The organism is Blastococcus goldschmidtiae, from assembly GCF_031845325.1.
In the GTDB taxonomy this organism is placed as follows: domain Bacteria; phylum Actinomycetota; class Actinomycetes; order Mycobacteriales; family Geodermatophilaceae; genus Blastococcus; species Blastococcus goldschmidtiae.
In genome coordinates this window covers 1-55255 of sequence record NZ_JAVREI010000018.1, presented here as the reverse complement: position 1 = coordinate 55255, position 55255 = coordinate 1, and the positions used below count along the sequence as shown (strand labels likewise).

General features: G+C 74.0%; 62 protein-coding genes and 1 pseudogene. 30 read left to right on the top strand and 33 right to left on the bottom strand.

All coding sequences use genetic code 11. From position 1 onward, the window contains the following. Nucleotides 1-212 precede the first annotated feature (212 nt). Nucleotides 213-416 (bottom strand): hypothetical protein, encoded by a 204-nt coding sequence (locus tag RM425_RS19000; protein ID WP_311346792.1) that lies wholly within the window; start codon nt 414-416, stop codon nt 213-215. Nucleotides 417-654: 238 nt separating this feature from the next. On the opposite strand from RM425_RS19000, the gene RM425_RS18995 reads away from it, so the two are divergent. After that, nucleotides 655-1086, top strand: a complete 432-nt coding sequence (locus tag RM425_RS18995) for a hypothetical protein (RefSeq protein WP_311346791.1) — start codon at nt 655-657, stop codon at nt 1084-1086. A gap of 124 nt (nt 1087-1210) precedes the next feature. After that, on the top strand, nt 1211-1414 hold the full coding sequence (locus tag RM425_RS18990; protein ID WP_014377016.1) for a cold-shock protein: 204 nt from the start codon (nt 1211-1213) through the stop codon (nt 1412-1414). A 74-nt stretch (nt 1415-1488) separates the two neighbouring features. On the opposite strand, the gene RM425_RS18985 is transcribed toward RM425_RS18990, so the two are convergent. Both RM425_RS18985 and RM425_RS18980 read right to left on the bottom strand, forming a co-directional pair. Then, the gene (locus RM425_RS18985; RefSeq protein ID WP_311346790.1) at nt 1489-1953 is read right to left on the bottom strand and encodes a hypothetical protein; all 465 of its coding nucleotides are present in this window, start codon (nt 1951-1953) and stop codon (nt 1489-1491) included. 80 nt (nt 1954-2033) lie between these two features. Further along, entirely contained in the window at nt 2034-2681 is a 648-nt protein-coding gene (locus RM425_RS18980) for a hypothetical protein (RefSeq protein WP_311346789.1), read from the bottom strand. 178 nt (nt 2682-2859) lie between these two features. Between RM425_RS18980 and RM425_RS18975 the strand changes: the two genes are divergently transcribed. From RM425_RS18975 to msrB, 3 genes are read left to right on the top strand one after another with little or no spacing between them, the layout of a single operon-like run. Further along, nucleotides 2860-5028, top strand: a complete 2169-nt coding sequence (locus tag RM425_RS18975; RefSeq protein WP_311346788.1) for a sensor histidine kinase — start codon at nt 2860-2862, stop codon at nt 5026-5028. Between the two features lie 2 nt (nt 5029-5030). Next, nucleotides 5031-5681, top strand: a complete 651-nt coding sequence (locus tag RM425_RS18970; RefSeq protein WP_311346787.1) for a response regulator transcription factor — start codon at nt 5031-5033, stop codon at nt 5679-5681. 41 nt (nt 5682-5722) lie between these two features. Continuing rightward, nucleotides 5723-6145 (top strand): peptide-methionine (R)-S-oxide reductase MsrB, encoded by a 423-nt coding sequence (gene msrB / locus RM425_RS18965; protein WP_311346786.1) that lies wholly within the window; start codon nt 5723-5725, stop codon nt 6143-6145. A 113-nt stretch (nt 6146-6258) separates the two neighbouring features. On the opposite strand, the gene hemQ is transcribed toward msrB, so the two are convergent. The 5 genes from hemQ to hemE all read right to left on the bottom strand — a co-directional run bounded on the left by hemQ (nt 6259) and on the right by hemE (nt 10825). Continuing rightward, a complete protein-coding gene (hemQ, locus tag RM425_RS18960; protein ID WP_311346785.1) occupies nt 6259-6987 on the bottom strand; it encodes a hydrogen peroxide-dependent heme synthase in 729 nt (242 codons plus the stop codon). 135 nt (nt 6988-7122) lie between these two features. Beyond that, nucleotides 7123-7281 carry a hypothetical protein gene (locus RM425_RS18955; RefSeq protein ID WP_311346784.1) on the bottom strand — a complete coding sequence of 53 codons (159 nt, stop codon included), beginning with the start codon at nt 7279-7281 and terminating at the stop codon, nt 7123-7125. 69 nt (nt 7282-7350) lie between these two features. Next, a complete protein-coding gene (locus RM425_RS18950; RefSeq protein ID WP_311346783.1) occupies nt 7351-8319 on the bottom strand; it encodes a hypothetical protein in 969 nt (322 codons plus the stop codon). A gap of 53 nt (nt 8320-8372) precedes the next feature. Next, nucleotides 8373-9752 (bottom strand): protoporphyrinogen oxidase, encoded by a 1380-nt coding sequence (gene hemG, locus RM425_RS18945; protein WP_311346782.1) that lies wholly within the window; start codon nt 9750-9752, stop codon nt 8373-8375. Then, nucleotides 9749-10825, bottom strand: a complete 1077-nt coding sequence (hemE, locus tag RM425_RS18940) for a uroporphyrinogen decarboxylase (RefSeq protein WP_311346781.1) — start codon at nt 10823-10825, stop codon at nt 9749-9751. Before hemE ends, hemG begins: the two co-directional genes overlap by 4 nt. 115 nt (nt 10826-10940) lie before the next feature. Between hemE and RM425_RS18935 the strand changes: the two genes are divergently transcribed. Both RM425_RS18935 and RM425_RS18930 read left to right on the top strand, forming a co-directional pair. Then, nucleotides 10941-11561 carry a DUF3000 domain-containing protein gene (locus tag RM425_RS18935; protein ID WP_311346780.1) on the top strand — a complete coding sequence of 207 codons (621 nt, stop codon included), beginning with the start codon at nt 10941-10943 and terminating at the stop codon, nt 11559-11561. Nucleotides 11562-11644: 83 nt separating this feature from the next. Next, entirely contained in the window at nt 11645-12892 is a 1248-nt protein-coding gene (locus RM425_RS18930) for a ribonuclease D (protein WP_449495092.1), read from the top strand. A 188-nt stretch (nt 12893-13080) separates the two neighbouring features. Here RM425_RS18930 and RM425_RS18925 read toward each other — a convergent pair whose 3' ends face one another. The 7 genes from RM425_RS18925 to RM425_RS18895 all read right to left on the bottom strand — a co-directional run bounded on the left by RM425_RS18925 (nt 13081) and on the right by RM425_RS18895 (nt 19791). Continuing rightward, nucleotides 13081-13359 carry a thiamine-binding protein gene (locus RM425_RS18925; protein WP_311346778.1) on the bottom strand — a complete coding sequence of 93 codons (279 nt, stop codon included), beginning with the start codon at nt 13357-13359 and terminating at the stop codon, nt 13081-13083. Nucleotides 13360-13440: 81 nt separating this feature from the next. After that, nucleotides 13441-15360 (bottom strand): 1-deoxy-D-xylulose-5-phosphate synthase, encoded by a 1920-nt coding sequence (gene dxs / locus RM425_RS18920; protein WP_311346777.1) that lies wholly within the window; start codon nt 15358-15360, stop codon nt 13441-13443. Between the two features lie 100 nt (nt 15361-15460). Then, nucleotides 15461-15829, bottom strand: a complete 369-nt coding sequence (locus tag RM425_RS18915; protein ID WP_311346776.1) for a hypothetical protein — start codon at nt 15827-15829, stop codon at nt 15461-15463. Nucleotides 15830-15881: 52 nt separating this feature from the next. Beyond that, nucleotides 15882-16124: a DUF4177 domain-containing protein gene (locus RM425_RS18910; RefSeq protein WP_311346775.1), complete on the bottom strand. Its 243-nt coding sequence runs from the start codon at nt 16122-16124 to the stop codon at nt 15882-15884. Between the two features lie 76 nt (nt 16125-16200). Continuing rightward, on the bottom strand, nt 16201-16413 hold the full coding sequence (locus tag RM425_RS18905) for a hypothetical protein (protein ID WP_311346774.1): 213 nt from the start codon (nt 16411-16413) through the stop codon (nt 16201-16203). A gap of 26 nt (nt 16414-16439) precedes the next feature. Next, nucleotides 16440-17765 (bottom strand): class I SAM-dependent RNA methyltransferase, encoded by a 1326-nt coding sequence (locus RM425_RS18900; RefSeq protein WP_311346773.1) that lies wholly within the window; start codon nt 17763-17765, stop codon nt 16440-16442. After that, on the bottom strand, nt 17758-19791 hold the full coding sequence (locus RM425_RS18895; protein ID WP_311346772.1) for an APC family permease: 2034 nt from the start codon (nt 19789-19791) through the stop codon (nt 17758-17760). The genes RM425_RS18900 and RM425_RS18895 overlap by 8 nt, the downstream gene beginning before the upstream one ends. A gap of 171 nt (nt 19792-19962) precedes the next feature. On the opposite strand from RM425_RS18895, the gene RM425_RS18890 reads away from it, so the two are divergent. Both RM425_RS18890 and RM425_RS18885 read left to right on the top strand, forming a co-directional pair. Further along, on the top strand, nt 19963-20631 hold the full coding sequence (locus RM425_RS18890) for a potassium channel family protein (protein ID WP_311346771.1): 669 nt from the start codon (nt 19963-19965) through the stop codon (nt 20629-20631). Next, nucleotides 20631-21308: a potassium channel family protein gene (locus RM425_RS18885; protein WP_311346770.1), complete on the top strand. Its 678-nt coding sequence runs from the start codon at nt 20631-20633 to the stop codon at nt 21306-21308. Before RM425_RS18890 ends, RM425_RS18885 begins: the two co-directional genes overlap by 1 nt. A 10-nt stretch (nt 21309-21318) precedes the next feature. Here the strand turns inward: RM425_RS18885 and RM425_RS18880 are convergent, their stop codons facing one another. From RM425_RS18880 to RM425_RS18855, 6 genes are all read right to left on the bottom strand, one after another. Further along, complete coding sequence (locus RM425_RS18880; protein ID WP_311346769.1) at nt 21319-22239, bottom strand: DUF3159 domain-containing protein; 921 nt, start codon at nt 22237-22239, stop codon at nt 21319-21321. 76 nt (nt 22240-22315) lie between these two features. Beyond that, nucleotides 22316-22693, bottom strand: coding sequence for an OB-fold nucleic acid binding domain-containing protein (locus tag RM425_RS18875; RefSeq protein WP_311346768.1), 378 nt, complete (start codon nt 22691-22693; stop codon nt 22316-22318). Continuing rightward, nucleotides 22690-23499, bottom strand: a complete 810-nt coding sequence (locus RM425_RS18870; protein ID WP_311346767.1) for a DUF3710 domain-containing protein — start codon at nt 23497-23499, stop codon at nt 22690-22692. The genes RM425_RS18875 and RM425_RS18870 overlap by 4 nt, the downstream gene beginning before the upstream one ends. Before the next feature lies 1 nt (nt 23500). Continuing rightward, nucleotides 23501-23995, bottom strand: coding sequence for a dUTP diphosphatase (gene dut, locus RM425_RS18865; RefSeq protein ID WP_311346766.1), 495 nt, complete (start codon nt 23993-23995; stop codon nt 23501-23503). Between the two features lie 58 nt (nt 23996-24053). Next, complete coding sequence (locus RM425_RS18860) at nt 24054-24950, bottom strand: hypothetical protein (RefSeq protein ID WP_311346765.1); 897 nt, start codon at nt 24948-24950, stop codon at nt 24054-24056. Nucleotides 24951-25039: 89 nt separating this feature from the next. Next, on the bottom strand, nt 25040-25339 hold the full coding sequence (locus RM425_RS18855) for a DUF4193 domain-containing protein (RefSeq protein WP_311346764.1): 300 nt from the start codon (nt 25337-25339) through the stop codon (nt 25040-25042). Nucleotides 25340-25635: 296 nt separating this feature from the next. Between RM425_RS18855 and RM425_RS18850 the strand changes: the two genes are divergently transcribed. After that, nucleotides 25636-26682 carry a phosphotransferase family protein gene (locus tag RM425_RS18850; RefSeq protein ID WP_311346763.1) on the top strand — a complete coding sequence of 349 codons (1047 nt, stop codon included), beginning with the start codon at nt 25636-25638 and terminating at the stop codon, nt 26680-26682. Nucleotides 26683-26783: 101 nt separating this feature from the next. Then, the gene (locus tag RM425_RS18845) at nt 26784-27332 is read left to right on the top strand and encodes a LytR C-terminal domain-containing protein (protein ID WP_311346762.1); all 549 of its coding nucleotides are present in this window, start codon (nt 26784-26786) and stop codon (nt 27330-27332) included. Nucleotides 27333-27377: 45 nt separating this feature from the next. Here RM425_RS18845 and RM425_RS18840 read toward each other — a convergent pair whose 3' ends face one another. Further along, on the bottom strand, nt 27378-28193 hold the full coding sequence (locus RM425_RS18840) for an inositol monophosphatase family protein (RefSeq protein WP_311346761.1): 816 nt from the start codon (nt 28191-28193) through the stop codon (nt 27378-27380). A gap of 105 nt (nt 28194-28298) precedes the next feature. Here RM425_RS18840 and ppgK point away from each other — a divergent pair, with 105 nt between their 5' ends. The 5 genes from ppgK (at nt 28299) to RM425_RS18815 (ending at nt 34880) form a co-directional block, all read left to right on the top strand. Further along, nucleotides 28299-29042 (top strand): polyphosphate--glucose phosphotransferase, encoded by a 744-nt coding sequence (gene ppgK, locus RM425_RS18835; RefSeq protein WP_311346760.1) that lies wholly within the window; start codon nt 28299-28301, stop codon nt 29040-29042. Between the two features lie 249 nt (nt 29043-29291). Continuing rightward, the gene (locus RM425_RS18830; RefSeq protein WP_311346759.1) at nt 29292-30656 is read left to right on the top strand and encodes an RNA polymerase sigma factor; all 1365 of its coding nucleotides are present in this window, start codon (nt 29292-29294) and stop codon (nt 30654-30656) included. 441 nt (nt 30657-31097) lie between these two features. Further along, nucleotides 31098-31322 carry a DUF7455 domain-containing protein gene (locus RM425_RS18825; protein ID WP_311346758.1) on the top strand — a complete coding sequence of 75 codons (225 nt, stop codon included), beginning with the start codon at nt 31098-31100 and terminating at the stop codon, nt 31320-31322. A gap of 142 nt (nt 31323-31464) precedes the next feature. Then, nucleotides 31465-33687 carry a VanW family protein gene (locus RM425_RS18820; protein WP_311346757.1) on the top strand — a complete coding sequence of 741 codons (2223 nt, stop codon included), beginning with the start codon at nt 31465-31467 and terminating at the stop codon, nt 33685-33687. Between the two features lie 77 nt (nt 33688-33764). Next, the gene (locus RM425_RS18815; protein WP_311346756.1) at nt 33765-34880 is read left to right on the top strand and encodes a YihY/virulence factor BrkB family protein; all 1116 of its coding nucleotides are present in this window, start codon (nt 33765-33767) and stop codon (nt 34878-34880) included. A gap of 117 nt (nt 34881-34997) precedes the next feature. Here RM425_RS18815 and RM425_RS18810 read toward each other — a convergent pair whose 3' ends face one another. Then, nucleotides 34998-35228 carry a DUF3039 domain-containing protein gene (locus tag RM425_RS18810; protein WP_311346755.1) on the bottom strand — a complete coding sequence of 77 codons (231 nt, stop codon included), beginning with the start codon at nt 35226-35228 and terminating at the stop codon, nt 34998-35000. A gap of 302 nt (nt 35229-35530) precedes the next feature. Between RM425_RS18810 and RM425_RS18805 the strand changes: the two genes are divergently transcribed. Genes RM425_RS18805 through RM425_RS18790 form a run of 4 tightly spaced genes read left to right on the top strand, consistent with a single transcriptional unit; the run spans nt 35531 to nt 39489 of the window. Next, nucleotides 35531-36553, top strand: a complete 1023-nt coding sequence (locus RM425_RS18805; RefSeq protein ID WP_311346754.1) for an iron-siderophore ABC transporter substrate-binding protein — start codon at nt 35531-35533, stop codon at nt 36551-36553. Between the two features lie 25 nt (nt 36554-36578). Further along, a complete protein-coding gene (locus tag RM425_RS18800) occupies nt 36579-37622 on the top strand; it encodes a FecCD family ABC transporter permease (RefSeq protein ID WP_311346753.1) in 1044 nt (347 codons plus the stop codon). Beyond that, nucleotides 37619-38671, top strand: a complete 1053-nt coding sequence (locus tag RM425_RS18795) for a FecCD family ABC transporter permease (protein WP_311346752.1) — start codon at nt 37619-37621, stop codon at nt 38669-38671. Before RM425_RS18800 ends, RM425_RS18795 begins: the two co-directional genes overlap by 4 nt. Next, on the top strand, nt 38668-39489 hold the full coding sequence (locus tag RM425_RS18790; protein WP_311346751.1) for an ABC transporter ATP-binding protein: 822 nt from the start codon (nt 38668-38670) through the stop codon (nt 39487-39489). Before RM425_RS18795 ends, RM425_RS18790 begins: the two co-directional genes overlap by 4 nt. A 9-nt stretch (nt 39490-39498) precedes the next feature. Here the strand turns inward: RM425_RS18790 and RM425_RS18785 are convergent, their stop codons facing one another. Further along, nucleotides 39499-39831 (bottom strand): DUF3099 domain-containing protein, encoded by a 333-nt coding sequence (locus RM425_RS18785; protein WP_311346750.1) that lies wholly within the window; start codon nt 39829-39831, stop codon nt 39499-39501. 181 nt (nt 39832-40012) lie between these two features. On the opposite strand from RM425_RS18785, the gene RM425_RS18780 reads away from it, so the two are divergent. Then, on the top strand, nt 40013-40906 hold the full coding sequence (locus RM425_RS18780) for a universal stress protein (RefSeq protein ID WP_311346749.1): 894 nt from the start codon (nt 40013-40015) through the stop codon (nt 40904-40906). Between the two features lie 65 nt (nt 40907-40971). Here RM425_RS18780 and RM425_RS18775 read toward each other — a convergent pair whose 3' ends face one another. Further along, entirely contained in the window at nt 40972-41703 is a 732-nt protein-coding gene (locus RM425_RS18775) for a Crp/Fnr family transcriptional regulator (protein WP_311346748.1), read from the bottom strand. A gap of 224 nt (nt 41704-41927) precedes the next feature. Between RM425_RS18775 and RM425_RS18770 the strand changes: the two genes are divergently transcribed. Then, entirely contained in the window at nt 41928-42536 is a 609-nt protein-coding gene (locus RM425_RS18770) for a carboxymuconolactone decarboxylase family protein (protein ID WP_311346747.1), read from the top strand. Nucleotides 42537-42719: 183 nt separating this feature from the next. Further along, a complete protein-coding gene (locus RM425_RS18765; protein WP_311346746.1) occupies nt 42720-42860 on the top strand; it encodes a hypothetical protein in 141 nt (46 codons plus the stop codon). Between the two features lie 7 nt (nt 42861-42867). Here the strand turns inward: RM425_RS18765 and RM425_RS18760 are convergent, their stop codons facing one another. From RM425_RS18760 to RM425_RS18745, 4 genes are all read right to left on the bottom strand, one after another. Continuing rightward, nucleotides 42868-43668 carry a DUF427 domain-containing protein gene (locus RM425_RS18760; RefSeq protein ID WP_311346745.1) on the bottom strand — a complete coding sequence of 267 codons (801 nt, stop codon included), beginning with the start codon at nt 43666-43668 and terminating at the stop codon, nt 42868-42870. Nucleotides 43669-43741: 73 nt separating this feature from the next. After that, nucleotides 43742-44560 (bottom strand): discoidin domain-containing protein, encoded by an 819-nt coding sequence (locus RM425_RS18755; RefSeq protein ID WP_311346744.1) that lies wholly within the window; start codon nt 44558-44560, stop codon nt 43742-43744. Nucleotides 44561-44995: 435 nt separating this feature from the next. Then, a complete protein-coding gene (locus RM425_RS18750) occupies nt 44996-45604 on the bottom strand; it encodes an HhH-GPD-type base excision DNA repair protein (RefSeq protein WP_311346743.1) in 609 nt (202 codons plus the stop codon). Between the two features lie 69 nt (nt 45605-45673). Next, the gene (locus RM425_RS18745) at nt 45674-46279 is read right to left on the bottom strand and encodes a class I SAM-dependent methyltransferase (RefSeq protein ID WP_311346742.1); all 606 of its coding nucleotides are present in this window, start codon (nt 46277-46279) and stop codon (nt 45674-45676) included. Between the two features lie 62 nt (nt 46280-46341). Here RM425_RS18745 and RM425_RS18740 point away from each other — a divergent pair, with 62 nt between their 5' ends. Further along, nucleotides 46342-46989 (top strand): TetR/AcrR family transcriptional regulator, encoded by a 648-nt coding sequence (locus RM425_RS18740; RefSeq protein ID WP_311346741.1) that lies wholly within the window; start codon nt 46342-46344, stop codon nt 46987-46989. A 108-nt stretch (nt 46990-47097) separates the two neighbouring features. Here the strand turns inward: RM425_RS18740 and RM425_RS18735 are convergent, their stop codons facing one another. Continuing rightward, nucleotides 47098-48057: a DUF368 domain-containing protein gene (locus RM425_RS18735; protein ID WP_311346740.1), complete on the bottom strand. Its 960-nt coding sequence runs from the start codon at nt 48055-48057 to the stop codon at nt 47098-47100. Between the two features lie 105 nt (nt 48058-48162). Here RM425_RS18735 and RM425_RS18730 point away from each other — a divergent pair, with 105 nt between their 5' ends. Together RM425_RS18730 and katG are read left to right on the top strand one after the other, a co-directional pair. Further along, complete coding sequence (locus RM425_RS18730; protein ID WP_311346739.1) at nt 48163-48585, top strand: Fur family transcriptional regulator; 423 nt, start codon at nt 48163-48165, stop codon at nt 48583-48585. A gap of 47 nt (nt 48586-48632) precedes the next feature. Continuing rightward, nucleotides 48633-50846, top strand: a complete 2214-nt coding sequence (gene katG / locus RM425_RS18725) for a catalase/peroxidase HPI (RefSeq protein ID WP_311346738.1) — start codon at nt 48633-48635, stop codon at nt 50844-50846. 64 nt (nt 50847-50910) lie between these two features. On the opposite strand, the gene RM425_RS18720 is transcribed toward katG, so the two are convergent. Next, nucleotides 50911-51288, bottom strand: coding sequence for an ArsR/SmtB family transcription factor (locus RM425_RS18720; RefSeq protein WP_311346737.1), 378 nt, complete (start codon nt 51286-51288; stop codon nt 50911-50913). A gap of 256 nt (nt 51289-51544) precedes the next feature. On the opposite strand from RM425_RS18720, the gene RM425_RS18715 reads away from it, so the two are divergent. Then, complete coding sequence (locus RM425_RS18715; RefSeq protein ID WP_311346736.1) at nt 51545-52144, top strand: DUF305 domain-containing protein; 600 nt, start codon at nt 51545-51547, stop codon at nt 52142-52144. Between the two features lie 32 nt (nt 52145-52176). Here the strand turns inward: RM425_RS18715 and RM425_RS18710 are convergent, their stop codons facing one another. Beyond that, nucleotides 52177-52941, bottom strand: a complete 765-nt coding sequence (locus tag RM425_RS18710; protein ID WP_311346735.1) for a hypothetical protein — start codon at nt 52939-52941, stop codon at nt 52177-52179. Between the two features lie 137 nt (nt 52942-53078). Between RM425_RS18710 and dtd the strand changes: the two genes are divergently transcribed. The 3 genes and pseudogenes from dtd to RM425_RS18695 all read left to right on the top strand — a co-directional run. Then, complete coding sequence (gene dtd, locus RM425_RS18705) at nt 53079-53510, top strand: D-aminoacyl-tRNA deacylase (protein ID WP_311346734.1); 432 nt, start codon at nt 53079-53081, stop codon at nt 53508-53510. 245 nt (nt 53511-53755) lie between these two features. Beyond that, entirely contained in the window at nt 53756-54748 is a 993-nt protein-coding gene (sigB, locus tag RM425_RS18700; protein ID WP_311346733.1) for an RNA polymerase sigma factor SigB, read from the top strand. A 110-nt stretch (nt 54749-54858) separates the two neighbouring features. Next, nucleotides 54859-55101: pseudogene (locus RM425_RS18695) on the top strand (helix-turn-helix domain-containing protein); the annotation flags it as partial. Nucleotides 55102-55128: 27 nt separating this feature from the next. On the opposite strand, the gene RM425_RS18690 reads toward RM425_RS18695, so the two are convergent. Next, the coding region (locus RM425_RS18690) for an integrase core domain-containing protein (protein ID WP_311346822.1) at nt 55129-55255 on the bottom strand (127 nt) is incomplete at its 5' end.

Sequence of the window (55255 nt, the reverse complement as noted above, 5' to 3'; positions counted from 1 at the left end):
CGTCAGCGCGCGAACTCTCCTCCGGCCTGCTCGCGTCCTGATCCGTCATGGGGGCTTCCGCTCGGAACCAATGTGTAGCGACCACACCGTGTCGCCGACCCTCCATCGGTCCCTCCGGCAGGAACTTGAGCGGAACTGGCCAGGACCGCTCATAATTCTTCCGCAGTCCGGGTCCCGGCCACGGCGCTACCTCTGGCCGCGGACTGGCCCGGTCAGCCGGCCAGCAGGTAGCCGGGGGCTCCACGCAGCGACTGCGCGGCCGAGGCCGCGGCGGCGCGCAGTGCGACGGCGGACTCGGCCAACCGGTCGGCCAGCACCAGGTCGAGGTCGGCGTCCTGCAGGTCGTCGATGGTCCACAGCGGCACGAGTGCGCGGTCGTCGGCGGCGGAGGCGGGGGCTGCGGCGAGGGGGTGCATGGGGGCTCTTCCAGGAGTGGGGGCGTGCCGGTTCACCGGCGGATCGACAGTCCGTCCCGCACCACGAGCCAGCCCCCACGCAGCCGCACGAAATCCGCAAGACCGGTCCGACGGGCCCATCCGTACCCCGTCGGGGTGAGGGCCGGCCCCGGAGCCGCCTGTCCCGCTGCATACCGGGCAACGCTGGTCGAAGGCAGGACGTCGGTGTCGGGACGTCGGACCAGCGGAGGAGGCGGGGATGAGGCGTGCACTGGTGGCGTACGGGGTCGCCCTCGTCGTCCTGATCATGCTGACCCGCGAGTTCGAGGCCGCCGGCTGGCAGGACGTGGGCGCGCTGGAGGTCACCGCGGCGCTGGTCGACTCGCTGCTCGTCCTGGCCGTCGCCGCCGGCCTGCTGCTGGCCGGGCGCCTCGGTCTGGAGCGCTGGGCGCGGTCGATGGCGAGATGGCGCCGGCAGCGGGCCCTCGCCGAGCACCTGGACTGGGCGGACGCCGAGGTCGTCGGCGTCACCTCCTGGCGCACCGTTCCACCGGAGCCGCCGGCGGAGATAGGCCCGGCGCCGACCGCGGCGCAGCCGGCACCGGCCGGGTTCACCTACGTCGGTCCCTCCTACGGCGACGACGTCCGGCCGACACCACCGTTCCCGGAACGCCCCGGCCGCCGGATCTGATCACCAGCGGCGCCGGACGACACATCCCTGGTCGCACGGGCGGTCGAGCCGCTAGGCTTCTCACGTCGGGAAGGCCCTGCGCTATGGCAGGACCCCGATGCACCACCTCAGCTAGGAGCGAGCAATGCCCGAAGGAACTGTCAAGTGGTTCAACGCCGAGAAGGGGTTCGGCTTCGCCACCCCCGACGGCGGCGGACCTGATGTGTTCGTCCACTACTCCGCCATCCAGTCCAGCGGGTACCGCTCGCTCGATGAAGGCCAGCGGATCGCGTTCGACATCGAGCAGGGCCAGAAGGGCCCGCAGGCTGCGAACGTCACCCCGCTCTGATCATCTGATCAGCACGTGCAGCGCCCCCGCCCGGTACACCGGGCGGGGGCGCTGTCGTTCGCGGTGCCGGCAGGTCAGCGCGCGCGGGGCACGTACCCGCCGATGAGCGCCGACATGAGCAGCGCCCCGTCGTGCGGGCCGACGGCGGCCGCCGCGTCGGAGAACGCCCGCCAGCGCTGCCGCTCCACCTCGGTCGGGGTTCGCTCGGCCCGTGCCGCCAGCTGCTCGAGCAGCCGCTCCCACTCCCCCTGCGGCGTCGGCCAGAGCCCCGCCAGCCGCCGCGCCTCCGCCGAGATCGCGGTGATGCGCACGATGTCGCCCGCGTGGTTGGTCAGCGGCTCGATGTAGCCCGCGGACGCCAGGGCCTTCGCCGCCACGAGCACGTCGGCCTTGGGGAGCCCGCTGGCCGGGACCACCGCGCCGAGCAGGTAGGGCGAGCCGCCGTGCTCGGGGGCGTCCACCAGCCGGGCAATGGCCCGCAGGACGGGCAGGTCGCGGGTGAACCAGGTATCGGGCAGAGGGGCCGGCGGGGAGGTCACCGGCCCAGTCTCCCCGCCCGGGCGCGCACGGCGGTGCCCCGCCTCCCCGGACGGGGGACGGGGCACCGACGGGAAGGCCCTCAGCGGTCGCGGACGCCGGTCAGCTGCGGCCGGACGGCGAGGATGACACCGAGCGCCGTGTAGCCGACCAGCAGGTGGGCCGCTCCGACGAACGACCCGACCTCGACGCTGGCCAGCCCGGAGACCGGCAGCATCACCAGCACCCACGTCTCGGCGACCGCCGGCCAGACCCGTGCCGGACCCCGCCACCGCCCGGCGATCGCGATGCGGATCCCGATCGCCGCCATGCCCAGCATCGACAGCGGCCAGAACGCGTCCAGCGCCAGGAAGAACGGGTTCTCCGAGAGGTCCGGGGCGACCATCCACTGGATGGACGCCGCGATCGCCAGGCCGAGCATCACGTGCTCGGCGTGCAGGAAGCCCCGGGCCAGCCGGCCGGTGCCGGTGGCCTGCGTCCGCAGCTGGACGGCGACGAGCGCGACCAGGCCCAGCTGGAAGAGCAGCGAGCTCGCCTTGTACGCCAGCGGGTACTCGCCGGCGACCGGGTCGATGTCGTAGGTGAGCACGGTGCCGAGCGCCCAGGCGGCCGCACCGGCCGCCATGGCCAGCCCGCCCAGCCGGACGAGCAGGGTCGGATCGGTGGCCGACGGGGCGGACGCCACCACGGTGTCGGTGCGGGCGGGCGGCGGGCTGGTGTTGATGGTCATCGGTCCTCCGGAGAGCCAGGGCGCGATGCCCCGGTGGCACCGCCGGGGAGAACCGTCGTGGGCCGGCGTCCCGGGCTGCCAGGGCCGGCGCGCGCGATCTCTCCCGGACGGTGTCCCGGATGGATCGGGACGCCGCGACCCTGGTCGCCGGGACACCCGTCCCGGCATGATCCCCGCCGTGGAGGTCCGGGAGCCCGTCGTCGCCGCGCCCGCGGCGGACTCCGCCGACGCACCTCCGGAGCGGCCCCCGGCCGCACCCGCGGCAGGGTCGCCGGCCGCGCCCGGGCGCGGGTCACCGGTACGGGGCCGGGTCGTGCCCGCCCTCGGCTGGATCGTGGCGGCCGCCTCGATCGCCGCCGTCGCCGGCAGCGCGGCCCTGGACCTGGCCACACCGCCGGAGGCGCGCGCGGCGGTCGACTCGGGAACGGGCTGGGAGATCGGGCTCTCCGGTCTGCTGCTCGCCGTCCCGGGTGCGCTGTTGCTGAGCCGCGCACCGCGGAACGCCGTCTCCTGGGTGGTGGCCGGTGCCGCGCTCTTCTGGGCGCTCGACGGACTGGCGTCGTCGTGGCTCACCTACGCCGTGCAGAGCGACCCTCCGCTGCCCGGTGCCTCGTTCTCGTTCTGGTTCGTGCAGCGGTTCGGCGCGTTCCTGCTGTTCGGCCTGCCCCTGCTCCTGCTGCTCTACCCGGACGGCCGGCTCCCCGGCGGCCGCTGGCGCACCGTGTCCTGGGTCGCGATCGGCTGCACCGCCCTCCTGCCCGTGCTCGTCGTGACCACGCCGGCCGCCGTCCTCGACGAGCGGGCCGGGACGCAGCTCCCGGAGGTCTTCAGCGGCCTGGCGGTGGACCCGACCAGCCTGCCGCTGCCCGAGGCCGTGGTGCTGCCGCTCCTGCACCTGGCCTTCCCGCTCAGCGCCGTCGGGATCCTGCTGCCCCTGGCCGTCGTCGTGCACCGGCTCCGGGCGGCCACCGGCGAGGATCGGCGACGGATGCGCTGGCTGCTGTGGGCCGGCGTCGTCGACGCGCTGGTCATGGTGGTCGCGCTGGCCTTCCCCTCGACCACCGTCAGCATCGACCTCGCCGTGGCCGTCGGCCTGACCGGTCTGGCCGTGACCCTGGGCATCTTGCGGCCCGGGGCGGTCGACATCGACCGGCTGCTGGGCGGCACGCTGGTCTACGGCGGGCTCGCCGCCGGCGTCGTCGTCCTCGACCTGCTCGTCCTCGGCACCGCCGGGATGCTCCTCGGCGACCGCTTCGACGAGCGCAACGCCCTGCTGGTGACGCTGTTGGTCGTCGCCGTCGGCTACGTGCCGCTGCGGGCGGCGCTGTGGCGGATCGTCCGGCGGTGGGCGCTGGGCGAGCGGGAGGACCCCTACCGGGTGGTGTCCGGCCTGGCGGAGCGGCTGGAGCGCAGCGACGGGCCCGATCAGCAGCTCATGGCCGTCGCGGCCGCGGTGGCCGAGGCCTTCCGGTCGCCCTACGTCGGGGTCGAGGTCACGTCCGCCGGCGGTGAGCGCCTGCTGGCCGAGCACGGCCGCCGCCCGGGAGCGGTGCAGTCGCTGCCGATCGCCTACCGCGGGGAGGACATCGGCCGGCTGCTGCTCCCCCGGCACGGCGTGCGGGCCCAGCTGCTCTCCCGGGACGAGCGGCTGCTCGCCGACGTGGTCCGGCAGGCCGCCGCCGCCGCGCGCGCCAGTTCCCTCGCCGCCCAGCTCCAGGCCAGCCGCGAGCAACTGGTCGCCGCTCGCGAGGAGGAACGCCGCCGGCTTCGCCGCGACCTGCACGACGGTCTGGGGCCCAGCCTCGGCGCGGTGGTGCTGCGGATCGACACCGCCCGGAACCTGGCCGCCGGCCGGCCGGAGGATGCGGACCGGTTGCTGCGGCAGGCGCGCGACGACGTGGCCGCCGCGCTGGCCGACGTGCGGCGGCTGGTGCACGACCTGCGCCCGCCCGCGCTCGACGACCTCGGGCTCGCCGGGGCCGTGCGCCAGCAGGCGGAGCGGGTCCTCCCCCCGCAGGTGACGGTGACGTTGACCGGGGACGGCGCCGGGGCCCACCTGCCCGCGGCGGTCGAGGTCGCCGCCTACCGCATCGCGTCCGAGGCGCTGGCCAACGTCGCACGGCACGCACGGGCCTCCCGGGTGGAGGTCGCGCTCGAGCGGGACGCCGGCGCGCTCGTGGTCTGCGTGACCGACGACGGGGCCGGCATCCCGCAGGACGCCCCGGCCGGCGTCGGCCTGGTCTCGCTGCGCGAGCGGGCCGCCGAGCTGGGCGGATCGTGCACGGTCGAGTGCCCGGCCGACGGCGGCACGGTGGTGCGGGCGGTGCTGCCCGCGGGAGGTGGGTGAACGTGGACGAGGAACCGCTGCGCGTGCTGGTCGTCGACGACCACCCGGTGTACCGGGACGGCCTGGCGATGCTGCTCGGCTCGGTGCCCGGCCTGGCCGTCGTCGGCACCGCCGCCGACGGCGCCGCGGCGGTGCGGTGCGCCCGGGTGGAGCAGCCCGACGTCGTCGTCATGGACGTGCAGATGCCCGGGATGGACGGGATCGCCGCCACCCGGGCCATCACCTCGGAGTCGCCCTCGATCGGCGTGGTGGTGCTGACCATGAGCGAGGAGGACGGCACCGTGTTCTCCGCCGTCCGCGCCGGGGCCCGCGGCTATCTGCTCAAGGGCGCCGACCAGGACGAGGTGGTCCGGGCGATCACGACGGTGGCCGGCGGTGGCGCTGTGTTCGGCGCCGCCCTCGCCCGCCGGATCGCCGAGTTCTTCAGCGCCGGCCCGACCGGCCCGGAGACGGCCTTCCCGCAGCTCACCGCCCGGGAGCGCGAGGTGCTCGACCTGGTCGCGGCCGGGCGGTCCAACGCGCAGATCGCCGCCGCGCTGTACCTGTCGCCGAAGACGGTCCGCAACAACGTCTCCAACGTGCTGGCCAAGCTGCAGGTCACCGACCGGGCCCAGGCGATCGTGCGGGCCCGCGACGCCGGGCTCGGCCGCTGACCGGCGGGAATGGCGGTCCGGCGGAGTCCGTTCTCCTGGACATGACGACCTCCTCCCAGCAGCCCCAGGTGCAGAAGACCGACGAGGAGTGGCGCGCGCAGCTGACGCCGGAGGAGTACGCGGTGCTCCGTCAGGCCGGCACCGAGCGCGCCTGGACCGGTGAGTACGTCGACACCAAGACCGTCGGCGTCTACGAGTGCCGCGCGTGCGGCGCCGAGCTGTTCACGTCCGAGACCAAGTTCGATTCCCACTGCGGCTGGCCTTCGTTCTACGAGGCCTCCAACGAGGACAACGTGCTCCTCCGCGAGGACCGCAGCTACGGGATGCTCCGCACCGAGGTGCTGTGCGCCACGTGCCACAGCCACCTGGGCCACCTCTTCGACGACGCCCCCCAGACGCCGACCGGTGACCGCTACTGCATCAACAGTGTCAGCGTCCGGCTGCAGCCCGCCACGACATCGTGATGCTCCGGATCACACCGCGGCCAGGAGCCGTTCCCCGGGTGCGCTGAGCGCGTCCGCGATCGGCGTCGGGAGGCCTCCGGCCCCCGCGACGCCGATCGCCAGACCATGGACGATTACGCCAGATCGGCGACCAGTTCGGCGATCGGTTTGCGGACGCCGGTGTAGAACGGGATCTCCTCGCGGACGTGCCGGCGCGCGCGGCTGGCCCGCAGGTCGCGCATCAGGTCCACGATCCGGTGCAGCTCGTCGGCCTCGAAGGCCAGCATCCACTCGTAGTCGCCCAGCCCGAACGAGGCGACCGTGTTGGCCCGCACGTCGGGGTAGGGCCGGGCCTGCATGCCGTGCTCCTTGAGCATGTCCCGCCGCTCCTCGTCGGGCAGCAGGTACCACTCGTAGGACCGCACGAACGGGTAGACGCAGACGTACCGGCGCGGCTCCTCGTCGGCGAGGAACGCCGGGATGTGGCTGCGGTTGAACTCCGCCGGCCGGTGCAGCGCCATCTGCGACCAGACGGGGTCCAGGTGGCGGCCGAGCTCGGTGCGGCGGAGGCGGGTGTAGGCCTCCTGCAGCGCGTCGGGGGTCGAGGCGTGCCACCAGACCATGACGTCGGCGTCGGCCCGGAGACCGGCGACGTCGTAGACGCCACGGACGACGACGTCCTTGCCGGCCAGCTCCTCGAGCAGCGCGGTCGCCTCGTCGGCGGCGGTGGTGCGCACGTCGTCGGCCATCTGCCGGCTCAGGCGGAACACCGACCACATCGTGTAGCGGATCATCGAGTTCAGCTCGTTGGCCCGCTTCCCGATGCTGCGTTCCTCGGTCTGCGCGTCGGTCTGCTCGGTCATGCGCCCATCATCCCCCGTTCCGCGGACCCGCCCGCGACCCGGTCGGCGCTCCCCGCAGGACGCCGCGAGGGCGGGTCCCGGGACCTCGAGCGGTTCGCGGGGCCCGGGTTCCCCGCCCTCGTCGTCTCCGGGTGCTCAGCGGTCGGCGGAGGAGCTCCGCCGGCCGCGGAGGAGGCCGGCGTGCTGCTCGCGGCAGTCGTCGCAGGCGGCCAGCCAGACGTGGTGGCGGAGGCAGCGCGGGGTGGGATGGGATCGGGGCGCGGTCGGGCGGTTCTGGTCGTGCTGGGTGCTCACGCCCGGTTCAACACGGGGGCGCCTCCCGGGATGCCCGGCGACGCCCGTGGCGCCCGCCACCCGTACCGGTCAGCGGGGCACCACCACGAGGGCAGGACGGGTGCGCCCGGGACGGCACGCCAGCGCCGCCAGCGCCACGGCCACCGCGTCCTCGACCAGCGCCGCCGGCAGGGCCGGCAGCCGGCCGGTGGCCCACCGGCGCCAGGCCGCGCCGGCCACGGAGCCCGCCGCCGCGGCGGCCGCACCCACCGTCGCCGGGAGCGCCCCGTTCGCGCCCGCCCTGGTCGCCAGCCGCGCACCCCCCTCGGCGCCACCCAGCAGCCTCGCCGGCAGTCCCGCGCCGCTGAGCCGGGACGGCGCGTCGGGCTGCTTGTCGGCCCACAGCTCGAGGGCGACGGCACCGGCCGTCCCGACCTTGGCCGCCCGGCCCGAACGCCCCGGGCCGCGTCCCCGGGGTGCGGTGAGGACCGGCCCGGCGAAGCCCAGGCTGCTGCGGCTGCCCGCGGCCAGGCCCAGCAGGGCCGAACGCAGCAGCACCCCTGCCCCCGCCGGCCGGCGCGGCGTGCGGTTCTCCCGGTCGGTGGGCGCCGACTCCAGCACCGCCTGCACCGCCGTCCCGTAGGCCAGGTGCGGCACGGCGTCGGCCGCCCAGTCGCCGGCCGACCAGGTACGCGGGTCGCTGATGCCGAGGCCTGCGACGGTCAGGTCCGTGGCGGCCGTCGACGCCGCGCCGGCGAGCACCGCACCCACGGGGGCCGGGAAGCGCACGCCGTACGAGCGGACGGCGCTGGCGAGCACGCCGACGCCGAGCCCGTTGGCGAGCCCGGCCAGTGTCGCGAGCGCGGACCGGCGCGACTCCCGGGTCGCGCCCGTGCCGGGCACCGGGCGTCCGATGCGCTCGGCCACGGCGTCGACGATCTGCCCGGGCACGGGGCTGGCGGGGCGACCGCGCACGACCATGTCCAGGTAGCTGACGGCGTCGAGCGCGACGGTGCCGGCAGCGCCGGCCGCCAAGCCGCGGAGAAAGGTCCCGGTCATGACCCCGACCCTCGTCGCGCGGGGCGGAGTCGGCAACCGGCGGTCCGCCCGGGTCAGCCGAGCAGTGCGGTGACCGCGCGCTGCGCGTCGCGGATGCAGGCGGGCACCCCCACGCCGTCGAAGGCGGCGCCGGCGACCTCGAGGCCAGGTACCTCGGCGACGGCCGCACGCACCGCGGCGACCCGGCCCGGGTGGCCCACCAGGTACTGCGGCAGCCCACCGCCCCAGCGGACGAGCGCGGTCTGCAGCGGCTCGGGACGGGCGAGGCCGAGCAGGTCGGCGACGTCGTCCGCCACGGCGGCGACGAGCTCGTCGTCGTCCCGCTGCAGGTCGCTCTCGGCGCGGAACCGGCCGACCGACGAGCGGACCAGCAGGGCCGCCCCGCCGGCCAGGTGCGGCCACTTCGCCGACGAGACGGTCACGCCCTTGACCAGCCGGCCGGTCACGGGGGGCACGAGCAGCCCCGACCCGGCGGCGACCTCCTGCGCCGGGAAAGCCATGGCGACCACGGCCATCGACGCGTACGGGATGCCCCGCAGGGGCTCGACCGCGCCCGGCACGACCTCGCGGAGCAGCCGGGCCGCCTTGCCGGCCGGGGCGGTGACGACGACGGCGTCGGCGGTCAGCCGCTCGGGCTCGGCGGCCGAACCCACCGAGAGCTCGAAGCCGTCCGCCGTGCGCCGCAGGCCGTGCGCCGGCGTGCGCAGCCGGACCTCCGCGCCCGCGGCGGCGACCAGCGCCGCCGGCAGCGAGCCGATGCCGTCGGAGACGGTGACGAACACGGGGCCGTCGGCGTCCCCCCGGCTGCGGGTCCCCGCGTCCCGGGCGGCGGCCGCGGCTCCGAGCACGGATCCGGCCGCCGGCAGGTGCGCGGCGAGGGCCGGCATCGTGGCCTGCAGCGAGAGCTCGTCGGCCCGGCCGGCGTACACCCCGCCGAGCAGCGGCTCGACCAGCCGGTCGACCACCTCGTCGCCCAGCCGTGCACGCAGGAGGGTGCCGACGGCGACGTCACCGTCGGGCCGGACCGGCGGCAGGTCGGCCTCGGCCCGGACCCGGGCGACGCCGTCGGCGGACAGGAAGCCCTCGAGCCCGTCGGCCGAGGCGGGCACCCCGAGCACGGTGCCGGCCGGCAGCGGATGGCGTCCGTCGGGCAGGACCACCGAGGCCTGCGTGGTGGCGGGCGCGACCAGCCGGCCGCCGAGCCCCAGCGCCTCGACCAGCGCCACCGCCTCCGGGACGCGGGCCAGCATCGCCTCCGGGCCGGTGTCGTACCAGCGCCCGGCCAGCTCGATGCGGTGCAGCTTGCCGCCGATCCGGTCACCGGCCTCCAGGACGACGATCTCGTCGTCCGGCCGGCGGCGCCGCCACTCGAACGCAGCGGCCAGGCCGGTGATGCCGGCCCCGACGACGACGAGACGGCGACGGGCCGTCATGAGGCGGTCAGCTCGTGGACCAACTCGGCCACGTGCGTGAGCACACCGGGATCGGTGTCGGGCAGCACGCCGTGGCCCAGGTTGAAGATGTGCCCCCGGGCGGCCTTGCCCTGCTCGACGATCCGGCGCACCTCGCGGTCGACGGTGGCCCGGTCGGCCAGCAGGACGGCGGGGTCCAGGTTGCCCTGCAGCGAGCGCTGCTGGCCGACGCGGCGGGCGGCCTCGTCGAGCGGGATGCGCCAGTCGACGCCGACGACGTCGGCACCGGCGTCACCGATGAGCGGCAGGAGCTCGCCGGTGCCCACCCCGAAGTGGATGCGCGGGACGTCGCGCTCGCCGCGCTCCCGGTCGCCGAGCCCGTCGAAGACCGCCCGCGAGTGCGGCAGCACCCGCTCCGCGTAGTCGGCCGCCGACAGCACGCCGGCCCACGAGTCGAACAGCTGGACCGCGGCCGCGCCGGCATCGACCTGGGCCCGCAGGAAGATGGCCGCCGACACCGCCAGCTTGTCCAGCAGCCGGCCCCAGGCCTCGGGCTCGGCGTACATGAACGCCTTGGTGCGGGCGTGCTCCTTGGAGGGGCCGCCCTCGATCAGGTAGGTCGCGAGGGTGAACGGCGCACCGGCGAACCCGATCAGCGGGGTGGCACCCAGCTCGGCGACCAGCTGGCGCACCGCCGTCTGCAGGAAGCCCAGCGCCTCGGGCTCCAGCGACGGCAGCGCATCGACGTCGGCCACCGAGCGGACCGGCTCGTCGATCACCGGGCCGATGCCCGGCTTGATCTCGACGTCCATCCCGGCCACCACCAGCGGCAGCACGATGTCGGAGAAGAGGATCGCCGCATCGACCCCGTGCCGGCGGACCGGCTGCAGGGTGATCTCGGTGACCATGTCGGGGTCCTGGCAGGCGTCGAGCATCACCGTGCCGGCGCGCAGGCTGCGGTACTCCGGCAGCGACCGGCCGGCCTGGCGCATGAACCAGACCGGGGTGCGGCTGACCGGCAGGCCCCGGGCGGCGCGGACGAGGTCGGACTCGGCCGGGGACGTCGGGGGGACCGGGGCGGGGGCGAGGCTCACGGGGGTCGATCCTCCCAGACGGCCGCCGGGCACGTCCCCGGCGCGTCGACCGGGAGTCGGGCGCCTCTGCGGCGCGTCGGACGCGATGTGCTAGACGGCGACCTACCCTGCGCACGTGGAGCCGCATCTCCTGGCCAACGCCGGGAACAGAGGCAAGGACGGGCACGGGGACGAGGTCCCCGTGGCGTTCCGGGCCGCCCTGGAGGCGCTGGCGCGGGTCCGCGCCCGCCCGGAGATCGTGCTCGAGAGCATCCCGGCTCCCCAGCGGCTGGCCCCGTACGCCCACGCCGTCGGCGCGTCGGTGAGCGAGCGGGACGGAGACGAGGACGTCGAGATCGCCAGCGCGCGGTTCATCGTCCTGCACGACCCGGCGGGCCACGAGACGTGGCAGGGGACCACCCGGTGCGTCGGGTACCTGTCGGCGGAGACCGACGAGGAGCTCGTCGACGACACGATGTTCTCCGAGGTGGCCTGGAGCTGGCTCACCGACGCGCTGACCGAGTCCGGCGCCGTGCACACCACCGTCGGCGGCACGGTCACCCGCACGGCCTCCACCCGGTTCGGCGAGCTGGCCGGCCCCGAGCACTCGGTCGACGTCGAGATGCGCGCGTCCTGGACGGCCGGGGACACCGCACTGGACCAGCACCTGCAGGCGTGGCTCCAGGTGCTGGCCAACGCGGCCGGGCTGCCGCCGCCCGGGGTGCACCTGCTCGGGCCGGGTGGGGAGAGTCGCTGACCGGTCCTGCGGCGGGACTCTCTAACATCGGTTCCAGCAGACGGGCCCCCGCCCGCACGGACCGGCGAGAAGGTGGACGGCAACTGAGCACCGAGCCCACTCCCCGGCCGGCGACCGACGACGCCGCGGAGGAGTCCACCGCCGTCCCGCTGCTCGCTCCCCGCGACGGCCTGCCGCCGACCATCGAGAACTCCACGCAGCTGGTGGAGTACGCCCAGGCGCTCCGCGAGGGGTCCGGGCCGGTCGCCGTCGACGCCGAGCGCGCGTCCGGCTACCGCTACGGCCAGCGGGCCTACCTGGTGCAGCTGCGGCGCAACGGCTCGGGCACCGGCCTGGTGGACCCCGTTCCCCTGCCCGACCTGTCGGTGCTGCAGGAGGCGATCGCCGACGCCGAGTGGGTGCTGCACGCGGCCAACCAGGACCTGCCGTGCCTCGCCGAGATCGGGCTGGTCCCCGCCAAGCTGTTCGACACCGAGCTGGCCGCCCGGCTGGCCGGGCTGCCCCGCGTCGGGCTGGGCGCGGTCGTGGAGTCGCTGCTCGGCTTCTCGCTGCAGAAGGGCCACTCGGCCGCCGACTGGAGCACCCGCCCCCTGCCCGAGGAGTGGCTGGTCTACGCCGCCCTCGACGTCGAGGTGCTGGTCGACCTGCGCGACGCGCTGGCGGCGATCCTCGCGGAACAGGGCAAGACCGAGTGGGCGCGCCAGGAGTTCGAGGCGATCCTCGCCGCCGGTCCCCCTGCGCCCCGGGTCGACCCCTGGCGGCGCACGTCCGGGGTGCACGGGCTGCGCAGCCGCCGCCAGCTGGGCATGCTGCGCGCGCTGTGGGAGGCGCGCGACGAGCTCGCCCGCCGTCGGGACGTCGCCCCGGGACGCGTGCTGCCGGACTCGGCGATGGTGTCCGCGGTGCAGGCCGACCCCCGGAACGAGGGTGCCCTCCTGGAGCTGCCGGTGTTCCGGGGACGGGCCAACCGGCGGCTGGTCGCGCACTGGTTCCAGGCGCTGGTCCGCGGCAAGGAGGTCCCCGAGGACGAGCTGCCCCCGCACAGCCGGACCGGCGACGGCCCTCCGCCGGTGAACCGGTGGGCCGACCGCGATCCCGCGGCGGCCACCCGGCTGCAGGCGGCACGGGCGGGCCTGGCCGAGGTGGCGGAGAAGCACGCCGTCCCCGTCGAGAACGTGGTCTCCCCCGACCTGGTGCGCCGGCTCATGTGGCACCCGCCCGAGCCGCGCGATCGCGACGCGGTCGTCGCGGCGCTGCGGGCCGGCGGGGCGCGGGAGTGGCAGGTCGACCTGACCGCCGACCTGCTGACCGACGCGGCGACCCGCGCCTGACCGCCGCTGGGATCAGGTTCCCTGATCCCAACGCGTCCTCCCTCATGGTGCACGGTGAAGGAGGTCGCTCCACCGTGAGGGAGGACGACGCCGTGCGGCCGTAACCATGGACGGCGCCGCTCCGCTGATGGCGAAGCCCGCTACGACACGGCGAGGATCCCTGCGCCGTCAGCCGCCCGGTTCGGGCGTCAGCGGAACTTGTGGGTGAGGCTGTCCATCGTCCGGTTCACCGAGGCGACCTTGATGTGCGAGAGCCCGCCGGTCGCGCCGGCGGCGACCATCGCCTCGTGCGCGGCGCGCAGGGTGGCCCACACCTGGTCGGCGTCGCCCTCGAGCGTGGTGCCCAGCGCCCCGACCTCGTACCGCAGGCCGGACGCCTGGATCACCGCGATGGCCGCCTCGACGTGCGCGTGCGGGTCGTCCGGCGTCCCGGGCGGCGACGGCGCGACCTGGATCTCGGCGATCATGTGACTCGTCCCTCCTGTCGGACGGCCCCGTTGCAGGGGCCCGCCGCGAGCCTGCGAGTGGCGGGGGGCAACGGGGTCCTCTTACTGCTGCGCGCCGTCCACCCGCTCGGCCACCGCGGTGTCGCTGCGCTCGCCGAGCTTCGCGCTCCACTCGGCGATCCGGCGCGCGACGTCCTGCTCGGTCAGGCCGACGTCGGCCAGCACCTGCCCGCGGCTGCCGTGGTCGAAGAACTGCTGGGGCAGACCCAGGGCCCGCACCGGCACGTCGACGTCGCGGTCCTGCAGGGCCTGGCTGAGCGTGGTGCCCACTCCCCCGGCGCGGCCGCCGTCCTCGACGGTCACCACCAGCCGGAAGTCACCCGCCAGCGCCACCAGCTCTTCGGACACCGGCAGCACCCACCGGGGGTCGACGACGGTGACGTCGATGCCCTGGTCGGCGGCGCGCTCGGCGGCGGCGAGGCAGAGCGGCACCATGGAGCCGACGGCGACCAGCAGCACGTCGTCAGTCCCCCCGCGACGGAGCACGTCGACCGGGCCGCGGCGCTCGAGCGCCGGCACGTCCGGCGGGAGCACGCCCTTGGGGAAGCGGATGACGGACGGGCCGTCGGAGATGGCGACGGCCTCGCGCAGTGCCTCGCGCAGGGTCGCCTCGTCCCGTGGCGCGGCCAGGTGCACGCCGGGCACGACGGAGAGGATCGACATGTCCCACATGCCGTTGTGCGAGGCGCCGTCCTCACCGGTCACGCCGGCGCGGTCGAGGACCACGGTCACGGGCTGGCGGTGCAGGGCGACGTCCATGAGCAGCTGGTCGAACGCCCGGTTGAGGAAGGTCGAGTAGACGGCGACGACCGGGTGCATGCCGGCCATCGCCAGGCCGGCCGCCGAGGTCAGCGCGTGCTGCTCGGCGATGCCGACGTCGAAGACCCGCTCGGGGAACCGCTCGGCGAAGGCGGCCAGCCCGGTCGGGTGCAACATCGCCGCGGTGATGGCGACGACGTCGGGCCGCTCGGTGCCGACGCGCACCAGCTCGTCGGAGAACGCGTCGGTCCACGGACGGCCGGTCTTGCGGACGCTCGCGCCGCTGTCGGGGTCGAAGATGCCGGTCGCGTGCCAGGCGTCGATCTGGTCGGTCTCGGCCGGCGCGTAGCCGAAGCCCTTGGTGGTGACGGCGTGCACGATGACCGGGCCGCCGAACGACCGGGCCCGGCGCAGCGCGGACTCCATGACCTCGATGTCGTGCCCGTCGACGGGGCCGACGTACTTCATGCCGAGGTCCTCGAACATGCCCTGCGGCGACAGGACGTCCTTGAGGCCCTTCTTGATCGCGTGCAGCGCGTCGTACAGCGCCGTCCCCACGACCGGTGCCCGGTGCAGCGCCTGGCGCACCTGCAGCAGGGCGTTCTCGTAGCCGGGGCGCAGCCGCAGGGTGGCCAGCGCGTCAGCGACGCCGCCGATGGTCGGCGAGTAGGAGCGGCCGTTGTCGTTGACCACGATGACCACCGGGCGGTCCTGCGCGGCGGCGATGTTGTTCAGCGCCTCCCAGGCCATGCCGCCGGTCAGTGCGCCGTCGCCGATGACGGCGACGACGGGACGCGAGTCGCCGCGGATGGCGAAGGCCTTGGCCAGCCCGTCGGCGTAGGACAGCGACGTCGAGGCGTGGCTGTTCTCCACCCAGTCGTGCTCGCTCTCGGCACGGCTCGGGTAGCCGGACAGACCGCCGCGCTGGCGCAGGCGCTGGAAGTCCTCGACGCGCCCGGTGAGCATCTTGTGCACGTAGGACTGGTGGCCGGTGTCGAAGACGATCGGCTCGCGCGGGCTGTCGAAGACCCGGTGCAGCGCGATGGTCAGCTCGACGCAGCCCAGGTTCGGCCCCAGGTGCCCACCGGTCTTGGCCACGCTGGTGACCAGCGCGTCGCGGATCTCCGCCGCGAGGACGGGGAGCTGCTCGGGGGGCAGGGCGCGGAGGTCCTCCGGGCCACGGAGCGATCGCAGGAGCGGCACGTCGCGGCGGGTCCTTCCTGGCGTCGGGAGCACGGCGCGACTGGTCGCCGCCGCTCAACCGTACCCGCGTGGCCGGGACCCGACCGGAAAGCGCGATCCCTCACAGGCGGGGGACCCAGCGCTCGCCGCGCAGCGCCCCGGCGACGACCTCCACGCCCCGGGCGGCGGACGCCAGCCGGGCGCCCTCCCGCTCGTAGGCCCGCATGGCCGCCTCGATCGCCTCGGCCGGCAGCTGGTCGGCCAGCTCCACCCGGACGGTGCGCCAGCCCGCGCGGGCCGCCTCCAGCCCGGCGGCGACGTGGTCCGCCGCGAACCGGGCCAGCAGCACCGGGTAGCGGCGCAGCACCTCGTGCGCCCGGTAGTCCGGCGGGACGAGGTCGTAGAGCCAGGCGACTGCCGTGTGCTCCCAGTCAGGGGCGCCCGGAGGCCGGACCTCGTCCGGCCAGCCCGGCGGCACCGTCGCATCCACCGCTCCAGTGTGGCGCATCCGTCGAACATCCGTTCGACGGACACGCGACGCCTCAGGCGGGGGGTCGGGCTTCGCTCTGGCGCTTCAACCAGAACTGCTCGAAACCCCAGGTACCGGCGCCGCTGGAGTGGTAGCTGACCAGCTCCCACCCCTCGGCGCCGAGCTGGTTGAGCACCGTGCTGGTGTCGCCCTGCTGGCGTTCCGACGAACCGCCGGGGAGCTTGACGCTCACGCCGGCCCGCTGCGACTCCGCATCGTTGGCAGTGATGACCGAGGCGTATTCCCACGTGGGCACCCCTGAACGGTAGCCAACCGGCTGCGCGGGGGTCATCCGGGGACGGAGACGACGCCGGAGCGCACGCCTGCGCCGGCTACTCGGTGAAGGAGACCTGGGGTCGCGCGGAGCGGCTCCCGCCGGGGCGCTGCTCCTGGCTCATCCCCCGCAGCTTGCCGGCGCGGAGCGCGGCGACGTGCTCGTCGCACAGGCGCAGCTCGAGGGGCCGGATCGGGAGCTCGACCACGCCCACCTGGGTGGCGCGGCGCCCGCAGTCGGAGGCGTCGCACTGGCGGCCCGGGTCGGTCATGGCCCCAGTGTCCCCCACGCCGCGAGCTACGGCTCCGGCACGAGCAGCGCGACGCACTCCACGTGGGCGGTCATCGGGAAGGCGTCGAAGCCGCGGATGCCGGCGAGCCGGTAGCCGGCCTCGCCGAAGGCGGCGACGTCGCGCGCCAGTGCCGCCGGGTCGCAGGCCACGTAGACGACGGCCCGCGCACCGGTGCCGGCCAACAGCCGGCTCACCGCCTGGCCGGCGCCCGCCCGCGGCGGGTCCAGGACGACGACGTCGGGCGGGGTGCCCAGCTCTTCGAGCAGCTCGCGCAGCCCGTCGGCGTCGACCTCGCCCTGCCAGACCTCGGCGTGCGGCAGGTCGGCGAGGTTGGCGTCGGCAGCGGCGCAGGCGCCCGGGTCGGACTCGACGCACACCACCCGGCCGGTCTCCCCCACCGTCGGTGCCAGCGCACCGCCGAACAGTCCGGCACCGGCGTAGAGGTCCAGCACCGTCTCGCCCGGGCGGACGGCGGCGAATCCGGCGACCGCCCCGACGAGGGCGTCCGCGGCGGCGGGGTGGACCTGCCAGAAGCCGGTACCCTCCACCTCCCAGTCGCGCCCGCCCGCACGCCGCTCGGCCCGCGTGACCGGCTCCTCCGGCAGCTCGCCGCCGGCCCGGACGACGCGGCTGGACGTCGCCCGCCCGCCGCGGTCCAGCCGGCTGGTCGTCACCGCACCCGCGGAGTCGATGGAGACGTCGACCGCACCGGCGCCCGGCCACCGCCGGGAGAGCACCGCCTGCGCGGCCGGCTCCACCGTGATCGGGCAGTCGTCGAGGACGACGACGTCGTGCGAGCGGTGCCGGCGCAGCCCGGGCGCCCCGGTGCGGTCCACGGCGAACCGGGCCCGCGAGCGCCAGCGCAGCGCCCCGCCCGGGAGCTCCTCCACCGTCACCGCGACGTCGGCGAGGCCGGCCAGCCGGGTGAGCTGCTCGCGGACCACGGCGGCCTTGAGCCGGCGCTGCTCGGCCGGGTCGACGTGCTGCCAGTCGCAGCCGCCGCACCGGCCCGGTCCGCTGTAGGGACAGGGCCGCTCCACCCGCGCCGGTGACGCCTCCAGGACCTCGATCGCGTCCGCTCGGCAGAAACCGGGGTGCCGGTCCTCGGTCACCCGCACCACGACCCGCTCGCCGGGCAGGCTGTGCCGGACGAAGACGACCCGCCCCTCGTGCCGGGCCACGCAGTGCCCGCCGTGGGCCACCGGGCCCACCGTCACCTCGAACTCGGTGCCGGTCCAGCCACCGCCCCGGTCGGGCCGGGGCTGCGCGGTCCGGCGCCCGCCGTCGGTGCGCGCGGGGCGACCCGGGCGCCGGCCGCGACGGTCAGCCATACGGGACCGCGTCGGAGTCGTCGGTGAGCCCGCGCCGCAGGTCACCGGGCGCCGGCCCGCCGCGCCCGTCGTCGTCCCGGCCGACCGAGCTGGCCAGCTGCCAGGGCACGGTCGTGATCATCACGCCGGGCTGGAACTGCAGGCGCGCGCGCAGCCGGAGCGCGCTCTGGTTGTGCAGCAGGTTCTCCCACCAGTGCCCCACGACGTACTGCGGGACGAAGACGACGACCAGCTCGCGGGGGCTGCCCCGGCGGATGTTCTTGACGAAGTCGACGACCGGCCGGGTGATCTCGCGGTAGGGCGACTCCAGCACGGTCAGCGGCACGGGGATGTCGAACCGCTCCCAGTCGGCCTGCAGGCCCCGGGTCTCGGCGTCGTCGACGTTGACCGTCAGGGCGGTGAGTTCGTCGGGCCGGGTGGCCCGTGCGAAGGCCAGCGCCCGCAGCGTCGGCTTGTGGACCTTCGACACGAGGACGACGGCGTGCACCTTGCTGGGCAGCGTGCGCGCGTCGGTGTCGGGCACCAGCTGCTCGGAGACGTACGAGTAGTGCCGGTTGATCGCCCGCATCAGGACGAACAGGACCGGCATCGACACGATGACCAGCCAGGCGCCGTGGGTGAACTTCGTGATCACGATGATCACCAGGACGATGGTCGTGAGCGTGCCGCCCAGGGTGTTGATGATCTGGGAGCGGCGCATCCGGCGGCGCTCGGCCGGATCGGCCGTGCTCTGCATCTCCCGGTTCCAGTGCCGCACCATGCCCCACTGGCCGATGCTGAAGCTGGTGAAGACGCCGATGATGTAGAGCTGGATCAGCCGGTTCACGTCGGCGTCGAACGCGACGATCAGCAGGACGGCGAACCCGGCCAGCAGCAGGATGCCGTTGCTGAACACCAGCTTGTCGCCGCGGGTGTGCAGCTGGCGCGGCATGAACCGGTCCTGGGCGAGGACCGAGCCCAGCAGCGGGAAGCCGTTGAACGCGGTGTTCGCGGCCAGGATCAGCACCAGCGCCGTGGCGGCCTGGATGTAGAAGAAGCCGAGGGAGGTGTCCCCGCCGAACGTCGCGGCGGCGAGCTGGGCGATGACCGTGCGCTGCGGCTCGGTCTCGCAGTCGGCGAAGCCCACCAGGTCGCAGGGGTGCTCGACGTACTTCACGTCGGCCAGCAGGGCCAGCGCCGTCACCCCGGCGAACATCGCGGCCGCGATGCCACCCATGAGCGCGAGCGTGGTGGCCGCGTTCCGGCTCTTCGGCGCCCGGAACGCCGGGACGCCGTTGGCGATGGCCTCCACCCCGGTCAGTGCGGTGCAGCCGGACGCGAAGGCGCGGAGGGCGAAGAGCAGCAGCGCCAGCCCGGCCAGGTTCTCGTACCCGGGCTCCGGCGTGACCGAGTACTGCGAGGTCTCGGCGACCAGCCCGCCGTCGGTCACGAACCAGCGGATCAGCCCGGTGACGATCAGGATCCCGATGCCGGCGATGAAGAGGTAGGTCGGGGCGGCGAAGGCCCTGCCCGACTCGCGGACCCCGCGCAGGTTGGCGGCGGCGAGCAGGGAGACGAGGCCGACGGCGATGAGCACCCGGTGCTCGTCCAGCGACGGGAACGCCGAGATGATGTTGTCGGTACCGGCCGACACCGACACGGCGACGGTGAGCACGTAGTCCACGAGGAGCGCGCTGGCCACGGTCAGCCCGGCGAACTGCCCGTGGTTCTTCATCGCGACCTCGTAGTCGCCCCCGCCGGAGGGGTAGGCGTGCACCACCTGGCGGTAGCTGAGCACCACCGTGATCAGCAGCAGCACGACGCCGACCGCGAGCCACGGGGCCAGGTACAGGAAGGCCGTCCCCGCCAGCGTCAGGACGATGAGGATCTCCTGCGTGGCATAGGCCACCGAGGAGAGCGGGTCGCTGGCGAAGATGGGCAGCGCGTACCGCTTGGGCAGCAGCGACTCACCCAGGCGGTCGCTGCGGACGGCACGACCGAGGACGATCCGTTTCGGGAGTTGTCCGAGGTCGGACAGCGTGGGCACGGCGGCGATGGTACGGACGGCGGGGGACGGATCGCCGTCGCCGGGCTGTACTACTCCTCACGCGGGTGAGGCGCCCCGGTTCGGGCGGGAACACCGCGGGGACGGGTGTAACTTCGCGCCCGGATGCGCGGGCGGACGGCCGCCGGCGCGACGCCTTCCGGAGGAGACCTCGTGCACGTGGTCGTCATGGGCTGCGGCCGGGTCGGCTCCGCCGTCGCCCGCCGGCTCGAGGAGGTCGGGCACAGCGTGGCGGTGATCGACCAGGACCCCGCCGCCTTCCGCCGGCTGGGGCCGGACTTCGGCGGCCGGCAGGTCACCGGCCTCGGCTTCGACCGGCAGACGCTGCTGGACGCCGGCATCGACTCCGCCGGCGCCTTCGCCGCCGTCAGCAGCGGCGACAACTCCAACATCATCAGCGCCCGGGTGGCCCGCGAGACGTTCGGCGTCCAGCACGTCGTGGCCCGCATCTACGACTCCAAGCGCGCCGAGGTCTACGAGCGGATGGGCATCCCGAGCGTCGCCACCGTGCCGTGGACGGTCAACCGGCTCATCCGGGAACTGCTCTCGGTCAAGGTCAGCGAGCTGTGGCGCGAGCCCACCGGGAAGGTGTCGCTCATGCGCGTCACCGTCACCGAGGGCTGGGTGGGCCGGCGGCTGGCCGAGCTGGAGGCCGCCACGGCGGCCCGTGCCGCCTGGCTGGTCCGCTTCGGGGAGTCCCAGCTGCCGACGGCGACCACCGTGCTGCAGGACGGCGACCAGCTGGTCCTCGCCGTGACCGACGAGATCACCGGCCGGGTGCACGACGTCGTCGAGCGCGGGCCCAGGGCAGGCGAGCACTGATGCGGGTCGCCATCGTGGGTGCGGGCGCCGTCGGCCGGTCGATCGCCGGGGAGCTGCTGGGCAACGGGCACACCGTGATGCTCATCGAGAAGGACGGCCGCAAGGTGCGCACCCGTTCGGTGCCCGGTGCGGAATGGGTCCAGGCCGACGCCTGCGAGGTCTCCTCCCTCGAGGAGGCGCAGCTGGCCACCTGCGACGTCGTCGTGGCCGCCACCGGCGACGACAAGGCCAACCTCGTGGTCTCCCTGCTGGCCAAGACCGAGTTCGCGGTCAACCGCGTCGTCGCGCGGGTGAAGGACCCCCGTAACGAATGGCTCTACACCGAGGCCTGGGGCGTCGACGTCGCCGTCTCCACCCCGCGGGTGCTCGCGGCCCTGGTCGAGGAGGCGGTCACCGTCGGCGACGTCGTCCGGCTGATGAGCTTCCGCAAGGGCGCGGCCAACCTCGTGGAGATCACGCTCGCCGAGGACACGCCCTGGGTGGGCCACGCGCTGCGGGAGGTGCCGCTCCCCCGGGAGACGGTGCTGACGGCGATCCTCCGCGGCGAGCGGGTGATCACCCCGTCCCCGGACGAGCCGCTGGAGGCCGGGGACGAGCTGCTGTTCATCACCCACGCCGAGGTGGAGGACCAGCTCAAGGTCATCCTCGCCCCGCCGAAGGCACCCGGGCAGGCCTGAGCGCGTCCCCTCAGGCCGACGGGCGCTCGTCGGGTTCCGGCGGCGCGGGGTCGATGACCGACCGGTGGCGGTGCAGCCGGGAGACGACCCAGAGCGTCACCAGGATCTCCACGGCGGTGACGGGCACCCCGAGCAGGAGGGAGACGACGCCCAGATCGGTGGCGTCGGTGTTCTCGCTGCCCAGGTAGAGGTACCCCTGGACCGCGGCCCGGACGAGGAAGACCGCGGCCCACAGCACGGTCAGCCACCCGTAGGCGCGCAGCAGCCGCGGGTCCTCCCGCCAGGGCCGCTCGGGAGGCGGGTCGGGCAGGCCCCGGCCGGTCGCCGGGGCGGCCGCGCCGGGCGGGTCCAGGACGACCGGGTCCACCCGGCCACGCAGCCGCGGCAGCGCCGCACCCGGCGTCGACATGGCGCCCAGGTGGCTGGGGGCGAGGAACTCCGCGATCACCCCGACCAGCGGCCGGCGCACCACGATGGAGCCGAGCAGGACGACGGCGAGCGCGGCGTTGCGGATGATGCCCGGGACGTAGAAGTCGCGGGCCTGCCCGGTGGCGGCCGCGATGGCGACCGCGACGCCGACGGCGAACAGGCCGCTGACCGCCTGCTGCACGCTCTCCCGGCGGGTCAGCCGGAGCCCGAAGATCAGGACGGCGGCGCCGAGCGCGGCCCAGATGCCGGGGCGCAACCCGGCGATCCCGTTGGCCACGATGAACGCGATGGTCGGCACCGTGGCGTCGACCATGCCGCGCCAGCCGCCCAGCTGGTCGAGCACCAGGTGCCGGTCGAAGACGAACGACGACTCACCGGCGTCGTCGTCGGGCCGGTCGGCACCCGTGCCGGCCGGCCGGCCGCCGTCCGGGGACGGCGCCGCGCCGTCCGGACCGGTCATGTCGCTCGCCCGCTCCATCACTGCGCCCTCCCCCACGTCCACGCTGCCGGCAGTGGACCGCCGGCTCCGTCGTACCCACCGTCCCCGCCGGGCACGTCGTTCCCGCACGCAGCGGCTCTCAGCAGGAACCCAGCTCGTACCAGGGGTTGTAGATGACCCGCTTGCCGTCGAAGGCGGCGAACCGACCGCGTGCGGTCAGCGTGCGGCCGGGCTCGATGCCGGCGATGCGCCGGCGGCCCAGCCAGACCAGCGTGACCGACCCCGAGCCGTCGAACAGCTCGGCCTCGAGCGTGGGCACCGTCTCCCGGGGGGTGTAGACGACCGACTTCAGCCGCCCGGTCACCGTCACGACGGCGCCCTTGCGGCAGGCGCTGAGGGGCTCGCAGCCGGCGCTGGCGGACTCCGCGCGGAGCTCCTCCGCGTCGATCGCCTGGTCGTCGGCGGTCAGTCGCTGCAGGGTCCGCGACAGCCAGCCGACGGGACGGGTCTCGGTCACGGACCCAGCGTAGTGCCGCCGGGGGCGGGGGCGGCGCCGGCGCTCCCCCCGGCGGGTGGCGTCCGGGGCGCCGTGCCCCCCGGCCCGCCGGTGGAGGGGGTCCTGGGTGCCGCGCCCGCCGGCCGGGCGGCCGCCGCCTCCTGCTGGGCGGCGACCCGTGCGGCCGCCTCGGGCGGCAGGGTCAGCGGGAGCGCCTCCCGCACCGGCATGGGCTCGCTGCCCCGGACGACGACGATGGCGCGGAAGGCGTCCTCCAGCGCGGCCGCGGCCTCCGGGCTGGAGGCGGCGGAGCCGCTGATGGTGCCGCGCAGGAACCAGCGCGGGCCGTCGACCCCGAGGAACCGCGCCGGACGGCGGACGGGCTCGGGCGCGGGCTGCCCGGGCTGCGCCGGCGGAGCGGCGACGACGGTGCCCGCCAGCTCGATGCCGAACGGCCCCTCGACCTCTCGCAGCGAAGCGCCCTGCCCCGACGCCGTCCGGACGATGTCCTGGCGGACGTCGTCCCAGATACCGGCGGCCCGCGGCGCGGCGAACACCGAGACCTGCAGCAGGGAGTCCCCCGAGCGCAGCGTCGCCCCGATCACCTGCTGCTGCTGGTTCAGGTCCACCCGCAGCTCCATCCCGGGGCGCGCGGGCAGCCGCAGAGCGCCGAGGTCCAGCCGGGTGATGCCGTCCTCGGGTGCGTCGGCGACGTCCCAGGGCCCGGTGGTCTCCTCCACGTCGCGCTCGCGGACCTGCGGCTCCGGCGGCACGCCGCGCTCGCGCAGGCTGCGGTCGATCCGGTTGCGTCGTCGTCCGAACGGCATGTCAGTCCTGCTCCTCGTCCACCGTGGTCATCCGCCCCGAGAAGCCCCCCGTCGAGCCGTGCCCGCCCGTGCCGCGTGCACTGTCGGGCAGCTGCTCCACCGGCACGAAGCGGGCCCGCACCACCGGCTGCACGACCAGCTGCGCGATCCGGTCACCGCGGCGGAGGGTCAGCGGGGTGGCCGGGTCGTGGTTGACCAGGATCACCTTGATCTCCCCGCGGTAGCCGGAGTCGATCGTGCCGGGGGCGTTCACGACGCCCAGGCCGTGCCGGGCGGCCAGCCCGGAACGCGGGTGGACGAATCCGGCATAGCCCTCGGGGATCGCCACCGCCACCCCCGTCCCGACGACCGCCCGCTGCAGCGGAGCCAGCTCGACGTCCTCGGTGAGGGTCAGATCGGCGCCGGCGTCGCCGGGCAGCGCATAACGCGGCACGGCACCTCCGGCGGACAGCAGGGAGACCGGCACGTCCAGCTCGGACGGGGGGAGGTCGGGCACGTCGGCGACCCTAGCCGCGCCCGGCGGTCCGGTGGTCACGCCGGCCCTGGGCACACGGTCAGGCTCCGCCGCGGAGGTCGCGCAGCACTCGCGCGGCCAGGCCCTCGGTGGCCCGCCGGTTGCTCCGCCCCGCCAGTGCGGCGCCGAGCAGGAGCGGCGCCGCCGTCGGCACGTTGCCGACGAGCCGGCGCCCGACGCGCCGCCGCAGGGCGCGCATGCCTGCGGCCCCCAGGACCGATCCGAGGCCGGAGCCGCTCGACACCGCGCGCTGCGCCGACCAGCTGGACAGGTAGGCCGCCCCGCGCTCGCGGGCGTCCCCGGGTGCCGGCCGGCCGTGCAGCTCGTGCAGCTCGCCGATGAGCACCACCTCGACCGCGGCCGTGAGGACCGTCTCCGCGCCCAGCTCCAGCGGAACGGCGAGCAGGGACGGCGGCGCGAACCAGTGCGCGGCGGACAGGCCGCCGGTCGCCGCACCGATGCCGGAGGTGGCCCGGGCCGCGCGGGCGACGAGGGCGGCGGTGATCTCCTCGTCGGAGGAGCCCGGGTAGGCCGCGCGCAGCCGGGCCGCGTTCCGGATGGGAAGCCGCGGCGCAGCGGCGGCCAGCAGGTCGCCCAGCACCGCCCCCGGGGACCGGCCCGCCCCGGCAGGCGGCTCGTCGGCCAGGCCCGTGGACGCGGTGGGTGCACCCGCACCACCACCGAGGGAGGCGCCCACCGCCGTGGCGACGGCGCCGAGCACGTCGCGCAGGCCGGTTCCGGCGGTCCGCCCGGGAGCCTGGTCCGCGGCCGGACCGGGAGCCTGGTCGGCACCGCCGACCAGGCCGGCGACCGCCTCTGCCACCGCTCGCGCGGCGCGGCCCAGCCCGCCCTCCTCGGCCGGGACCGGCACGGGCGCGACCGGACGCGGTGGCGGGACGTCGCGCGGGGCGGCCGTGCGCGACGAGTCCTCGTTCATCACCCGCTCCTCGTCATCCGGGTCACCAGGACCGGCCCCCTGCGGGCTCCCGCCGCGATCCTGCGAGCGGCGGGGGCAGAGGGTCGTCCTCAGGCGCAGTCGCGGCAGTACAGGTCGTCGCCCTTGGTGGCGGCCAGCCGACTGCGGTGCTGGACGAGGAAGCAGCGCGAGCAGGTGAACTCGTCCTCCTGCTTCGGCAGCACGCGCACGGTCAGCTCCTCGTTCGAGAGGTCGGCACCGGGCAGCTCGAGGTTCTCGTTGAAGTCGGTCTCGTCGACGTCGACCGACGAGGACTGGGCCTCGGCACGGCGTGCCTTGAGCTCCTCGAGCGAGTCCTCGCCGAGCTCGTCGGACTCGTTGCGGCGCGGGGCGTCGTAGTCGGTGGCCATGGGGTGCCCCTCCTGGTTCTCGCGGGCGTCGGGCCCGCTCTTCTGACGCGGTGCCGGGTGGGCTCCGTCGTCTCGGCCGGTCGCCGGTGGGCGATCGGTGTGCCTTGTGCCGGCGGCCCGCGTGCGGGGCCTCCGGTCCGTGCCGGTCGCTCGCTGCCGTCCGGGTGGACGGCGGACGGGTCCGGCAGCCGCCCAACGCCCTACGGGCCCGGTTTGTGCCCGCGGGATCACGGGCGACACATCGGGCGCACGGACGGGCGTCGGGGCGGCGGAGCGGCAGAGGTTACCCTGCCGCCGTGGCGACTCCCGTGGGTGCTGATCCGACCGTCGTGGGCCCTTACCTGGCGCGTGCGCTGGGCGACGAGCGGTGGCAGGAGGTGACCGTCGAGCTCATCGCGGCCGGTATGTCCAACCTCACCTACGTGGTGACCCCGCAGGGCGGCTCCGCCGACGACTCGGTGATCCTCCGCCGGCCGCCCACGGGCGCCGTGCTGGCCACCGCCCACGACATGGCCCGGGAACACCGGGTGATCTCCGCGCTGGACGGCACGCCCGTGCCGGTGCCGCGCACGCTGCACATGTGCACCGACGAGTCGGTGCTGGGCGCGCCGTTCTACGTGATGGAGCGCGTCGTCGGGATCCACGCCGTCAACGCTTTCCCGTCCGGGTACGCCGACGAGCCCGCGCAGCGACGCGCCGTCGGCGAGGGGCTCATCGACGTCCTGGCCGACCTGCACTCGGTCGACCACGAGGCCGTGGGGCTGGCCGACTTCGGCCGGCCCGAGGGGTTCGCCGCGCGCCAGGTGCGCCGCTGGACCAAGCAGTGGGACGCCACCCGCGACCGCGACCGCCCGGACCTCGACGCCCTGGCCGCACGGCTCGCCGAGACGGTGCCGACCACCCAGCGCTCGAGCATCGTCCACGGCGACTACCGGCTGGACAACTGCCTGCTCGACCCGCAGCAGCCGGGCCGCATCAAGGCCGTCCTCGACTGGGAGATGTCGACGCTCGGCGACCCGCTCACCGACATCGGGATGATGTTCGTCTACTGGCCGCAGGCCGGTGAGGACCGCGCCTCGACCCAGAGCGCACTGACCACGCTGCCCGGTTTCCCGACCCGCCTCGAGGCGGCGCAGCGGTACGCCCAGCGCACCGGCGTGGACCTGGCCGACCTCAACTGGTACGTCGGCTTCGCGTTCTTCAAGTTCGCCGCGATCATCGCCGGCATCGTGGCCCGCTCGGCGGCCGGCGCCATGGCCGGCAAGAACACCAGCGGGTACGCCGAGCGCATCGACCCGGTCGTGGAGCTCGGACGCGCCGCGCTCGAGGACGGTGCGATCTAGCCGGCCGGTCCGGCTCTAAGCTCGACCCCGACCGACCCACCGTCGCGCGCCCGGGCCCCCCGGCCGGTGCGGGCACCCGGGTCCCTGCGAGGAGAGTGACAGTGACGACGTTGCGCACCGAACGCCCGACGGTGCGCGCCCGCAGCGGGCGTCGGCCACTGCCGCCGCTCATCTTCCTGCTGGTGCTGGGCCTGGTCGCGGCGGGCGTCTGGTGGAACGTCTTCCGGCAGGACGCCGAGCTCCAGGCCGAGCAGGACGCGGCCTGCGAGACCGCCGAGCCCGCACCGGCCGCCCTGGATCCCGCGACCGTCTCGGTGCGCGTCTTCAACGCCTCCGACCAGGCCGGGATCGCCCAGGCCGTCAAGGAGAACCTGGGCGCCCGCGGGTTCACCATCGCCGAGGTCGCCAACGACCCCACCGGCCGCGAGGTCACCGGGGTGGGCGAGGTGCGCCACGGCGTCGGCGGCAAGTCCACCGCCGCCTTCCTGGCGCTCTACCTCCCCGGCGCCGACCTGTACCAGGACGTCCGCGCCACCCAGCAGGTCGACCTCGTCCTGGGACCGGACTTCGTCATCGGCGAGAGCCTGGCCACGGACGAGGCCGTCGACGCCGCCCTGGCCGAGGCCGAGGAGGCCGCGAACGCCTGCTGACCGCGCGGCCGTCCGCGGGCCGGCGAAGCGCCGGCCCGGCCGTCGCTAGGCCGGGTGCAGCTCGGCCAGCAGGGCGAGCAGGTCCTCGGCGATCTCCGGGGCGGCGGCCACGACCAACGGGTCGCCGACGGGCCGGCCCGGCAACCCGGCCACCACCAGCCCTGCCTCGGCGGCGACGAGCGCGCCCGCCGCGTGGTCCCACGGCTCGAGACCGGCCTCGTAGTACGCATCCACCCGCCCGGCCGCCGCGGCGCACAGTTCCAGCGCCGCGCTGCCGTGCCGGCGGATGTCGCGCACCCGGGGCAGCAGCCCGGCCACGACCGCCCCCTGCGCCCGCCGCCGCTCGACCCGGTACCCGAAGCCGGTGGCGACCAGGCTGTGCTCGAGCGAGGTCGCCCGGCCGCCGGTCAGCCGCACCGGGTCCGGCGCCGTCGGGGTCGAGAGGAACGCCCCGCCGCCGGCCACGGCCGTGAAGAGCTCACCGGTCGCGGCGTTGAGCACCACGCCCACCGCGGCGACGCCGTCGACCTCGGCGGCGATGGAGACGGCGTAGGCGGGCAGGTCGTAGAGGAAGTTCACCGTGCCGTCGATCGGATCGACCACCCAGCGGACGCCGCTGGTGCCGGCCCGCTCGGCGCCCTCCTCGCCCAGCACGCCGTCGTCGGGCCGGGCACCCAGCAACCGCCCGACGACGAGGTGCTCGCAGGCGGTGTCCACCGCGGTCACCACGTCCACCGGACTGGACTTGACCGCCACGTCGTCCCCGGCCGTGGCACGTCCGCTCCGGACCAGCTCGCCGGCCTCGCGAGCGGTGGCCACGGCCAGCGCCAGCAGCGATTCGGACTCGGGCAGCAGGGTCATGCAGCGATCCTCCCCCGGCCGGAACACCCCGGCTCCGTCGCAGGGTCCCGGCGCGTGCGGAGCGCGTGTTGGGGGGCGACGGGGTCCTCTTACTAACCTGGCCGGATGCAGGGCTTCGGTGTGGACATCGGCGGCAGCGGCATCAAGGGGTGCCTGGTGGACCTCGAGAAGGGGCAGCTCCTCGGCGAGCGGCTCCGGATAGAGACCCCTCAGCCCGCCCTGCCCGACCCCGTCTACGACGCCGTGGGCCGCATCGTGACGCACTTCGGCTGGACCGGTCGCCTCGGTGTCACCTTCCCCGGCGTGATGAAGCACGGCGTGGCGCACACGGCGGCCAACGTCGACCCGAGCTGGATCGGCACCGACGTCGACGCCGGCCTCGAGGCACGCATCCCCGGCACGGTGGCGACCCTCAACGACGCCGACGCCGCCGGGATCGCCGAGATGCGCTACGGCGCCGGCAGGGACCGGGACGGCGTCGTCCTGATGCTCACGTTCGGCACCGGGATCGGCAGCGCCCTGTTCGTCGACGGGCGCCTGGTGCCCAACACCGAGTTCGGCCACATCCAGGTCGACGGCGAGGACGGCGAGCGCCGCGCCGCCGCGTCGGCCCGCGAGCGCGAGGAGCTGAGCTATCCCGAGTGGGCCGCCCGGGTCGACCGGTACCTCGACGTCCTGGAGGCCGGGCTCTGGCCCGACCTGATCATCGTCGGCGGCGGCGTCAGCAAGAAGGCGTCCAAGTGGGTGCCGCTGCTCAGCACGCGCACGCCCGTGGTCCCGGCCCAGCTGCAGAACGCCGCCGGCATCGTCGGAGCGGCCCTGGCGGCGCACGAACGCCCGGAGTCCTGACCCGGGGGCGACCGGCCACTCGCCCGGCGGAACGGGCAGGAAAGGGCAGTGGAATCGCCGGGGCCCGTCGTTACAATGGCGGTGCCCCAGCCCGCCGCCCTCCAGCCGTGAGGGATCCCCCACCCCAGCGCGGTCAAACACCGCACCGGTCTGCCGGGACTCCCCCGACGACGAGGGCGAGAGCCGGAGCCGCTACCCGAGGATCACACGGTCCCCTGGCGTACGTCCCCAGCACGGGAAGGAACCTGAGTGCCCGCCGACCAGCCAGCACCGGAAGCAGCCGACGCGAGCGCCCGCACGCGCGCCAGGACGGTCGCCGCCGGTACCCGCGCCCCGAGGGCCACCGCCGCGGTCCCGGAGAGCACCGGCACGGCGGCGCCGGCGAGGAAGGCCGCGGCGAAGAAGACCGCGAAGGCGCCCGCCAAGGGGAAGACGAAGCCGGCGATCACGCCCTCCACCCCGGCCGGCGAGGGCGCCGTCCTGACCGCCGTGGCCGGCGAGGGCACCACCGTCGCCGTGGTCGACGGCGGCTCCGAGGGGCTCACGCTCGACGAGACGGTCATGACCGGCAAGGACGGCGTCGAGGTCGCCCCGGCCGAGGACGAGGCCGCCGAGCCCGGCACGGACTTCGAGTGGGACGAGGAGGAGGAGTCCGAGGCGCTGCGGCAGGCCCGCAAGGACGCCGAGCTCACCGCCTCGGCCGACTCGGTCCGCGCCTACCTCAAGCAGATCGGCAAGGTCGCGCTGCTCAACGCCGAGGAGGAGGTCGACCTCGCCAAGCGCATCGAGGCCGGGCTCTACGGCTCCGAGCGGCTGCGCCAGGTCGAGGAGGAGGGCATCAAGCTCTCCCCGCAGATGCGCCGCGACCTCAACTGGATCGTCCGCGACGGCGAGCGCGCCAAGAACCACCTGCTGGAGGCCAACCTCCGCCTGGTCGTGTCGCTGGCCAAGCGCTACACCGGGCGCGGCATGGCGTTCCTGGACCTGATCCAGGAGGGCAACCTCGGCCTGATCCGCGCCGTCGAGAAGTTCGACTACACCAAGGGCTACAAGTTCTCCACGTACGCCACGTGGTGGATCCGCCAGGCGATCACCCGCGCGATGGCCGACCAGGCCCGCACCATCCGCATCCCGGTGCACATGGTCGAGGTCATCAACAAGCTCGGCCGCATCCAGCGCGAGCTGCTCCAGGACCTGGGCCGCGAGCCCACCCCGGAGGAGCTGGCCAAGGAGATGGACATCACCCCGGAGAAGGTGCTGGAGATCCAGCAGTACGCCCGGGAGCCGATCAGCCTCGACCAGACCATCGGCGACGAGGGCGACAGCCAGCTCGGCGACTTCATCGAGGACTCCGAGGCGGTCGTGGCCGTCGACGCGGTGAGCTTCACGCTCATGCAGGACCAGCTCACCAGCGTCCTGCAGACGCTGTCCGAGCGGGAGGCCGGCGTCGTCCGGCTGCGCTTCGGCCTGACCGACGGCCAGCCCCGCACGCTCGACGAGATCGGGCAGGTCTACGGGGTGACCCGGGAACGGATCCGGCAGATCGAGTCCAAGACGATGAGCAAGCTGCGCCACCCCAGCCGCTCCCAGGTGCTGCGCGACTACCTCGACTGAGCACATCGTCGTCCTCCGGACGACACCGCGGCCACGTGCCGGGACCGGTCCCGCAGAGCGTGTCCGTCGCGCCTGCGCGGACCCCTCCGAGGCCCACTCGGCACGACCAGACAGAGCCCCCCACCCCCCGGACGGGGGGCGCGCGGGTTGGCGCCGACATCTGTCGGGTAGACCGCGTAGCGTGTGGGTCGTCAGAACAGCAGCGGACCCACCGCCGCACCGGTCACCCGACCGGCACGGCGAGCGACACCAGCACGTGCACGACCGGTACCACCCCAGTGACGTCCCCTGCTGAACCCGAACCACTGCCGGTACATCACGGACTCATCTCGATCGGTGAGTCCTGGTTCGCCTACAGCGGAGCGGGAACACGAGGGGCCATCCTGGCGCTGTGCAGGAGGCCGATCCGCAGCCGCGGATCCGTGCGGTAGAGAGCGAGTGATGAGCCAGATGACCCAGACGCTGACGACGACCCCGCCCACCGATGACCTCGTCGTTCCCTTCCACTGCGATCGCTGTGGTGCTCTGGCCAAGGTGCGAGTCGTGCTCGCCAGTGGCAGCGACCTCGTCTTCTGCGGGCACCACGCACGGGAGTACGAGGGCAAGCTCCGCGACATCGCCGTCGACATCATCGACACCGAGGGCGAGCAGCACGTAACTGCCTGAGAGACCGGCTATCGTCGCGCCCGCGATGACAGCCTCACCCGACGACGCCGCCGGCTCCTCCGTACCGCCTCGTGCGGATGGAGGGCCGGCGGCTCCGTCGTTCCCGGGCACTCCCGGTCGACGGCGACCGGAGGATCCCCCCATGTCCCAGCAGCCCCCCGCGCACGACGAGACCGTGCGCCTGCGCGGCGAAGGGCCCGACAGCCGACCACCGGTCGAGCCGTCGCGGCCTGCTGCCGACGACGGCGACACGCCCGAGCTGCACAATTCTTCGACGCCCCCGGGTGAGGTCGACGACACCCGGCCGGTGTCACGGGACTGGCTCAGCGGCGCGCCGGAGAACGGCACCGGGACCACCGCCCAGCACGGCGTCGCCGACGCCCCCGCCGCCCCCCAGGACCACGTCCCGCCCGCGGGCCGCCCGGACGACGCCACGGGCCGGCTGGAGGCCCCGGCCGTCCGCGGCTCCGGCGCCGGTGGCGACGGAGCACCTCCCGCCGACGGTGACGAGAGCGGGGGCTCCCCGTGGTGGCGGCGCCGAGCGGTGCTCGTACCTGCCGGCGCCCTGGCCGTGCTCGCCGCCGCCTACGGCGTGGACCTCCTCGCCTCCTCCGGCAGCGTCCCGCGGTCGACCGTCGTCGCCGGCGTCGACATCGGCGGGATGGCGCCCGCCGCCGCCGTGGACCGGCTCGACGCCGAGCTCGGCGACCGGGTGGCCGCCGACCGCCGCATCGTCGCCGACGACGTGGAAGGCGTCTTCTCCCCCGCCCGGGCCGGCATCCGGCTCGATGCCGAGGAGACCGTCGACACCGCGGACGCCCAGCCGCTGAACCCGTGGACCCGCCTCACCACGCTGTTCGCCGACCGCGAGGTCCAGCCCGTCGTCGAGGTCGACGAGTCGACGGTCGCCGACGAGCTCGGCTCCTTCGACGCCCAGCTGGAGACCTTCGCCGAGCAGGTCGACCGCGCGCCGGCCGACGCCACGATCGCGATCGAGGGCGCCACCCCCCGCGTGGTCGAGCCGGCCGACGGGCGGACGCTCGACCGCGACGGCGCCGAGGAGGCGATCACCGCGGCCCTCACCCGCGAGGTGGACCCGGCCACCCCCCTCGAACTGCCCGTGGACGTCGATCCCGTCACCGTCGGCACGCCCGAGGCCGAGCGCGTGCTCGCCGAGACGGTCGAGCCGGCCCTCGCGGCCCCGGTCACGGTGACCGGCGGCCCCGGCGGCCCGACCGCCGAGGTCCCGGTCGGCGCCCTGGCCGCGTCGCTGACCTTCACCCCGACCGAGGACGGCGAGCTGGAGGTCGGCATGGACCCGGCCGCACTGCAGACCGCCCTCGGGGACGAGCTGGCCGTCTTCGGCACCCCCGCCGAGGACGCCACCTTCGACGTCTCCGGCGGCTCGGTGCGGGTCGTCCCCTCGGTCGACGGCACCGGGATCGACCCGGCGCACCTGGTCGAGCAGCTCCTGCCCGTGCTGGACGACCCCGCACCGCGATCGGTGACCGCCGAGCCCGGCCCCGTGCCGGCCGAGTTCACCACCCAGGAGGCCGAGGCGCTGGGCATCCGCGAGGAGATCAGCAGCTTCACCACGAACATCAGCAACCCGGCCAGCGGCGAGAACATCCGCGTCGTGGCCGCGGAGGTCGACGGTGCGCTGATCCTGCCCGGTGAGACCTTCAGCCTGAACACCTTCACCGGCCCCCGCGGGACGGCCCAGGGCTACGTGCCGGCCACCGTCATCAGCGGCGGCGAGCTGTCCACCGCGGTCGGCGGGGGCATCAGCCAGTTCGCCACCACGATGTTCAACGCGGTGTTCTTCGCCGGGCTCGAGGACGTCTACCACAAGCCGCACAGCTTCTACATCAGCCGCTATCCCGCCGGCCGGGAGGCGACGGTCTACGAGGGGGCGATCGACCTCCAGTGGCGGAACGACAGCGACACCGGCGTCTACGTCGACACGCAGTGGACGCCGCGCTCCCTCACCGTCACCTTCTACGGCACCAAGCGCTACGAGATCGAGTCCATCAGCAGCGAGCGGCGGAACCCCAGGGAGCCGGCGGTGATCGAGAAGGTCGACGACGGCGACTGCATCCCGCAGTCCGGCGTGCCCGGCTTCGACATCACCGTGACCCGGGTGTTCAAGGACCTGGCCACGGGCGCGGAGCTCGACCGGGAGGACTTCCGCACCCGCTACAACGCCGAGGCGGTCATCACCTGCGTGCCCCCGGCCGACCCGCCGGAGGGGGCCCCCGCTCCCCCGGACGGAACGGCTCCGACCAGCGCTCCCACGTCGGGCGGGCGCCGCCCGGCTGACCGGCACCCCGGGAACGGTCGTGCCGGCCGCCGGCGGGTGCACTGAGCGGCTCCACCGGCGGGGATCCCCCGGACGAGCGGGTGCCGCTGCCCGGGCCGGGGCGCGACGTGGAGACTGACCGGATGAGCGCTGTGCTGCCCGGCGATCCGCCGGCGCAGGCCGACGCCCCACCCCCCGACGCCCCACCCCCCGATGCCCCGCCACCCGACGCCGGCGACCATCCGGCCGGAGGTCCCGCCCGGCAGCGGCCCGATGCAGGTGCCACACCCGTCGGAGACCGGAGCCCGGGCCGGCTGGACTCCTGGCCGGCGTTCGTCCGCGTACCGCTGCAGGTCCTGGGCCGCACGCTGGCGAAGGCGTGGCAGGACCGGATCCTCGGGTTGTCCGCAGAGGCGGCCTTCTGGCAGATCCTCTCCGTCCCGCCGCTGCTCATCGGGCTGCTGGGCTCGCTGGGCTACCTGAGCGACCTGATCGGCGCCGACTCGGTCCGGCAGATCGAGGACTACCTGCTCAGCTCGTCCACGGAAGTGCTCACCCCCGACGTCGTCGACTCCCTGGTCGCCCCGACGCTGAACGACATCCTCAGCTCCGGGCGGCTCGAGGTCGTCAGCCTGGGCTTCCTGATCTCCCTGTGGGCCGGGTCATCGGCGACGGCCACGTTCATGAACACGATCGTCATCGCCTACGACCAGCGGGACGTCCGCGGGCCGATCCGCACCCGGCTCAAGGCGCTGTGGCTCTTCGTGGTCGGCATGGTCATCGCCGTCCTGACCCTGCCCCTGCTGGTGCTCGGCCGCGGCGTGCTGGTGGCGCTGCTGCCTGCCGGCTGGCAGCCGGTCGCCACCGTGCTGATCAACGGCATCTACTGGCCGCTGGTCATCATCGGGTTGCTGCTGGCGCTCACCAGCTTCTACAACGTGGTGCTGCCCAACCGCCTGCCGTGGAGCCGGCACCTGCCCGGCGCGGTGCTGGCACTGGCCTTCTTCATGGTGGCCGCCCTGCTGCTCCGGACCTACGTCGCCGACGTGCTCACCGCGGCCCTGCCCTACGGCGCGCTGGCCGCCCCGATCGGCATCCTGCTGTTCTGCTTCTTCTTCGGCATGGCGGTCCTGCTAGGGGCCGAGCTCAACGCCACCATCCAGGCCCGCTGGCCTGCGCCGCTGCGCCGCCACGACCCTCGCCGGCGGGCGAGGCGTGAGGCCAAGCTCGCCGCGGAGGCCCGCCGGCTGGGGCGATGACAACGCGACCCTCCGGGTGGCACCGCGGCCACGAGCCGTCCCCCTGCTTCGCTGAGCGCGTCGGTCGCCCCTGCGCGGACCCCTCCGGGGCCCACTCGGGACGACAGAGAGCCCCGCTCACTCCTTCTTGAGCTGGTTGTAGACCTCCTTGCAGGCCGGGCACACCGGGCTGCCCGGCTTGGGGGTCTTGGTGACCGGGAAGACCTCCCCGCAGAGCGCCTCGACCATCGTGCCCATGACCGCGCTCTCGGCGATCTTGTTCTTGCGGACGTAGTGGAAGACCTCGTTGGCGTTGCCGGTGTCGGCGTCGCGGACGTCCGGCCGCTCGAGGATGTCGCTGCTGCTCACGGGTTCTCCTTCGTGGTGTGCGTCCGGGGTCGCGACCCGGGAACCGGGCACCCGCCGGGCCGTGTCCATGATGACAGGCGGCGAACGTGATCTTCCCGTGATGGACAGCCGCGCCCCGCCGCCCTAAGTTAGGCCAGCCTCACCTCATCACGAACTCCACTGGCTCTGTCGGCATGCTCCCTCGGCGGCCCTCTCCAGCATGCCGCCCGGTCTCCGTACCGCGCGCCGCCGGGCAGGGGCGCCACCGACGGACCGGACGCACCGCGCTGCGCCGCAGCGCGGCACGACGCTGGAAGGACACCATGCACCGCGCACCACGACTGGTCGCACTCACCGCGGCCACGCTCCTCATCGGTGGGCTCGCCGCCTGCGCCGACTCCTCCACGGACACCGAGGAGGCGAGCTCCGGCGACTTCGCGCCGGTCACCATCGAGCACGCCCTCGGCACCACGACGATCGAGTCGGAGCCCGAGCGGGTGGCCACGGTCGCCTGGGCCAACCACGAGGTGCCCCTGGCCCTGGGGGTCGTGCCGGTCGGCATGGCGGCGGCCAACTTCGGTGACGACGACGACGACGGCCTGCTCCCCTGGGTCTCCGAGCGCCTCGAGGAGCTCGACGCCGAGGTGCCGGTGCTGTTCGACGAGACCGACGGGATCGACTTCGAGGCGGTCGCCGACACCGAGCCCGACGTCATCCTCGCCGGCTACTCCGGGCTGACCCAGGAGGACTACGACACGCTGAGCGAGATCGCGCCGGTCGTGGCCTACCCCGAGGGCCCGTGGGCGACGTCGTGGCGCGACATGATCGAGATCAACTCGGCCGGCATGGGCATGGCCGACGAGGGCGAGGAGCTCGTCGCCGACCTGGAGCAGGAGATCGAGGACACCGTCGGCGAGCACGCGCAGCTGGCCGGGAAGAACGCGATGTTCCTGACCCACGTCGACACGACCGACCTCAGCGAGGTCAGCTACTACACGCCGTTCGACACCCGCGCCGCGTTCTTCGAGGACCTCGGCCTGGCCACCCCGCCCAGCGTCACGGACGCCTCGGGCGACCCCGACCAGTTCTCCGGCACGATCAGCGCCGAGCAGATCGACACGCTGGACGACGTGGAGCTCATCGTCACCTACGGCGACCAGGAGCTGGTCGACGCGCTGACGGCCGACCCGCTGCTGTCGCAGATGCCCGCGGTGCAGAACGAGGCGATCGTGCTGCTGCCGAACACCCCGCTCGGCACGGCCGCGAACCCCACGCCGCTGGCGATCTCCTGGGTGCTCGAGGACTACGTGTCCATGCTCGCCGAGGCCGCCGACAAGGCCCCGTGACCCTGCTGCCAGTGACGGCCCTCCCGTGACCTCGCTCCTCCCCGTCCCGACCCCGGACGCCGCCGCGCGGCGGCGTCCGGGATCGGTCCGGTCCCTCTGGCTGCTCGTCGTCCTGGTGGTCCTCGCCCTGCTCGTGGCGGCCTCGGTGGCCATCGGTTCCCGCGGCGTCGGCTGGTCGGACATCCTCGCCGCGCTCGGCGGGTCCTCGGAGACCATCGAGGAGGCAGCGGTCACCAAGCGCATACCGCGCACGGTCCTGGCCGTGCTGGTCGGCGCGGCGCTCGGGCTGGCCGGCGCGGTGATGCAGGGCGTCACCCGCAACCCGCTGGCCGACCCCGGCGTCCTCGGCATCAACATGGGCGCCTCGCTGGCCGTGGTGGCCGGCCTGGCGTGGTTCGGGCTGTTCACCGCCACCAGCCGGATCTTCGTGGCGATCGCCGGCGCCGCCCTGGCCGCCGTCTTCGTGTACGCCGTCGGCGCGCTGGGCCGCGGCGGGCCGACGCCGCTGAAACTGGCGCTGGCCGGGGCTGCCACGTCGGCGGCCCTGACGTCGTTCATCACCGCCATCGCCCTGCCCCGCGGCGACATCGCGGCCAACGTGCAGTCCTTCCAGGTCGGCGGCGTGGGCGGGACGACCTTCTCCACCATCACCCCGGTGCCGCCCTTCCTCGCCGTGGGCCTCGTCATCAGCCTGCTCTCCGCCCGCGGCCTGAACTCCCTGGCCCTGGGGGACGAACTGGCGGCCGGGCTCGGCGAGCGGGTGGCCGTCGCCCGCGGCGTGGCCGCCCTCGGGTCGGTGCTGTTGTGCGGCGGGGCGACCGCGGTCGCCGGTCCCATCTGGTTCGTCGGGCTCGTCGTCCCGCACCTGTGCCGGCTGCTGGTCGGGGTCGACCACCGCTGGCTGCTGCCGTTCTCGGCGCTGGCCGGGGCCTCCCTGCTGGTCGCGTCCGACGTCGTCGGCCGCATCGTCGCGCGTCCCGCCGAGCTCGACGTCGGCATCATCACCGCCCTGATCGGCGCCCCCTTCTTCATCGCGGTCGTCCGCCGGCAGAAGGTGCGCGAGCTGTGACGGCCCTCCTCCCCGCGCGGACCGCCGACGTCGACGCGGTCGCCCGCAACCGGGTCCGCCGGGCGTCGCGGCGCCGCTTGGTGATCACCGCGCTGGCGGTGCTGGTCGTCGCCGTCTTCGTCACCACGCTGATGGTGGGGCGGACGTCCTACCCGCTGGGCGACGTCGTGCGCGTGGTCCTCGGCGAGCGGGTGCCGGGGGCCTCGTTCACCGTCGGGCGGCTGCGGCTGCCCCGCGGGGTCCTGGCCGTCGCCGCCGGGCTGAGCTTCGGGCTGGCGGGCGTGACCTTCCAGACCATGCTCCGCAACCCGCTCGCCAGCCCCGACGTGATCGGCATCAGCTCCGGCGCCAGCGCTGCGGCCGTCGTCGGCATCGTGATCATCTCACTGAGCGGAACGGCCGTGTCCACCCTCGCGGTCGCCGCGGCCCTCGGCGTCGCACTGCTCATCTACGGCCTGGCGTTCAAGGGCGGGGTCGCCGGTACCCGGCTCATCCTGATCGGCATCGGCATCGGCGCCATGCTCACCAGCGTCATCAACTACGTGCTCACGAAGGCCGGGCAGTGGGACTACCAGGAGGCGCTGCGCTGGCTGACCGGCAGTCTCAACGGCACGACCTGGACGGCGGTGCTGCCCGCGCTGATCGCCCTGCTCGTGCTGGGCCCGGTGCTGCTCGGCCAGACGAAGAACCTCTCCGCGCTCCAGCTGGGCGACGACACCGCAGCCGCGCTGGGGGTGCGGGTGGAGCGCACGCGCCTGGTCGCGATCGTCGCCGCCGTGGTCCTGGTCGCCTTCGCCACGGCCGCCTGCGGGCCCATCGCGTTCGTGTCGTTCCTCGCCGGCCCCATCGCGGCGCGGATCGTGGGACCCAACGGCTCGCTGCTCGTCCCGGCGGCCCTGGTCGGGTCGCTGCTCGTGCTGGTGGCCGATCTCGTCGGCCAGTTCGCGTTCGACACCCGCTTCCCGGTCGGCGTCGTCACCGGGGTGCTCGGCGCGCCCTACCTGATCTACCTGATCATCCGCACCAACCGGGCCGGAGGCTCGCTATGACCCGCTCCCACACCCTCGCCGCGGAGGGGCTGACGCTGGCGTACGGCGAGCGCACCGTCATCGAGGAGCTCGACCTCGCCGTGCCGGCGGGTCGCATCACCGCGATCGTGGGGGCCAACGCCTCGGGCAAGTCGACGCTGCTGCGCTCCATGTCCCGGCTGCTCGCCCCGCGGGCCGGGCGGGTGCTGCTGGACGGCAAGGAGGTGCACCGGATGCCGGCGAAGGAGCTGGCGCGCACGCTCGGTCTGCTGCCGCAGTCCCCCATCGCGCCCGAGGGGATCACCGTGGCCGACCTGGTCGGGCGCGGTCGCCACCCCCATCAGGGCATCTTCTCCCGCTGGAACAGGGAGGACGACGCCGCGGTGGCCGCCGCGCTGGAGGCCACGCAGACGACGGCGCTGGCCGAGCGGGCCGTGGACGAGCTCTCCGGCGGGCAGCGCCAGCGGGTCTGGATCGCGATGGCGCTCGCACAGCAGACCGATCTGCTGCTGCTCGACGAGCCGACGACGTTCCTGGACGTGAGCCACCAGATCGAGGTCCTCGACCTGCTCACCGACCTCAACCGGCTGCGCGGCACGACGATCGTCATGGTCCTGCACGACCTCAACCTCGCCGCCCGCTACGCCGACCACCTCGTCGCGCTGGAGGCCGGCCGGATCCACGCGGCCGGGGATCCCGCCGGCGTGCTGACCGAGGACTGCGTGCGGGCGGTGTTCGGCCTGGAGAGCCGGGTGGTGATCGACCCCGTCTCGAGCAAGCCGCTCATGCTGCCGATCGGGCGGCACCACGCCGAGGCGCCGGTGCCCGCGCAGGGCTGACCGGGCGGCTCAGCCCTCGATGACCCGGTGGGGGCGGCTCTCCAGCTGACGGTCCGGGCCGGCCACGTAGCGGTGGACGTGCTGCTTCTTCTTCGGCGGGCGGTCGTTGGCCATGATCACCGCGAACCACGGGAGGATCGTGCCGAGGACGGCGAAGATCAGCATCAGCCAGACGACCTGGTAGAAGACGGCCGCCAGGACCAGGCAGATGCTGCGGACCAGCATGGTGATCGCGTACCGCTTCTTGCGCGCGGCGTGCTGGTCGACCTGGCTGACCTGGGCCTCGGTGATCAGCACCGGCTCGGCGCGGCGCGGCCGCGGGAACTGCTGGCTGGTGGCCACGGATGTCCATCCCTCCGGTGTCCGGTGCGGCGGGGGCGAACGCCCCGGTACGCCCGGTCCGCGCCCCATGGTGCCACCGCCGGAGGGGGTCGTGCAGGCGCGGGAGGAGTGCTCCGCGTCCCACGTCGGCGTCGACAGGCCTGGTGGGGTACGACTGGTACGTCGTGACGGGAGGTGGCCGATGTCCGGTCCGCAGGTGTCCGCAGCGGGGCGGGTCGTCGTCGGTGTCGACGGCTCCGCCTCCTCCACGCAGGCCGCCGCCTACGCCGCCGGGTGCGCGCGTCGCCGTGGTACGGGGCTGCTCGTGGTGCACGTGACGCCACGGAAGGCTGCCGACGGGGCGGCGCCGATGGCCGACCGCGACATCAGGGAGCAGTTCGCGAACAGCGCCACCCGCCTGGTGCAGGCCGCCGCCGACGGCGTCCGGGAAACGACCGGGCTGACCGACGTGACGGCGTCGGTGGTCGAGGACTACCCGGTCGACGGGCTGCTGGACCTGTCGGCCGACGCGGCGATGGTCGTCACCGGGCGCCGGGGCACGGGAGGGCTCCCCGGCCTGATCCTGGGCTCCACCGCCGGTGCGCTGGTCCAGCACGCGCGGTGTCCCGTCATCGCGCTGCCCGACGACTGCGCGACGCCCGACGGTCCTCCCCCGTCGGTGGTCGTCGGCGTCGACGGGAGAGGCGGGGACGACGTCGTGCTGGCCTTCGCCGTGGCCGAGGCGGCCGCGCGCGGTGCCGACCTGCGGGCCGTGCACGCCTGGCGCGACGTCCCGCTCGAGTCCGCCGTCGGCGCTTTCGGACCGCTGGTCGACTGGAGCGGCGTCGAGGCCGGGGCGCGGCGGCTGCTGACCGAGGCGGTCGGTCCGGTGCGCCGCGGGAGCCCGGGCGTCCGGATCCAGGAGGAGGTGCTGCGCGACACCCCGGCCACGGCCCTGCTCACGGTTTCGGCCGGGGCGGACCTGCTCGTCGTGGGCCACCGGCACCGCGGCCGGCTGGCCCGCCTGGGCTCGACCACCAACGGCGTCCTGCACCGGGCGGCCTGCCCGATCGCCGTCGTCCCGATCCCGGGGTGACCGGTCAGGTCGGCGTCCGCTCCTCGGCCTCCTCCGACCGGGCCTTCTGCTCCGCCCGGCCGGGCTCAGGCATTCCGCACCCGTCGCAGGCCGTCATCGTCCAGCAGCTGGATCGAGCCGTAGCCGAGCGCCACCAAAGATCGCCGCTCGAGGTCCTTGAGCACCTTGTTGAGGGAGGGTCGGGCCACGCCGAGCATCGCTGCCAGGGTCCGCTGCGGCAGCCGGACCGTTCCCTGGTCCGACTCGTCGAGGAGCAGGCCGGCCACCTGGGCCACGAGCGGGCGCCCGAGCAGGGAGATCAGCCTGCCGTGGCTGGTGGCCAGCCGCTGGGCCACGCTGGACAGCCAGCGCCGGGCGACCGCGGGGTGCCGGGCGAGCAGCGACTCGAAGTCGGTCGGTGACAGGTAGAGGCAGACGACGTCGTCCATCGCACGGGCCGAGTACGGCACGGGGATCCCCAGGAGGAGCGGGAGATCACCCTCGACGTCGCCGGGTCGGAGCACACCGACGACCACCCTCCCCCGTGAGGTGGCGACACCGAGTTCGACGTGTCCGCTGCGCACGATCCACACGCCCGGCCGGTCGCCGGCTCCGGCGCCGAAGAGCAGCTCGTCCTTGCGGAACTCGGCAGGGGTGATCCGCTCGGCGAGGCCGGCGACGTCCTGGGGGCCCAGCGGGGCCGCCGCGCCGCGTCCCACGCAGCGGGCGATCCACGCGGCGTCCCGGATCTGCGTCTCCCGCGAGGTCAGGTTCGCCGCGTCGGCGCGGAGCAGCGCCGTCCATCGCCCCAGATCCACGAGGCGGATCCTCTCAGCAGACCGGACGGCGCCCGACGGGAAGCTGCGGCTGCCACCCGGAACCGTCCCGACCCGCAGCTGGAGTGCCGTCCCCGGCGCCCGAGGCGGTTGACGTCCTGCAGCACCGCCTCCAGCGGCGTCCACCGGCTCCCAGGTCCCGGCACCCCCGTGGGCTCGGGCGCGCCACGTTTCCGACGGCACTGTCGCCGAGCTGACCATCCGGGATGGAGAGCACCTCCCTTCCCGGCTTCCCCCTGCGTCCGTACGCCGAGCACGAGGAGACCCCCTCCATGACCCGCATCCCCGTCCACTCCGTCCCCGACGCCCCCGCCGAGAGCCGCGACCCGCTCAAGGCGCTCGAGGCCAGGTTCGGCAAGGTCCTCAACATCCACGGGGCGATGGCCCACGCGCCGGTCGTCCTCCAGAGCTATGCGGCCCTGCAGGGCGTCATCGCCGACCACGGCACCTTCGACGCCGCGACCCGCGAGGCGATCGCGCTGGTCGTCGCGAACGTCGACGAGTGCGGCTACTGCCAGGCTGCCCACACCGGCGGCGCGAAGGCCGCCGGCCTGAGCACCGAGCAGACCGTGGCCATCCGCGCCGGGTCCTACGACGAGGACCCGAAGCTCGCCGCGCTGCTCGCGCTGGTCCGCGAGTCCACCGGGAACGCCGGCTCGGTCGGCGACACCACCTGGCAGGCGGCGCTGGACGCCGGCTGGAGCGACACGGAGCTCACCGAGGTGTCGGTGCACATCGCGCTGAACCTCTTCACCAACCACTTCAACCACCTGGTGCAGACCGACCTGGACCTCCCGCCGGCCCCGGGTCTCTGACCCGGGGGCAGGTCCTCCGTCGGAGGGCCTGCCCACGCCCGTGGACCCACCACGGGACCGCTCCGAGGCGCTGCTGTCGGTGGAGGACGCCGACATCTGGACGCCGGCCCGCGCCGCCTACGAGTGCGCCGCCCGGACCTGCGGCACCGATCCGGCCGACATGCTGCTGGTGGCCGTTCACCCGTGGGGGACATCGACGGCACCACTCGCGCCGGGCTGGGCACCGCGTGGATCGACCGCGCCGGGACCCCGTACCCGGAATCCTTCACCGGCCCGTCGCTGCGCGCCGCCAGCCTGACCGACCTCGCCGGTCAGCTGAGCTGAGGATGGGTCAGGAGCCGACCTGCACCTCGACGCCGTCGCCATCGCCGTCGAAGCAGCGGTGGCCGGCCGCCGGCAGAGCCTCCAGGAGCGGCTCCGGGTAGTGCCACGCCACGTCCTCGTACCGGCGCCCGTCCACGGTCACGTGCTCGTAACCCGCCACCCCCTTGTAGGGGCAGACCGAGGTGGTGTCACTGGCTCGGAGGACGCCGTCGCGCACGTCGGCCTCCGGCACGTACCAGCGCACCGGCAGGCCGGTCTCGAAGATCCCCACCGGGCTGCGGGTCTCGGCGACCACCTGTCCGCCGACGCGGACGACCACGTGGCGCGATGAGCGGCGCGCGTCGACCCGGTGGAACGGGTCGCGCGGGTGGCCGAGCATCTCCTCCTCCTCGATGTACCAGGTGTCCAGCCGCTCGAGGTAGAAGGAGACCAGCCCGGCCAGCGGCGGACAGCCGGCCACCGGGTCGGGGTAGGACCAGGCGGCGTCGTCCACCCGGGAACCGTCGACGTCGAGGTGCCAGTACCGCGCCTCGCCCTTGAACGGGCAGGTCGTGCGGGTATCGCTCGGCTGCAGCAGGCCGGGGGCGACATCGGTCTCGGGGAGGTACCAGCGCGGTAGCAGGCCCGTCTCGTGCAGCAGCACCGCGCCGGTCGTGTCCACGACGGTGCGCCCGCCGAGCACGCCGCGGATGCGCTCCCCGACCGGGTGCAGGTACAGCGCGTGCGGGGGAGCGACCGACCACAGGTCGGCGTTCAGCTGTCCTGTCGAGGGCCGGGCGAGGGGGCCGGTGCCGAGAGTCAGGGACATGGTTCGACCGTAGGCGCGGTCGCCGTCTCCCGCTCGGCCCTGATGCGGGGGCCGGTCGGGCGGGCGCTGGCCGTCAGGGGGCCGCGTAGACCTCGATCTCCGCGGCACCGGTGTTGCCTCCTGTGGTCTGCACGGCGTCGATCCTCAACACCTGGCCGGTGAAGTCGGTGTCGTTCACCACGGCTGTGGTGCCGGCGTCGAACGGCCCGTAGGTCTGCCCGTCATCGACGGTGATGGTGAACGTCTCCACGACCGACGAACCATCGCTCATCGACCGGCTCCGCATCGCCACGCCCCGCACCTGGACCTCGCGGCCCAGGTCGATGGTGATCCATGCGTCGTCGCCGTCCATGTCGCTGGACCACTCGGTGCCCAGGTTCCCGTCGACCGCCCGCACGGCGGCGAACGACTCGGAGAACTCGGAGCTGACGTCGACGACCTCGGCGTCGAGCGCCACGTTGTCGCCCGGCGTGGCGGCGACGTCTGCCGGTGAGGTCCGGAAGCTCATGAGCCGGCTGCGGTAGAGGTTCCCGTCGGCTCCGGACCCCTGCACCCGGTAGAAGTACTCGGTGTCGGGCTCCAGTCCCTGCATGACCGCCCGGTGATCGGTATGCGCTCCCCCGCCCATGTCGGCGTCCGTGGCGATCCCGTCACCGAGGGACTCGTCGCGTCCGAACACCACCGCGCAGGCCATGTCGATGTCCGTGGTGACCTGCAGGGTGGCGGACGTGCCGGAGGCATCGGGCAGCACGACGGGCGTCTCGACGAACACCTGCTCCGCCGCCAGCACCTGTTGGCCGTCGGCAGTGGTGGCCGCCGGATCGGCACAGCCGGCCAGGACAGCCACCACGGAGATGACAGGCAGCAGGGATCGCAGCGGATGGGACCTCATCGCCTCACCAACGGGGAGGCAGCGATGCTGCTCGCTGAGGATCGAGATGCGATCGGCTCTCCGGTCACGACGGGTACCTCCGACATTCGCAGGACTACTGGGGACATCGCCCGTTCCCTGCCCTGTTCGCCCTCCCCGTACCGTCGAACGTCACCTCGCCGACAATGACGGGCCGACATCGGGGCTTCGCAGCGACGGCCGACGTGTCCGTACGCCGCTGCAGATCGGATACCCAGGAGACCGATCAGTCCGCCGGCGGCTCTGCGCGGACCGCGCCATCTGCGCGCAGGGGGACGTCGGTCGCCGCCACTCCCCCAGGAGGCTCCGCGCTCACCATGCGCTGGACCCGGTCGGTGCCTTCGTAGATCTCGGTGATCGTCTCGTCCGAGCCCGAGGCGGCTCACCCGATGGCCGCCCAGGGGTGGACCTGATCCGTCAGGCCGGCGAGGCCCGCTCCCGCTGCTGGGCTTCGGACTCCTTCGCCAGGGCCTTCTGCTCCTGCTTGAACCGGCGCACCTCGGCCAGGGACTCCGGCCCGGTGATGTCGGCGACGGAGCGGCGGGCCCCCTCCTCGCCGTAGGCGCCGGCCGCCTGGCGCCAGCCCGGCGGCGTGACCCCGTACCGCTTGCCGAGCAGCGCGAGGAAGATCGACGCCTTCTGCGCCCCGAAGCCGGGCAGCTCCTTCAGCCGGCGCAGCAGGGTCGTCCCGTCCGCGGCGTCGGCCCACAGGTTCTCCGCACGGCCCTCGTAGCGCTCGACGAGCACCCGGCACAGCTCCTGGGCCCGGCCGGCCATCGACCCCGGATACCGGTGCAGCGCCGGAGGGCCCTGGAAGACCCGGGTCAGCTCGTCGGGGTCCATGCCGGCCAGCTGCCCCGCGTCCAGCTCGCCGACGCCGAGGCGGTCGGCGAGCAGCCGGGGTGCGGCGAAGGCGCGCTCCATCGGGAACTGCTGGTCCAGCAGCATCCCGATCATCAATGCGAGCGGATCGCGGCTCAGCAGCTCGTCGGCGGCGTCGTCCTGGGCGATGCGGAGGGTCGGCACACCGAGATCGTGCCGCAGGACGGGGTGGTGGCACCCACCCACCGCCGCGGCGACCCGCCTGCTGCGCCGTCAGGCTCGCCGTAGGCGGTACCAGCACGGCGCGGTCCGCTCGAGCGGGCCGGGCATCCCGCTCACGTCGGCGGGCTCCTCGTCCGTGAGGATCCAGCCGGGGAAGGCGGTCTCCACGTCACCGCGTCCGGCGCCGCGCGGAAGGAGCAGTCGCCGTCCGGGCCGGAATGCCAACAGCAGCAGCGTCGCACCGGGGGCCGCGACGGCGGTGACCTTCTCCCCCATCGCCGCCCGCTGGCCGTCCTTCAACCCGTGGAAGCATCCGACGTCGAGGAAGAAGCCGACCTCGCCCACCGCGTCCGGCCGCAGATCGGTGACGTCGCCCTCGAGGAACCTGATGTCGGCCCCCTCTTCGGCAGCCCGGGCCCGGGCCCGGTGGACGGCGGCACCGACGGCGTCGATCCCGATCACCCGCCACCCCCGCTCGGCGAGCTGCAGGGAGTGCGTGCCCGTTCCGCAGCCGAGATCGAGAGCCGGTCCGTACGGCGGGTTCCGCCCGGCCTCCTCCCGGGAGACGAGGGCGGTGAACTGGGCCGCGGCGCCCCGTCCGGCGCGCTCCCACGGGGTGATGCCGAGGCGATAGGCGAGGGCGTATCCGGTGCTCATGCGGCACCTCTCATCATTTCGGTCCTAGTTCGACTAGGACGAATAGAGGTAGCGTGCTCGTCATGGCGGAGCCTGTCAACCGGCGGTCCTACAAGTCGCCGCTGCGGGCCGAGCGGGCGAGGCGGACACGTCGCCGGGTGATCGCGGCGGCCGTCGAGCTGTTCCTCGCTCGGGGCTACGCCGGCACCACCCTGGTCGCGGTCGCCGCCGGGGCCGAGGTGTCGGTCGACACGGTGTTCCACCTGTTCGGGAACAAGCGCGGGCTGCTGCAGGCGGCGATGGACACGGTGATCGGTGGTGACGACGCCGACGTCCCACTGCTGGAGCGACCGGATCCGCAGGCCATGCGAGCCGAGACGGACCCGCGTCGGCAGATCGCGCTGTTCGCCCGCGGCATGCTCGGCCAGCTCGAGCGGATCGCGCCGGTCGACGGCATGCTCCGCAGTGCTGCGGCGGTCGATCCCGACGTCGCGGCCCTGCGCGAGGATCTGCACCTGCGCCAACGGCGACGGGCCATGACGACCGTCGCGGGTTGGATCGCATCGAGCAGCCCCCTCCGGGACGGGATGCCGGTCGAGGAGGCAGCCTCCATCCTGTGGACCCTCACCAGCCCCGAGGTGCACCACATGCTCCGGGTCGACTCCGGCTGGCCACCCGACCGGTACGAACGCTGGCTGCGCCGCACGCTGGAGGACAGCCTGCTGCCCTGACGGGCTGACGGGCTGACGTGCCGGGCGGTGGTTCATCGACCCGCGCCGATGCCGGATGACGAGTGCAGCGGCATCGTCCCGACCGCCCCGGGCGGCGGCAGGGGACCCTCAGCTGCCCGGGCGGTCCGGGGTGGTCAGAGCCGCGGCCAGGGCACGGCGCTCGAGACGCGCCTGGAGGAGCAGGACGGCGGTCACCACGAGGCCGGCACCGACTGCGAGGGCGACCATGGGGAGGGCGCCGTCGTCCGGGGCGAGCAGCCCGCGGTCCTCGTGCTGCCACGGCCACAGCGCGCGGAGCGATCCCGCCATGAGGCCGGTCATCAGGGCCAGCGTCAGCGCGTGGTGCCGGCTCAACGCCACCTGCAAGGCCCGGACGAACAGCCCCAGCCCCAGCGCGGCGCCGGCCGCGAAGGCGCCGAGGTAGGCCAGGTCCCGCTCGTTGACCGCCGACAGAGTGGGCTGGTAGAGCCCCAGGGTCAGCAGCAGGAACGAACCCGACACCCCCGGCAGCACCAGGGCGCAGATGGCCACCGCCGCGGCGAGGACGACGACCGCGAGTGCAGGCTCCACGTCGTCCGCGGGTGGCAGGCCGGTGAGCCCGAACGCCACGACGGCACCGACCAGCGCGACGGCGACGTCCCGCGGCGCCCACCGGCCGACCATCCGTGCCGGGACGACGATCGAGAACAGCACCAACCCGAAGAAGACCGCGCGGGCGCCGACCGGGTGGTCCTCGATCAGGGGCTCGAGGGACCGGGCGGCGACGAGGACGGCCACCACCATGCCGGCGAGCACCGGGATGATCGTCGTCCAGTGGGCCCGCCGCAGCTCCTCCCGGGCCTGCCCGACCCGCCCGGTGACCGACAGCCGCAGTGCCGTCACGACGTGCCCGATGCCGTCGATGAGCCGCTCGTAGACGCCGACGACGAGGGCGACGGTCCCCCCGCTGACCCCGGGCACGACCTCCGCGACGCCCATGGCCATCCCCCGGAGGACGTGGCCCGGAGCGGCCGCGAGGCCCGATTCCGGAAGGGGCGGGACGGTACTGCCGGACTCCTCGGGGCGCATCGGGCCGAGGTTACCGCCGGCCGGCGGACCGCCACCCACCGCGACGCACGCACCAGGTGCAGGCGTTTCTTGACTCCTTCAAGGAAGGCGCGGCAGGATGTGCCCGTGCCCGACCACGCCGAACTCGAACGCGATCTGCGTGCGGTGGGGCTGCGCGTCACCCGCCCACGGCTTGCGGTGCTGGACGCGGTGCACGCCCATCCGCACCTGGACACCGAGGCGCTCATCGGGGCCGCGCGCACCCGCGTGGACGCCATCTCCCACCAGGCCGTCTACGACGTGCTGCGTGTCCTCACCGACACGGGCCTCGTCCGGCGCATCCAGCCGCAGGGCTCGGTGGCCCGGTACGAGGCGCGCGTGGGCGACAACCACCACCACCTCGTCTGCCGCGACTGCGGCGCGATCGTCGACGTCGACTGCACCGTCGGCGCAGCGCCCTGCCTCACGCCGTCCGACGATGCCGGCTTCGAGGTCGACGAGGCCGAGGTCGTCTTCTGGGGCCGCTGCCCGGCGTGCACCGCTGCCTGACCCTCCGACACCCCCCTTCCCCCCGCCCCACACCAGAGAGGCCCACCGTGAAGGACGAGACCGACAAGGTCCAGACCGCCAGCACCAGCGAGAGCGAGAACCCGGCGATCTCCTCGCCGACACAGGTCACCAACGGCCGCCCGCAGAGCAACCGGGACTGGTGGCCCAACCAGGTCGACCTGTCGGTGCTCAACAAGCCCGCCAAGGACGCCGACCCGCTCGGTGACTCCGACTACCGGGCCGAGTTCGCGACGCTCGACGTCGACCAGCTCAAGCGGGAGGTCGCCGACGTCATGCGCACGTCGCAGGACTGGTGGCCGGCCGACTGGGGCCACTACGGCCCGCTGTTCATCCGGATGTCGTGGCACGCGGCCGGCACCTACCGCATCGCCGACGGCCGCGGCGGTGGCGGCGAGGGCGCGCAGCGGTTCGCCCCGCTCAACAGCTGGCCCGACAACGCCAACCTGGACAAGGCACGCCGCCTGCTCCTCCCGATCAAGCAGAAGTACGGCCGGAAGCTCTCCTGGGCCGACCTGCTCGTCCTGGCCGGCAACGTCGCGCACGACGACATGGGCCTGAAGACCTTCGGGTTCGCCTTCGGCCGCGAGGACAGCTGGCAGCCGCAGGAGGTGTTCTGGGGGCCGGAGGACACCTGGCTCGGCGACGAGCGCTACGCCGACCAGGCGGCGCTCGACCTCGACGACGGCCACCTGGCCGCGGTCACCATGGGTCTGATCTACGTCAACCCCGAGGGCCCGAAGGGGCAGCCGGACCCGGTCGCCTCCGCGCACGACATCCGCGTCACCTTCAGCCGCATGGGCATGACCGACGAGGAGACCGTCGCCCTCATCGCCGGTGGGCACACGTTCGGCAAGACGCACGGCGCCGGCAACCCGGAGCTCGTCGGCCCGGAGCCGGAGGGCTGCCCGGTGCACGGCAACGGCCTGGGCTGGATCAGCCAGCACGGCACCGGCAAGGGGGCCGACACCATCACCAGCGGCCTCGAGGGCGCCTGGACCCCGACGCCCACGCAGTGGGACAACACCTACTTCGAGATGCTGTTCAGCTACGAGTGGAAGCTCACCGAGAGCCCCGCCGGCGCCAAGCAGTGGAAGCCTGCGAACCCCGAGGCGCAGGAACTCGTCCCCGACGCGCACATCGAGGGCAAGAAGAACCCGCCGATGATGGCGACCACCGACCTCGCGCTCATCATGGACCCCGGCTTCCGCGAGATCTCGGAGCGCTTCTACCGCGACCCCGAGTACTTCGCCGACCAGTACGCCCGCGCCTGGTTCAAGCTGCTGCACCGCGACATGGGCCCGAAGAGCCGCTACCTGGGCCCCGACGTCCCGGCCGAGGAGCTCATCTGGCAGGACCCGGTCCCCGCAGTCGACCACGAGCTGGTCGGCGAGGCGGAGATCGCCGACCTCAAGCAGCGCCTGCTCTCCTCCGGCCTGACCGTGTCCCAGTTGGTGCACACGGCGTGGTCGGCGGCCGCCTCGTACCGCGGCACGGACAAGCGCGGCGGGGCCAACGGCGCCCGGCTGCGCCTCGAGCCGCAGATCGGCTGGGCGGTCAACGAGGGGGTGCGGGACGTGCTGCCCGTGCTCGAGCAGGTGAAGGCCGACTTCGAGCAGACCGGCACGAAGGTTGCGCTGGCCGACCTGATCGTGCTGGGCGGCACCGCTGCGGTCGAGAAGGCCGCGGCCGACGCCGGCGTGCAGATCACGGTGCCGTTCACGCCGGGTCGTACGGACGCCTCGCAGGAGCAGACCGACGTCGACAACTTCCGCTGGCTCGAGCCGCGGGCCGACGGCTTCCGCAACTACCTCCAGCCGGGCAGCAAGCTCGAGCCGGAGACGTTGCTGGTCGACCGGGCGTACATGCTGGAGCTCACCGCCAAGGAGATGACGCTGCTGGTCGGCGGCCTGCGCGTGCTCGGCGCGAACACCGGCGGCGTGACGCACGGCGTGTTCACCGACCGGCCGGGGGTCCTCTCCCAGGACTTCTTCCGCAACCTGCTCGACCTGGGCATCTCGTGGCGCACCTCGGCGGACGCCGAGGACGTCTACGAGGGCCTGGACGCCGAGGGCACCGTCGTGCGGACGGCCACGGCCGCCGACCTGGTGTTCAACTCGAACTCCATCCTGCGCGGCATCGTCGAGGTCTACTCCGCCGACGACGCCAAGGAGAAGTTCGTGCGGGACTTCGCCGCCGCGTGGGTCAAGGTCATGGAGCTCGACCGCTTCGACCTGCGGTAGGCACTCCCGTCCGGACGCCCCGGTCCGCCTCGTGCGGCCGGGGCGTCCGTGCGTCCACCCGCCGTCACTCCTCGTCGGGGGCCGCGGCCGCGAGGACGGCCAGCTGCCGGAGGCAGTGGTCGCGCAGGGGCTCGGGGAACCCCTCGCCCAGCCGGTAGTACACGACCCGCCCCTGCTTCCGGTTGGCGACGAGCCCGGCCGTGCGCAGCAGCCGGAGGGCATAGCCGACGGCGTCCTCGGTGGCCTCCAGTGCCAGCGCCAGGTCACCGACGCAGAGCTCCTCGACCATGTCCAGGGCGAACAGGACCCGCGCCCGGGTCGGATCCGCCATCAGGTTCAGCACGCTCGTCAGCCGTGCGGTCTCCTCGCGCCCGGGGAGCCGGGCACGGGCATGGGCCACCCGCTCGGCATCGACCGGATGCGCATGGTCGGGCTCGGCCATCGGAACACCTCCGCGGCCGTCCTTGCCCGCACGGTCGCCGGGGTATGCCCCGTCCGCGGGGACGTCACCGACCGGGCGACGTTTGTCCGGACGACCGTACGGGCATGCGGACGGCCCTCCGCGCATGGTGACGCACCACCGGCCCCCGAGCGGGCGGGTGCCCCTGCGGGCCGTGCAGCCGGCGACGTCGCGGCAGCCGCGGGACGACGAACGGACGACCCCCACACCGGACGACGACAGACAGGGAGCCCCCACCATGGCGACGAAGCGGAACGCCGACACCGACGAGCACGGCCACGACGGCGGCATGTCGCATCAGACGAAGATGTACCTGCGCTTCGCGGCCATGATCACGACGGCCATGGTCGTCATGTACTGGACCATGTTCGCGGGCACGTGGGAGTGGGACCACGTCCGGTTCAGCGAGAGCCGCGTGTTCATGGCGCTCACCATGGGCGGCACCATGGGGCTGGTCATGCTCGCCTGGATGCTCAACATGTACAAGAACGTGACGGGCAACATCGCCATCGTGGCGGCGAGCCTGCTGCTCTTCGGCGGCGGTATCGCCTTGGACCGCACCCAGGCCACCGTGGATGACGTCAACTGGATGCAGGCCATGATCCCCCACCACTCGCTGGCCATCACCCGGTCCGAGCGCGCCGACATCGACGACGTCCGCGTGTGCCGGCTCGCCGTCGAGATCATCCGGGCCCAGGAGCGGGAGATCGCCGAGATGGAGTGGCTGATCCAGGACATCGAGGAGAACGGGGAGGCGACGACGCTCGAGGAGGCACAGGCCCGCCCCGTGCCCGAGTTCGAGGGCTCCGCCCTGCGCGACTGCCCTCGGTCGGACTGATGCGGGAGCGGTCTGCCGAAGGCCATGGGGTCTCAGAGCGCGAGCAGCAGGGCCGTGAACACGAGACAGGCGGCCCCGAACACCGGAAAGCTCACCCGCGCCGTGCCGGGTAGCTGCTGCTTGAGGCTGGTGAGGATGATCGAGCCGACCAGCAGCGCGGAGAACACGTTCACGGCGGCGTCCCCGAGGTCGACCGCCGCGCCGAACCCCCATCCCGCCAGGACCGCTGCGGCCAGGATCCACCGCCCGAACCGGTCGTAGACGCGAGGGTCCTGGTCGCGCAGGGCGACCTCCCCCGCGAGGTACCGGGCGGCCAGCGCGACCGTGTACAGGACCAGCTCCGTGACGCCCGGCCGCACCTGGTGCACGAGCAGGTACCCGACGAAGAGGTTGAACACGAGGTACAGCGCCACGCTCGCCCAGAACGGCCAGGGAGTCGGGGTCCCGCCCGGCTCCCGCTGCTCCCGGCGGTCCTCGTCCTGAGCCCAGTCGAGCACCGCGTAGTACGCCACGAGGCCGGCCAGCGCGACGAGGAACGCATGCCGCTCCAGCAGCCCCAGCGGCCCGTCCGGGAGGTCGGCGGAGGACGCCGTGGCGGGTTGCGCCAGACCGGGCAGCAGCCGGGCGAACACGTAGGCCACCGCCAGTCCCCCGGCCAGGGACTGGAACCGGGTGGACCGCGGGGACACCCGGCGGCGCACCTCGGGTACGAGCAGTTGCACGAGCACGAGGGCAGCAGCAGCCGCCAGCGCCGCGATCGGGACGCCGCTGGTCGTGGTCCCGACGGCGGCCGGCATGACAACAGCTCCTCGGGATCCAGGGACGGGACGACGACGCGGACCCGGACACCTTGCCCGAGGCTGCGCCGCCGCGCGCGTGGGGCCGTACGAGGGTCCGGCGCACGGCGCCCGCGGGATCGGGGAGAGTGTGCGGCGTGCGCGCCGTGGTCAGCAGGGTCAGTACAGCCGCTGTAAGCGTCGACGGCGCCGTGGTCGGGGAGATCGGCCCCGGCCTGCTGTCACTGGTCGGAGTGGGACGCACGGACGACGCGGACGCCGCCCGGGCGCTGGCCCGCAAGATCCACGAGCTGCGGATCCTCCCCGGCGCGGACGGCATGGTGTCCGCCGCCGATCTGGGCCTGCCCGTGCTGGTTGTCAGCCAGTTCACCCTCTACGCCGACACCCGCAAGGGCCGGCGCCCCTCGTGGTCGGAGGCGGCGCCCGGCGAGACGGCCGAGCCACTGGTCGACGAGGTGGTCGCCGAGCTGCGGCGGCGGGGTGCCACCGTGGCCACCGGGGTCTTCGGCGCACGGATGCAGGTGGCCTCGGTCAACGACGGACCGATGACCTTGCTCCTGGAGGTCTGATCCCGCTCCCGGCTGGGTAGCACCGGTGAGCGGCAACACTTCCTGCGGGTTGCCTGTGAACCCTGCGCTCGCGGAACACGCACCCCGCTCCGAACCGTTGTGCATCACGTACCACACCGGACAGAAGAGCAACGGGGACGGTCCGGGCACCCCGGAATCCCCATCGACGCCCCGGATGTCAGCGCCGCCGCGCCACCGACGACCGGCGGATGCATCCGAATCGAAGGCAAGGACGAAGAAGCATCGTGACGCTGCTGCAGTCTTCCCCCAACGACACCCTCGAGGTGCGCTCGCGGACGCCGCGCCGTGAGCCCGACACCACCGGTCTGGTGTCCACCGACCTCGTGCGCGTGTACCTCAACACGATCGGCAAGACCGCGCTGCTCACGGCCGAGCAGGAGGTCGAGCTCGCCAAGCGGATCGAGGCGGGTCTCTACGCCGACCGCCTGCTGGCCGAGAAGCCGGAACTCTCGGCCGCCAAGAAGCGCGACTACAAGATCCTCGCCGTCGACGGCAAGGCGGCCAAGGCACACCTGCTCGAGGCCAACCTCCGGCTCGTCGTCTCGGTGGCCAAGCGCTACACCGGCCACGGCATGACCTTCCTCGACCTCATCCAGGAGGGGAACGTCGGGCTCATCCGCGCGGTGGAGAAGTTCGACTACACCAAGGGCTTCAAGTTCTCGACGTACGCCACCTGGTGGATCCGCCAGGCGATCACCCGCGCCATGGCCGACTCCGGGCGCACGATCCGGCTGCCCGTCCACCTCGCCGAGCAGGTGAACAAGGTGGTCCGCACCCGGCGCCGCATGCACCAGGAGCTGGAGCGCGAGCCCACCCCCGAGGAGATCGGTCTCGAGCTGGACATGACCGAGGAGCGGGTGGTCGAGCTGCTCGAGCACAGCCGCGACCTGGTCAGCCTGGACCAGACCGTGGGCGCCGACGAGGAGTCCCGGCTCGGTGACTTCATCGAGGACGCCGACGCCGCCGTCGCCGAGGACGCCGTCGCCTTCCAGATGATGAAGGGCGACGTCCGGAACGTGCTGGAGACGCTGGAGGACCGGGAGCGCGACGTCGTCGTCCTCCGCTTCGGTCTCGACGGCGGCCAGCCGCGCACGCTGGAGCAGATCGGCAAGCAGTTCGGCCTGTCCCGCGAGCGCGTGCGGCAGATCGAGCGCGAGACGATGAACAAGCTCCGCGACCCCCAGCGCGCGGACGCCCTGCGCGACTATCTCGCCTAGGTGTCGCGACCACGGACGTTGTTGACAGTCGGCGTGGTGGCTTGATCACGAAGGAGACCTCCGGAAGGAGTGGCGATGTCTGACGTCGCTTTTCCCAACCGGAGGTCTCCGTGGCCCACGCTAACGCCCGCACCACCGTCTACGCCCGCAAGCTGATCGTCGCCCGCGTCCTGTCCGGACATCGGCCCGGCGAGGTCGCCAAGCAGCTCGGGGTCAGCCGGCAGACGGTCTACAAGTGGGTGCGCCGCTGGCGCGCCGAGGGCCTTGCCGGGCTGGCCGACCGCTCCTCCCGGCCGCACCGGATGCCCCGCCGAACCACGGTGGAAGCGACCGCGGCGATCGTGGCCGCCCGCCGCGCCCACCACGCCGGACCAGTACGGCTAGGTGTGATGCCCAGCCAGGTTGTTCAACCTGGTGATGGGTGGCAGCTTCCCGACCGCTGAGTGGGGCCGATGGTGGTTGTACTGGTGGACCCATGCTGGCAGGGCCGCGAGCCGCGCTGACTCG

What these genes read in the sequence shown, in the direction of transcription:
- RM425_RS19000 (WP_311346792.1), bottom strand. Translation starts at nt 416, where the DNA reads ATGCACCCCCTCGCCGCAGCCCCCGCCTCCGCCGCCGACGACCGCGCA.
- RM425_RS18995 (WP_311346791.1), top strand. Translation starts at nt 655, where the DNA reads ATGAGGCGTGCACTGGTGGCGTACGGGGTCGCCCTCGTCGTCCTGATC.
- RM425_RS18990 (WP_014377016.1), top strand. Translation starts at nt 1,211, where the DNA reads ATGCCCGAAGGAACTGTCAAGTGGTTCAACGCCGAGAAGGGGTTCGGC.
- RM425_RS18980 (WP_311346789.1), bottom strand. Translation starts at nt 2,681, where the DNA reads ATGACCATCAACACCAGCCCGCCGCCCGCCCGCACCGACACCGTGGTG.
- msrB (WP_311346786.1), top strand. Translation starts at nt 5,723, where the DNA reads ATGACGACCTCCTCCCAGCAGCCCCAGGTGCAGAAGACCGACGAGGAG.
- hemQ (WP_311346785.1), bottom strand. Translation starts at nt 6,987, where the DNA reads ATGACCGAGCAGACCGACGCGCAGACCGAGGAACGCAGCATCGGGAAG.
- RM425_RS18950 (WP_311346783.1), bottom strand. Translation starts at nt 8,319, where the DNA reads ATGACCGGGACCTTTCTCCGCGGCTTGGCGGCCGGCGCTGCCGGCACC.
- hemG (WP_311346782.1), bottom strand. Translation starts at nt 9,752, where the DNA reads ATGACGGCCCGTCGCCGTCTCGTCGTCGTCGGGGCCGGCATCACCGGC.
- RM425_RS18925 (WP_311346778.1), bottom strand. Translation starts at nt 13,359, where the DNA reads ATGATCGCCGAGATCCAGGTCGCGCCGTCGCCGCCCGGGACGCCGGAC.
- RM425_RS18905 (WP_311346774.1), bottom strand. Translation starts at nt 16,413, where the DNA reads ATGACCGACCCGGGCCGCCAGTGCGACGCCTCCGACTGCGGGCGCCGC.
- RM425_RS18900 (WP_311346773.1), bottom strand. Translation starts at nt 17,765, where the DNA reads ATGGCTGACCGTCGCGGCCGGCGCCCGGGTCGCCCCGCGCGCACCGAC.
- RM425_RS18885 (WP_311346770.1), top strand. Translation starts at nt 20,631, where the DNA reads ATGCGGGTCGCCATCGTGGGTGCGGGCGCCGTCGGCCGGTCGATCGCC.
- RM425_RS18870 (WP_311346767.1), bottom strand. Translation starts at nt 23,499, where the DNA reads ATGCCGTTCGGACGACGACGCAACCGGATCGACCGCAGCCTGCGCGAG.
- RM425_RS18860 (WP_311346765.1), bottom strand. Translation starts at nt 24,950, where the DNA reads ATGAACGAGGACTCGTCGCGCACGGCCGCCCCGCGCGACGTCCCGCCA.
- RM425_RS18855 (WP_311346764.1), bottom strand. Translation starts at nt 25,339, where the DNA reads ATGGCCACCGACTACGACGCCCCGCGCCGCAACGAGTCCGACGAGCTC.
- RM425_RS18840 (WP_311346761.1), bottom strand. Translation starts at nt 28,193, where the DNA reads ATGACCCTGCTGCCCGAGTCCGAATCGCTGCTGGCGCTGGCCGTGGCC.
- ppgK (WP_311346760.1), top strand. Translation starts at nt 28,299, where the DNA reads ATGCAGGGCTTCGGTGTGGACATCGGCGGCAGCGGCATCAAGGGGTGC.
- RM425_RS18825 (WP_311346758.1), top strand. Translation starts at nt 31,098, where the DNA reads ATGAGCCAGATGACCCAGACGCTGACGACGACCCCGCCCACCGATGAC.
- RM425_RS18820 (WP_311346757.1), top strand. Translation starts at nt 31,465, where the DNA reads ATGTCCCAGCAGCCCCCCGCGCACGACGAGACCGTGCGCCTGCGCGGC.
- RM425_RS18815 (WP_311346756.1), top strand. Translation starts at nt 33,765, where the DNA reads ATGAGCGCTGTGCTGCCCGGCGATCCGCCGGCGCAGGCCGACGCCCCA.
- RM425_RS18805 (WP_311346754.1), top strand. Translation starts at nt 35,531, where the DNA reads ATGCACCGCGCACCACGACTGGTCGCACTCACCGCGGCCACGCTCCTC.
- RM425_RS18790 (WP_311346751.1), top strand. Translation starts at nt 38,668, where the DNA reads ATGACCCGCTCCCACACCCTCGCCGCGGAGGGGCTGACGCTGGCGTAC.
- RM425_RS18780 (WP_311346749.1), top strand. Translation starts at nt 40,013, where the DNA reads ATGTCCGGTCCGCAGGTGTCCGCAGCGGGGCGGGTCGTCGTCGGTGTC.
- RM425_RS18770 (WP_311346747.1), top strand. Translation starts at nt 41,928, where the DNA reads ATGGAGAGCACCTCCCTTCCCGGCTTCCCCCTGCGTCCGTACGCCGAG.
- RM425_RS18760 (WP_311346745.1), bottom strand. Translation starts at nt 43,668, where the DNA reads ATGTCCCTGACTCTCGGCACCGGCCCCCTCGCCCGGCCCTCGACAGGA.
- RM425_RS18755 (WP_311346744.1), bottom strand. Translation starts at nt 44,560, where the DNA reads ATGAGGTCCCATCCGCTGCGATCCCTGCTGCCTGTCATCTCCGTGGTG.
- RM425_RS18745 (WP_311346742.1), bottom strand. Translation starts at nt 46,279, where the DNA reads ATGAGCACCGGATACGCCCTCGCCTATCGCCTCGGCATCACCCCGTGG.
- RM425_RS18740 (WP_311346741.1), top strand. Translation starts at nt 46,342, where the DNA reads ATGGCGGAGCCTGTCAACCGGCGGTCCTACAAGTCGCCGCTGCGGGCC.
- RM425_RS18735 (WP_311346740.1), bottom strand. Translation starts at nt 48,057, where the DNA reads ATGCGCCCCGAGGAGTCCGGCAGTACCGTCCCGCCCCTTCCGGAATCG.
- RM425_RS18720 (WP_311346737.1), bottom strand. Translation starts at nt 51,288, where the DNA reads ATGGCCGAGCCCGACCATGCGCATCCGGTCGATGCCGAGCGGGTGGCC.
- RM425_RS18715 (WP_311346736.1), top strand. Translation starts at nt 51,545, where the DNA reads ATGGCGACGAAGCGGAACGCCGACACCGACGAGCACGGCCACGACGGC.
- RM425_RS18710 (WP_311346735.1), bottom strand. Translation starts at nt 52,941, where the DNA reads ATGCCGGCCGCCGTCGGGACCACGACCAGCGGCGTCCCGATCGCGGCG.